Origin of the sequence: Zoogloea sp., from assembly GCF_028693495.1 — a bacterium.
GTDB lineage: Bacteria > Pseudomonadota > Gammaproteobacteria > Burkholderiales > Rhodocyclaceae > Zoogloea.
Genome location: NZ_JAQUVG010000007.1, coordinates 1 through 55890, shown reverse-complemented (window position 1 = coordinate 55890; position 55890 = coordinate 1). Strand labels below are relative to the sequence as shown.

At 67.2% G+C, this 55890-nt stretch carries 50 protein-coding genes and 1 pseudogene (1 of these 51 only partly in view); 29 read left to right on the top strand and 22 right to left on the bottom strand.

The genetic code is table 11. The features are described 5' to 3' along the window. Both PHD22_RS02555 and PHD22_RS02550 read left to right on the top strand, forming a co-directional pair. Positions 1-665, top strand: the 3' end of a protein-coding gene (locus tag PHD22_RS02555) for a hypothetical protein (RefSeq protein ID WP_299861834.1). It extends 715 nt beyond the left edge of the window; 665 of the gene's 1380 nt are visible here — the last part of the coding sequence; the start codon falls outside the window, past its left edge; the stop codon is at positions 663-665. 4 nt (positions 666-669) lie between these two features. Further along, positions 670-2439, top strand: a complete 1770-nt coding sequence (locus tag PHD22_RS02550) for a hypothetical protein (RefSeq protein WP_299861832.1) — start codon at positions 670-672, stop codon at positions 2437-2439. Positions 2440-2454: 15 nt separating this feature from the next. Here PHD22_RS02550 and PHD22_RS02545 read toward each other — a convergent pair whose 3' ends face one another. Together PHD22_RS02545 and PHD22_RS02540 are read right to left on the bottom strand one after the other, a co-directional pair. Next, complete coding sequence (locus PHD22_RS02545; RefSeq protein WP_299861830.1) at positions 2455-3330, bottom strand: phosphoribulokinase; 876 nt, start codon at positions 3328-3330, stop codon at positions 2455-2457. Between the two features lie 130 nt (positions 3331-3460). Then, positions 3461-4267 (bottom strand): inositol monophosphatase, encoded by an 807-nt coding sequence (locus PHD22_RS02540; RefSeq protein ID WP_299861847.1) that lies wholly within the window; start codon positions 4265-4267, stop codon positions 3461-3463. Between the two features lie 150 nt (positions 4268-4417). On the opposite strand from PHD22_RS02540, the gene PHD22_RS02535 reads away from it, so the two are divergent. The 5 genes from PHD22_RS02535 (at position 4418) to PHD22_RS02515 (ending at position 9816) form a co-directional block, all read left to right on the top strand. Further along, positions 4418-5158 carry a 16S rRNA (uracil(1498)-N(3))-methyltransferase gene (locus PHD22_RS02535; RefSeq protein ID WP_299861844.1) on the top strand — a complete coding sequence of 247 codons (741 nt, stop codon included), beginning with the start codon at positions 4418-4420 and terminating at the stop codon, positions 5156-5158. Next, complete coding sequence (pap, locus tag PHD22_RS02530) at positions 5151-6638, top strand: polyphosphate:AMP phosphotransferase (protein ID WP_299861828.1); 1488 nt, start codon at positions 5151-5153, stop codon at positions 6636-6638. The genes PHD22_RS02535 and pap overlap by 8 nt, the downstream gene beginning before the upstream one ends. A gap of 24 nt (positions 6639-6662) precedes the next feature. Next, entirely contained in the window at positions 6663-8054 is a 1392-nt protein-coding gene (gene argA, locus PHD22_RS02525; RefSeq protein WP_299861826.1) for an amino-acid N-acetyltransferase, read from the top strand. Between the two features lie 13 nt (positions 8055-8067). Beyond that, positions 8068-9480 carry a sensor domain-containing diguanylate cyclase gene (locus PHD22_RS02520; protein ID WP_299861824.1) on the top strand — a complete coding sequence of 471 codons (1413 nt, stop codon included), beginning with the start codon at positions 8068-8070 and terminating at the stop codon, positions 9478-9480. Positions 9481-9543: 63 nt separating this feature from the next. Continuing rightward, positions 9544-9816 carry an oxidative damage protection protein gene (locus tag PHD22_RS02515; protein WP_299861822.1) on the top strand — a complete coding sequence of 91 codons (273 nt, stop codon included), beginning with the start codon at positions 9544-9546 and terminating at the stop codon, positions 9814-9816. Here PHD22_RS02515 and PHD22_RS02510 read toward each other — a convergent pair. From PHD22_RS02510 to PHD22_RS02470, 9 genes are all read right to left on the bottom strand, one after another. Next, positions 9795-10151: an EscU/YscU/HrcU family type III secretion system export apparatus switch protein gene (locus PHD22_RS02510; protein WP_299861820.1), complete on the bottom strand. Its 357-nt coding sequence runs from the start codon at positions 10149-10151 to the stop codon at positions 9795-9797. The two genes, PHD22_RS02515 and PHD22_RS02510, sit on opposite strands and share 22 nt — an antisense overlap. Beyond that, positions 10148-11305, bottom strand: coding sequence for a flagellar hook-length control protein FliK (locus PHD22_RS02505; RefSeq protein WP_299861818.1), 1158 nt, complete (start codon positions 11303-11305; stop codon positions 10148-10150). The genes PHD22_RS02510 and PHD22_RS02505 overlap by 4 nt, the downstream gene beginning before the upstream one ends. A gap of 22 nt (positions 11306-11327) precedes the next feature. Next, a complete protein-coding gene (locus PHD22_RS02500) occupies positions 11328-11672 on the bottom strand; it encodes a flagellar protein FliT (RefSeq protein WP_299861816.1) in 345 nt (114 codons plus the stop codon). Between the two features lie 31 nt (positions 11673-11703). After that, a complete protein-coding gene (gene fliS, locus PHD22_RS02495) occupies positions 11704-12102 on the bottom strand; it encodes a flagellar export chaperone FliS (protein ID WP_299861814.1) in 399 nt (132 codons plus the stop codon). 19 nt (positions 12103-12121) lie between these two features. Further along, positions 12122-13546, bottom strand: a complete 1425-nt coding sequence (gene fliD / locus PHD22_RS02490; protein ID WP_299861812.1) for a flagellar filament capping protein FliD — start codon at positions 13544-13546, stop codon at positions 12122-12124. 180 nt (positions 13547-13726) lie between these two features. After that, a complete protein-coding gene (locus PHD22_RS02485) occupies positions 13727-14101 on the bottom strand; it encodes a flagellar protein FlaG (RefSeq protein WP_299861810.1) in 375 nt (124 codons plus the stop codon). An 82-nt stretch (positions 14102-14183) separates the two neighbouring features. Then, positions 14184-15719, bottom strand: a complete 1536-nt coding sequence (locus PHD22_RS02480; RefSeq protein WP_299861807.1) for a flagellin — start codon at positions 15717-15719, stop codon at positions 14184-14186. Positions 15720-16308: 589 nt separating this feature from the next. Continuing rightward, positions 16309-16902, bottom strand: coding sequence for a hypothetical protein (locus PHD22_RS02475; protein WP_299861805.1), 594 nt, complete (start codon positions 16900-16902; stop codon positions 16309-16311). Positions 16903-17007: 105 nt separating this feature from the next. After that, positions 17008-17664, bottom strand: a complete 657-nt coding sequence (locus PHD22_RS02470) for an HAD hydrolase-like protein (protein WP_299861803.1) — start codon at positions 17662-17664, stop codon at positions 17008-17010. Positions 17665-17747: 83 nt separating this feature from the next. On the opposite strand from PHD22_RS02470, the gene tcdA reads away from it, so the two are divergent. Next, the gene (gene tcdA, locus PHD22_RS02465) at positions 17748-18560 is read left to right on the top strand and encodes a tRNA cyclic N6-threonylcarbamoyladenosine(37) synthase TcdA (protein ID WP_299861801.1); all 813 of its coding nucleotides are present in this window, start codon (positions 17748-17750) and stop codon (positions 18558-18560) included. On the opposite strand, the gene PHD22_RS02460 is transcribed toward tcdA, so the two are convergent. Continuing rightward, the gene (locus tag PHD22_RS02460) at positions 18549-19397 is read right to left on the bottom strand and encodes a peptidoglycan DD-metalloendopeptidase family protein (protein ID WP_299861799.1); all 849 of its coding nucleotides are present in this window, start codon (positions 19395-19397) and stop codon (positions 18549-18551) included. The genes tcdA and PHD22_RS02460 overlap by 12 nt on opposite strands. A gap of 155 nt (positions 19398-19552) precedes the next feature. Here PHD22_RS02460 and PHD22_RS02455 point away from each other — a divergent pair, with 155 nt between their 5' ends. The 5 genes from PHD22_RS02455 (at position 19553) to PHD22_RS02435 (ending at position 26992) form a co-directional block, all read left to right on the top strand. Next, on the top strand, positions 19553-19918 hold the full coding sequence (locus PHD22_RS02455) for a CbiX/SirB N-terminal domain-containing protein (protein WP_299861797.1): 366 nt from the start codon (positions 19553-19555) through the stop codon (positions 19916-19918). Between the two features lie 64 nt (positions 19919-19982). Continuing rightward, positions 19983-21038 carry an efflux RND transporter periplasmic adaptor subunit gene (locus PHD22_RS02450; RefSeq protein ID WP_299861795.1) on the top strand — a complete coding sequence of 352 codons (1056 nt, stop codon included), beginning with the start codon at positions 19983-19985 and terminating at the stop codon, positions 21036-21038. Positions 21039-21053: 15 nt separating this feature from the next. Next, complete coding sequence (locus tag PHD22_RS02445) at positions 21054-24296, top strand: efflux RND transporter permease subunit (protein ID WP_299861794.1); 3243 nt, start codon at positions 21054-21056, stop codon at positions 24294-24296. Between the two features lie 202 nt (positions 24297-24498). Then, a complete protein-coding gene (locus tag PHD22_RS02440; protein WP_299861792.1) occupies positions 24499-25443 on the top strand; it encodes a response regulator in 945 nt (314 codons plus the stop codon). Then, positions 25430-26992 (top strand): SpoIIE family protein phosphatase, encoded by a 1563-nt coding sequence (locus tag PHD22_RS02435; RefSeq protein WP_299861790.1) that lies wholly within the window; start codon positions 25430-25432, stop codon positions 26990-26992. The genes PHD22_RS02440 and PHD22_RS02435 overlap by 14 nt, the downstream gene beginning before the upstream one ends. 22 nt (positions 26993-27014) lie before the next feature. Here the strand turns inward: PHD22_RS02435 and PHD22_RS02430 are convergent, their stop codons facing one another. Then, a complete protein-coding gene (locus tag PHD22_RS02430; protein ID WP_299861788.1) occupies positions 27015-27836 on the bottom strand; it encodes an NADPH-dependent oxidoreductase in 822 nt (273 codons plus the stop codon). A 109-nt stretch (positions 27837-27945) separates the two neighbouring features. Next, positions 27946-28716 (bottom strand): PEP-CTERM/exosortase system-associated acyltransferase, encoded by a 771-nt coding sequence (locus PHD22_RS02425; RefSeq protein WP_299861786.1) that lies wholly within the window; start codon positions 28714-28716, stop codon positions 27946-27948. Positions 28717-28908: 192 nt separating this feature from the next. Here PHD22_RS02425 and PHD22_RS02420 point away from each other — a divergent pair, with 192 nt between their 5' ends. The 6 genes from PHD22_RS02420 to PHD22_RS02395 all read left to right on the top strand — a co-directional run bounded on the left by PHD22_RS02420 (position 28909) and on the right by PHD22_RS02395 (position 34521). Beyond that, the gene (locus PHD22_RS02420) at positions 28909-29781 is read left to right on the top strand and encodes a ThiF family adenylyltransferase (protein ID WP_299861784.1); all 873 of its coding nucleotides are present in this window, start codon (positions 28909-28911) and stop codon (positions 29779-29781) included. Between the two features lie 15 nt (positions 29782-29796). Next, complete coding sequence (locus PHD22_RS02415) at positions 29797-30768, top strand: cation diffusion facilitator family transporter (protein WP_299861782.1); 972 nt, start codon at positions 29797-29799, stop codon at positions 30766-30768. Positions 30769-30950: 182 nt separating this feature from the next. Continuing rightward, positions 30951-31805, top strand: a complete 855-nt coding sequence (locus PHD22_RS02410; protein WP_299861780.1) for a fumarate reductase cytochrome b subunit — start codon at positions 30951-30953, stop codon at positions 31803-31805. Positions 31806-31808: 3 nt separating this feature from the next. Beyond that, positions 31809-33215, top strand: a complete 1407-nt coding sequence (locus tag PHD22_RS02405; protein ID WP_299861778.1) for a fumarate reductase flavoprotein subunit — start codon at positions 31809-31811, stop codon at positions 33213-33215. Beyond that, the gene (locus PHD22_RS02400) at positions 33179-33787 is read left to right on the top strand and encodes a hypothetical protein (protein ID WP_299861775.1); all 609 of its coding nucleotides are present in this window, start codon (positions 33179-33181) and stop codon (positions 33785-33787) included. Before PHD22_RS02405 ends, PHD22_RS02400 begins: the two co-directional genes overlap by 37 nt. Further along, a complete protein-coding gene (locus tag PHD22_RS02395) occupies positions 33784-34521 on the top strand; it encodes a fumarate reductase iron-sulfur subunit (protein WP_299861773.1) in 738 nt (245 codons plus the stop codon). The genes PHD22_RS02400 and PHD22_RS02395 overlap by 4 nt, the downstream gene beginning before the upstream one ends. Positions 34522-34588: 67 nt before the next feature. On the opposite strand, the gene PHD22_RS02390 is transcribed toward PHD22_RS02395, so the two are convergent. Then, entirely contained in the window at positions 34589-35398 is an 810-nt protein-coding gene (locus PHD22_RS02390; RefSeq protein WP_299861771.1) for a peptidylprolyl isomerase, read from the bottom strand. A 132-nt stretch (positions 35399-35530) separates the two neighbouring features. Further along, the gene (gene alkB / locus PHD22_RS02385) at positions 35531-36178 is read right to left on the bottom strand and encodes a DNA oxidative demethylase AlkB (protein ID WP_299861769.1); all 648 of its coding nucleotides are present in this window, start codon (positions 36176-36178) and stop codon (positions 35531-35533) included. 142 nt (positions 36179-36320) lie between these two features. Here alkB and PHD22_RS02380 point away from each other — a divergent pair, with 142 nt between their 5' ends. The 3 genes from PHD22_RS02380 (at position 36321) to PHD22_RS02370 (ending at position 39443) form a co-directional block, all read left to right on the top strand. Beyond that, positions 36321-36467: a hypothetical protein gene (locus tag PHD22_RS02380; protein WP_299861768.1), complete on the top strand. Its 147-nt coding sequence runs from the start codon at positions 36321-36323 to the stop codon at positions 36465-36467. A gap of 29 nt (positions 36468-36496) precedes the next feature. Continuing rightward, positions 36497-37468, top strand: a complete 972-nt coding sequence (locus PHD22_RS02375; RefSeq protein WP_299861766.1) for a ZIP family metal transporter — start codon at positions 36497-36499, stop codon at positions 37466-37468. A 163-nt stretch (positions 37469-37631) separates the two neighbouring features. Next, on the top strand, positions 37632-39443 hold the full coding sequence (locus tag PHD22_RS02370) for an EAL domain-containing protein (RefSeq protein WP_299861763.1): 1812 nt from the start codon (positions 37632-37634) through the stop codon (positions 39441-39443). Between the two features lie 35 nt (positions 39444-39478). Here the strand turns inward: PHD22_RS02370 and ovoA are convergent, their stop codons facing one another. The 6 genes from ovoA to apaG form a co-directional block, all read right to left on the bottom strand. Further along, a complete protein-coding gene (gene ovoA / locus PHD22_RS02365) occupies positions 39479-41878 on the bottom strand; it encodes a 5-histidylcysteine sulfoxide synthase (protein WP_299861761.1) in 2400 nt (799 codons plus the stop codon). Positions 41879-41967: 89 nt separating this feature from the next. Continuing rightward, on the bottom strand, positions 41968-43128 hold the full coding sequence (gene dinB, locus PHD22_RS02360) for a DNA polymerase IV (protein ID WP_299861759.1): 1161 nt from the start codon (positions 43126-43128) through the stop codon (positions 41968-41970). 8 nt (positions 43129-43136) lie between these two features. Continuing rightward, positions 43137-44951 carry an ABC transporter ATP-binding protein/permease gene (locus PHD22_RS02355; protein ID WP_299861755.1) on the bottom strand — a complete coding sequence of 605 codons (1815 nt, stop codon included), beginning with the start codon at positions 44949-44951 and terminating at the stop codon, positions 43137-43139. A gap of 73 nt (positions 44952-45024) precedes the next feature. Further along, entirely contained in the window at positions 45025-45651 is a 627-nt protein-coding gene (locus PHD22_RS02350) for a LysE family translocator (RefSeq protein ID WP_299861752.1), read from the bottom strand. Positions 45652-45721: 70 nt separating this feature from the next. Beyond that, on the bottom strand, positions 45722-46849 hold the full coding sequence (locus PHD22_RS02345; RefSeq protein ID WP_299861749.1) for a methyl-accepting chemotaxis protein: 1128 nt from the start codon (positions 46847-46849) through the stop codon (positions 45722-45724). A gap of 195 nt (positions 46850-47044) precedes the next feature. After that, complete coding sequence (gene apaG, locus PHD22_RS02340) at positions 47045-47431, bottom strand: Co2+/Mg2+ efflux protein ApaG (RefSeq protein WP_299861746.1); 387 nt, start codon at positions 47429-47431, stop codon at positions 47045-47047. 163 nt (positions 47432-47594) lie between these two features. On the opposite strand from apaG, the gene rpe reads away from it, so the two are divergent. The 7 genes and pseudogenes from rpe to PHD22_RS02305 form a co-directional block, all read left to right on the top strand. Beyond that, positions 47595-48287, top strand: a complete 693-nt coding sequence (rpe, locus tag PHD22_RS02335; RefSeq protein ID WP_299861743.1) for a ribulose-phosphate 3-epimerase — start codon at positions 47595-47597, stop codon at positions 48285-48287. A gap of 113 nt (positions 48288-48400) precedes the next feature. Next, on the top strand, positions 48401-49072 hold the full coding sequence (locus tag PHD22_RS02330; RefSeq protein ID WP_299861740.1) for a phosphoglycolate phosphatase: 672 nt from the start codon (positions 48401-48403) through the stop codon (positions 49070-49072). Between the two features lie 190 nt (positions 49073-49262). Continuing rightward, complete coding sequence (trpE, locus tag PHD22_RS02325) at positions 49263-50735, top strand: anthranilate synthase component I (RefSeq protein WP_299861738.1); 1473 nt, start codon at positions 49263-49265, stop codon at positions 50733-50735. A gap of 181 nt (positions 50736-50916) precedes the next feature. Continuing rightward, positions 50917-51489: an aminodeoxychorismate/anthranilate synthase component II gene (locus tag PHD22_RS02320; RefSeq protein WP_299861736.1), complete on the top strand. Its 573-nt coding sequence runs from the start codon at positions 50917-50919 to the stop codon at positions 51487-51489. Between the two features lie 13 nt (positions 51490-51502). Beyond that, complete coding sequence (trpD, locus tag PHD22_RS02315; protein ID WP_299861842.1) at positions 51503-52531, top strand: anthranilate phosphoribosyltransferase; 1029 nt, start codon at positions 51503-51505, stop codon at positions 52529-52531. A gap of 10 nt (positions 52532-52541) precedes the next feature. Next, positions 52542-53330, top strand: a complete 789-nt coding sequence (gene trpC, locus PHD22_RS02310; protein ID WP_299861734.1) for an indole-3-glycerol phosphate synthase TrpC — start codon at positions 52542-52544, stop codon at positions 53328-53330. A 15-nt stretch (positions 53331-53345) separates the two neighbouring features. Then, positions 53346-55890 (top strand): annotated as a pseudogene (locus PHD22_RS02305) (hypothetical protein); the annotation flags it as partial.

Below are 55890 nucleotides of genomic sequence, written 5' to 3'. Positions count from 1 at the left end.
TGGCGGTGGGGCTCAACGCGGCGGCGGAGGCGGCCAAGGTTGCGGCCAGTCAGGCGGCCCAGGCGGCGGCTGCGGCCGCTGCGAAGCAGGCTGGCGAGGCGGCTGCCAAGCAGGCCTTGCAGGAGGCGGCCCGCAGCCTGGCCGAACAGGCCAGCAGGGATTACCTGCAGAAGGTGGGAGAAGAACTGGGCAAGACCGTGGCGCGCCAGGCGGGCAACGTACTGCGGGATTCCTTCATGGCCCGGGTGGGCCTGTCGGTGTCGAGCCTGTCCTGGGTGGCGACCACGGTCTTCGACAACGCGGATCGCTGGGCTTACGACCGGATGATGCGCCTGGGGGGGGATCCCCTGGCGGGCGCTTCCCTGCACCAGAAGCTGCTGGATCGCGGGCTGGTGCGCAATGCCTTCGTGTTTGACGAGGAGCGCCTGCGGGATTATGCGGAACTGGCCCGCCAGAGCCAGCGGGCCGAGATGCTGACGGCCTTGCTCAGGGGCGCCTCCCTGGAGGTCTTCGCCCTGCAGCTGGGGGAGATGCCCAGCGTCGGTGATGAACTGGCAGCCCTGGAGCTGCGGGCTGAAAGTGATGAAGTGGTGCCGGCCGCTCCCGGGGCGGGCGGATTGATCGATGCAATGTTGAGGATGCCCCTCGAATCGGGATCGGATTGACGTGATGAACAGAATGATTGCCAGAGGGGGGCTGACCCTCGGTCTGATGCTCCTCTCTCCCCTCGCCATCGCCCAGCAGGCGGACGGCGCGCTGATGCCCGAAACGGCGGATGCCGCCACGGCAGCGGGCTGCCCGGTGCTGTTTCAGGAGGCGGAGGGTGTGCTGGAGCGGGGGCTGCAGGCTTCGGCGACGCGGCGCTGGAAGGAGGCGGTGCCCCTCTTGCGGGAGGCCGGCAACAGCCTCCTGAAGATCGCTGCCGGTTGTCCTGAAGTGGCCATCCAGGCCAACCGGCGGGGTGACCGGGCCACGGCAGAGCTCCGTCTGGCCGAGGTGGCCCTGGCCCATCAGACCGAGTGCCTGCCCCGCCTGGACAAGGCTCTGGACCTGGATCTGAAGGTCGCCATGGCCCGCGGTGACAAGGGTGACCCGGTGGAGGTGGAGCGCCTGCTCGGTGAAGCGGAGAGCACCTGGCGCGATGCGGTCAGCCTGTGCCAGCCGCCCCACCGGGAAAAGGCCGAGCGCAGCCTGGCGGCCACCATCAAGGTGCGGGCCGCCAATGCCGAGCTCCTGAGTGCCGGTCCGGCCTGTGATGCGGCCTGGAAGAGCGCCACGGCGCTGGTGGATTTTGCTCGGGGGGCCTGGAAGGACAAGCGCTGGGATGACGCAGCCATGCTGTACGGCAAGGCCGTCATGGCCTGGGAGGGGGCGGCCGACAAGTGCCTGGGTAACCGGCAGCAGCAGGCCCACCGCAAGGCAGAGCAGACCCAGATCGACGCCCATAATGCCGAGTATTGCGGCCCCTTGTGGGATGCGGCCACCGAACAGGCCCAGCGGATCAAGACCCATGGCGCCGGTGTGGCAGCGGCAGAAAAGGATCAGATGTCCATCCGGGCCGAAGTCGCATGGCGGGACGCCGTGAGCGCCTGCCGGGGAACGCCCCAGAATCTGGCCCGCAGCAACGCGGATGCGTTGGCGCGGGAGCGGGGGACCCCCCTGCCGGCACAGGCGATGGCTCAGTTCGGTAGCGGCAAGGCCGTGCCGCCGGCCCCGCAGGGGGGAACTCTGCCGCCCGCCGGCGCCGCCGTACCGGCTGCAGCGCTTGCCGCGGCGGCGGTGTCCGTTCCGGCTTCTTCGGGAGCCTCCCCAGGGGCGGCTGCGGGGGCCGCCAGGTCTGTCGAACAGCGTCCCGCGTCCCGGCCTGCGGTGGCGCCGGCGGTGCAGGCCGAGCCTGCCGTCACGCCCCTGGATACCGTGACGGTGGCCGGGGATGCCACCTATCGGGGAAATTTCTCGGTGGTGTCCGCCAGCGGTGAAGTGAGCGGTACGGGCACCGTCGAGTGGGCCAACGGCGAGCGTTTCGCCGGGACCCTGGTCAAGGGGCTGCGCCAGGGCAAGGGCCGTTTCACCTGGACCAACGGCCAGTGGTATGAAGGCGACTGGGTTGAGGACAAGGCCACGGGCCACGGCACCATCCAGTTTCCCGGCGGCAACCGCTACGATGGCGCCGTGCTGGAGGGGCAGCCCCAGGGCCGCGGCACCCTGGTCTTTGCCACGGGGGAGCGCTATACCGGGGATTTCGTCCGGGGGGTGTTCCACGGCCGGGGAAGCTACTTCTGGAAGAACGGCAACCGTTATGAAGGCGCCTGGGTGCTCGGCAGGAAGCACGGCCAGGGGCGCCTGATCTCGCCCGAGGGTGACGCCTGGGAAGGGGAGTTCAAGGACGACCAGAAGACCGATCAGGGTCGCGAGGTCGAGGTGGTGGCGGGCAAGTAACCGGGCCTGCCGTCGTCACACCCACTGGCGGCGGCGCTCCATCAGTTTCCAGATCAGCGGGGTGAGGATCAGCTGCATGGCCAGGTCGAGCTTGCCGCCGGGCACCACGATGGTGTTGGCGCGGCTCATGAAGCTGTCGTGGATCATCCGCAGCAGATAGGGGAAGTCCACGCCCCGGGGGTCGCGGAAGCGGATGATCACCATCGACTCATCGGCGCTGGGGATGTCCCGGGCGATGAAGGGGTTGGAGGTGTCCACCATGGGCACCCGCTGGAAGTTGATGTGGGTGTGGGAGAACTGGGGAACGATGTAGTGCACGTAGTCGTGCATGCGCCGGAGGATGGTCTCCTGGACGGCCTCCAGGGAATAGCCCCGGGTCCTGGTGTCCCGGTGGATTTTCTGGATCCACTCCAGGTTGGTGATCGGGACGACGCCGATCAGCAGGTCGGCGTGGCGGTAAGTATTGACCTTGTCGGTGATGACGCCCCCATGAAGGCCCTCGTAAAACAGGCAGTCGGTGTCGGCCGGCAGTTCTTCCCAGGGGGTGAAGTCGCCTACCTTGAGCCCCCGGCGGGCGGCCTCCTCGGGCTGGTGCAGATAGTAGCGGCGGGTGCCCTTGCCGGATTCCCCGTAGGTGCGGAAGAGCTGCTCCAGCTCTTCGAGCAGGTTGGCCTCGGGGCCGAAATGGCTGATGCCCCGCTTGCCCTGGCTTTCGGCCTCCAGGATGAGCCTGCGGATCTCCTCACGGGTGTAGCGGTGGAAGCTGTCGCCTTCGATGACGGCGGCGTTCACCTTTTCCCGCCAGAAAATCCCCTCGAAGGTATGTTTCACCGTGGTGGTCCCGGCCCCCGAGGAGCCCGTCACCACGATGATGGGGTGTTTCATGGACATGCGATTTTCCCGAAAGTGAGTAGTTTTGGAACAGGCCACGGGGCCATGGCCTGTTCCAAAAACACTCGACCGGGTCGCAAGCGTTCATCTATCGCACGTTCCGTGCCGGCCTGGGGCCTGCCCGGGTCTTTCAGGAGTGGGCGTGGAGCCAGGTCTTCCACTGTTCAAACAAGGCCGGGGTGGCGGCGGAGATCACCGAGCGCTTGATCGCCGGGCCGGCGGTGAGCGGTGAGCCGCCCAGGGTGCTGTAGACGCCGCCGGCTTCGGCGAGGATCAGCCGTCCCGCAGCGTAGTCCCACAGCATCTGCCCGCCGTGGAGGTAAACGTCCAGCCGGCCGGCCGCCACATAGCACCACTCGAGGGCGCTGGAGCCGAAGTTGCGCTGGGAATAGTAGGGGGGGCGCACGGCCAGTTCATCCCCCAGGTGGTGGCTGATGCGCTTGAAGTCCACCCCGGCCACCGCGTCCTTGAGGCGGGTGGTGGGCTGGCGCAGGGGCAGGGCAACGCCGTTCAGCCAGGCGCCGGCGCCTCGTGCGGCATAGAAGGCTTCATCCGTCACCGGGTTGTATACCACCCCGATTTCGGTTTTATGGTTGACCAGATAGGCCACCGCCACGCCAAAAAACGGGATGCCGTTGGCGAAGTTGGTGGTCCCGTCGATGGGGTCGATGACCCACAGTCCGCTTTTGCCCTCGTGCCAGACGCGCCCCTGCTCTTCGGGGGTCATCTCTTCGCCCAGCACCGGCGCCATGATCAGGCGGGGCAGGCGCTCGACCAGGGCCGCCTGGGAGGCCAGATCCGCTTCAGTGAGCACGCTGCCGTCCGCCTTCTGCTCTCGAACGGCGCTCAGGTAGCGGGGCAGGATGGTTTCCCGGGCCATCTGGCGGACGGTGTCCGCCAGCGCGCAGGCGAGTTCAAGGCGTTGTTCGGTGGTCATCGGGCAGGCCTGGCGAAGGCGCTTCGGGGAGGAACGGAGCACGGTCCGGGAAGGCTCGATGGCCCTGCCGATACAGGAAAGACGGGAAAAGCGGGCATCATCCTGGTTTTCTATCCCTTTCGCGCACGCGGTTTTGCGGATAATAGCATGATGAATCCGCGCTTCTTCTGCCCTGACGGGATCCTCCCGGGATCCGACATGCCCCTGCCGGGTCCGGTCGCCCACCATGCCGAGCGCGTGCTGCGCCTGCGGGTGGGGGACGCTGTCGTGCTGTTCGATGGTCAGGGCGGGGAGTGTGCCGCCACCCTGCTGGCCCTCGGCAAGCAGCCCCTGGCCCGCCTGGGGCCGCGCCTGGCGGTGGAGCGGGAGTCGCCGCTGGCGATCACCCTGGTTCAGGCCCTGGCCAGCGGTGACAAGATGGACTGGATCGTCCAGAAGGCGGTGGAACTTGGCGCGGTGGCCGTGCAGCCGGTGGCAGCGGAGCGCTCGGTGCTCAAGCTGGTGGGGGACCGGGCGGACAAGCGGGTGGCCCACTGGCAGCAGGTCGCCATATCCGCCTGCGAACAATCGGGGCGCAACCGGGTTCCGGTGATTCATGGCATTCTGCCCCTGGCCAGGTATCTGGCCCGGACGACCGGGGAGAGGCGCCTGCTCCTGGCGCCCGGGGCTGCCGGCGCTCTGGCCGGCAAGGCGGCGCCGACTGGGGCGCTGTCCATCCTGATCGGTCCGGAGGGGGGCTGGGCGCCGGCGGAGCTCGCCCTGGCGGAGCAGGCCGGTTGTGAACCCCTCTGCCTCGGGCCGCGGATTTTCCGTACCGAAACCGCAGGCCTTGCCGCGCTGGCGGCCCTGCAGGTCCTGTGGGGTGATTACCTGGGAGAGCGCAATGTTTGAATCCGCCGAGCTGGAGCACAAGCTGTCCAAGTCTGAATATGACGCACTGGAGCCCCAGCTGCGCACGGATCTGTTGAGCGCCCAGTTCGAGCTCCTCGAGAGCAAGGGCTTTGCCACTGTGGTCCTGATCAACGGCATCGACGGGGCAGGGCGGGGGGAAACGGTGAATCTGCTCAACGAGTGGATGGACCCCCGCCATATCGAGGTGCATGCCTTTGATGAGCCCACCGACGAGGAGCGTCAGCGTCCTGCCCTGTGGCGGTTCTGGCGTGCCCTGCCTCCCAAGGGCAAGATCGGGATCCTGTTTGGCAACTGGTATTCCGATCCGATCCTGGGACGGGCATTCGGTCGCATCAAGAAAGCCGAGCTGGATCAGAGACTGTCCGAATTCAACCGTTTCGAGGCGATGCTGGCGGCCGAAGGGGTCCTGCTCATCAAGCTGTGGTTCCACCTGTCCCAGTCCGGCCAGAAGAAACGCCTCAAAGCCTTCGAGGCCAATCCGGACACCCGCTGGCGGGTGCAGGAGGCGGACTGGGAGTTCTACGAGCACTACGACCGCTACCGCGAAGTGGCGGAGCACGTGTTGCGTTGCACCAGCACCGGGGTGGCTCCCTGGGTCATCGTCGATGGCTCCGACCCGCAGTACCGGTCGGTCCATGTGGGACGCACCCTGCTCGATGCCCTGCGGCGCAAGCTGGATTTTCTGGCCAAGGGGTACAAGACCCGGCAGACCGCCGCCCCCCTGTTGCCTCCGGTGGACCAGCGCAACCTGCTCAATGCCCTGGTGCTCAACCAGCCCATGGACAAGAAGGAGTACGACAAGCAGCTGGAGAAGCTGCAGGGTCGTCTGGCCCTGGCCGTGCGCAGCGAGGCGTTTGCCCGGCGCAGCCTGATCCTGGTTTTTGAAGGCATGGATGCCGCGGGCAAGGGGGGGGCGATCCGCCGCATCACCCAGGCCCTCGATACCCGTCAGTACCATGTCATTCCGATTGCCGCCCCCAGCGACGAGGAGCTGGCCCAGCCCTACCTGTGGCGTTTCTGGCGCCGTCTGCCCCGGCGCGGCAAGGTGGCGATCTTCGACCGCTCCTGGTACGGCCGGGTGCTGGTCGAGCGGGTGGAAGGCTTTTGCTCCGAGGCCGACTGGATGCGGGCCTACGCCGAGATCAATGACTTCGAGGACCAACTTGTGTCCGCCGGCGCCGTGGTCCTGAAATTCTGGCTGTCGGTGAGTCCGGAGGAGCAGCTCAGGCGCTTCCAGGACCGGGAGCAGGAAGCCTTCAAGCGCTACAAGATCACCCAGGAAGACTGGCGCAACCGGGAGAAGTGGCCTCTCTACGAACCTGCGGTCTGTGACATGATTGACCGCACCAGCACCGAAAACGCGGTCTGGACCCTCGTCGAGGCCGACAATAAATATTATGCGCGGCTCAAGGTCCTGCGGACCCTCGTGACCCGCCTGGAAGACGCCCTCAAGAAGTGACTTCCGATTTCCCTCCGAATGTGAATGTACAAGGCATCCCAAGACAGTGCTCCGGCCACTCCCGACGTGACGACTCCCAATCCATTTCCCGAAGTGGGCTCCGATCAGCTTTCCCAGCGCTTTGTGGGCTGGGTGAGGGCAGCGGCGCCCTACATTCATGCCTTCCGCGGCAAGACCTTCGTCCTCGGCTTCGGCGGCGAGGTGGCCGCGGGCCAGCTCGCCCAGGCCCTGGCCTGTGACTGCAACCTGCTCGCTGCCCTGGGAATACGCCTGGTGCTGGTGCATGGGGCCCGTCCCCAGATCGAGGCCGAGCTGGCCCGCCGGGGCCTGGAGCCCCGTTACCACAAGGGCCTGCGGGTCACCGATGCGGCCGCCCTGGAATGCGTCAAGGCTGCGATGGCCGTCACCCGCATCGAGGTGGAGGCCCTCCTGTCCCAGGGGCTGCCCAACACGCCGATGGCCGGCAGCTTCATGCGGGTGACCGGGGGGAACTTCGTCACCGCCAAGCCGGTGGGGGTCGTGGACGGGATCGACTACGGCTTTACCGGGGCGGTACGCCGGGTGATTGCCGATGAAATTGCGGCGGATCTGGACCAGCAGAACGTGGTGCTGATGTCTCCCCTGGGGGTGTCACCCGCCGGAGAAATCTTCAACATGAGCATGGAGGCGGTGGCCGAGGCGGTGGCTATTGCCCTCAAGGCCGAAAAGCTGATCTACCTGTGCGATGCCCCGGGACTGCTCGACGCCGGCGGCGCGCTGATCGAGGCCATCACCGCCGATGACGCGGAGGTCAAGCTCAAGGCCGGTGAGGGCATGACCGAGGATCTGGATCTGTACCTGCCCTGTGCCATCCGTGCCGTCCGGCAGGGGGTCGGGCGGGCCCACCTGATCGACCGGGACAAGGACGGGGGCCTGCTGCTGGAGTTCTTCACGCCCCAGGGGGTGGGCACGGTGCTGACCCGGGACCCCCTGTTCCGCCTGCGCGAGGCCACCATCGAAGACGTGGGCGCCCTGTCCAGCGTGATTGCGCCGATGGAGGCCGATGGCACCCTGGTGCGGCGCAGCCGGGAGCGTCTGGAAGAAGAGATCGAGCGTTTCACCGTGGTCGAATACGACGGCGTGCTGGTGGGGTGTGCGGCCCTGTACCCCTTCATCGACGAGCGCGCCGCCGAAATGGCCTGTGTTGCGGTGGTCCCCCAGCACCGCCGCGCCGGCCTCGGGGAGATGCTGCTGGGCCGGATGGAGAGCCGCGCCCGGGCCATGGGGGTCGAGCGCCTGTTCGTGCTCACCACCCGTACCGCGGACTGGTTCCGGGAGCGCGGTTTCCGCGAGGCGCCCCCCGAAGCGCTGCCCCGCCAGAAGCGCGAGATGTACGATGTCAGCCGCCGCTCCAAGGTTTTCATGAAAACCCTTTAAGGATCCCCAGGCCATGAGCTCCACCCCCGTCCGCAGTCTGGATGAACAGCAGGCGCGCTGTTTTCAGCGGGCGGCCGAGCAGGGGCACGCCATCGAGTGCTGGATCAACGGCGCGGGTGGCTTGCTCCGGATCACCCCCTCCGTAGAGCGCCTCACCGGCGTGAGTCCTGCAACGCTGCTGGCCAGCGAGGACTTCATCCAGTCGCTGATCCATGACAAGGACCGGCGCTTCCTGCGGGCGCAGATCCGCAGTTGTCTGGCCGGGGGGGCAGGAGGCGATTTCGAGCTGCGTCTCTGCAAGCCGCCTGCCGATGCCCTGTGGGTGGCCTGCCACCTGCAGCCGGTCCATGCAGAGGACGGCGCGCGGCTCGGGCTGCTGGCGATTTTTCAGGACATCCAGGCCCGCAAGGTGGCCGAATTCGAACTCCTCGAAACGGTGGCGGCGCTGCGACGGGCCCAGGCCCTGTCGGAGCACTACCTGCGCCGCAGTGAAGAGGAGCGCTCGCGGCTGTCCTCGCTCCTGGGGGTGCTGCGCCTGGGCATCCTGTTCATGGATCAGGAGCGGCGGGTGGTGTACTGCAACCCGGCGTTCTACCGCCTGTGGGGCATCTCCGAGGCCGATGCCGGCGTTGGGGTGCGGGATGTCGTGCTCAAGCAGTGGGTCCTGCCCCAGCTGGCAGATCCGGCGGCCTACCTGCAGCATCTGGAAGACGTGCTGGCCCACATGGAGCCCAGCACACCCTACGAGATCCTCCTCGCGGATGGGCGGCTGGTCACCGACATGTCCCGGGTGGTCCCCGGCCCCCACGGGGCGCACCCCATCGGCCGGATGTGGGTTTTCGAGGATGTCACCGAACAGCGCCGGGTGGCTGCCCAGCTGACCTACCTGGCCGAGCGGGATCCCCTCACCAACCTCTACAATCGCCGGCGCTTCCACGAAGAGCTGGAGCGCATGCTGGCGGACGCCCGGCGCCACGGCGACCGGGTTGGGCTGCTGGGCATCGATCTGGACGGATTCAAGCCGGTCAACGACCGTTTTGGCCATCAGGCCGGTGATGAAGTGCTGGTGGGGCTGGCGCGAACGGTCGGGGCGGTGATCCGGCGCAACGAAATGTTCTTTCGCCTGGGAGGCGACGAGTTTGCGATCCTGGTGCCGGCGGCCACCGCCGCTGGGCTGGCGGAACTGGCCCGGCGGGTGTGCCAGTCGATTGCCGGGCAGCACTTCCACTTTGACGGACAGGACACCGGCGTGACGGCCAGCATCGGCATCACCCTGGGCAGCGGGGACCTGTGTTCCGGAGAGCAGCTGATTGCCGCGGCCGACCGGGCCATGTACCAGGCCAAGAGCCAGGGGGGGAACGGCTGGAAGCAGGGGCTGCCCGGGACGGATGGCGTGAACCTGGATCAGTCCGCCCCGGAGGGCTAGAATCACGGGGTTTCAGCGGAGTCGGCCAGGCCGACCCGGATTTCCCCACTCGAGAGGTAACAAATGGCACGCATGGTCAATTGTGTGAAGCTCGGTCGCGAGGCCGAAGGTCTGGATCTACCGCCCCTGCCCGGCGAACTGGGCAAGAAGGTGTACGAGAACGTCTCCAAGGAGGCCTGGCAGCAATGGGTCAAGCACCAGACCATGCTCATCAATGAAAACCGTCTCAACCTGATGGATGCCCGGGCCCGCAAGTATCTGGCCGAGCAGCTGGAGCGTTACTTCTTTGGCGGCGGAGCGGATCAGGTCGCCGGCTACGTACCGCCGGCTGCCTGATCAGGCCCCGCTTGCTGCACCGCTGACGGCCCCGGAAACTTCGGGGCCGTCCTGTTATGGACGCCCTCTTCCAGGGCATACAGCCAGGCCAGCAGCTCGGCTACCGCGATATAGAGTTCCGGCGGAATCCGGGCATCCAGGTCCACCTGCATCAGCAGGGCCACCAGCTCGGGGGACTCGTGCACATACACCCCGGCTTCCTTGGCCTTGGCGATGATGCCGGCGGCAATCAGCCCCCGCCCCTTGGCCACCACGGTCGGCGCCGCGTTGCCCGCCTGATAGGCCAGGGCCACGGCTTCGGAGCGCAGTTCCGCGGGCTGTTCGGGGCTGTTCATGGGACGTCAGCCTTGCGCTCGGCCACCAGGCCGGTCAGGGGCACGTTCGCAGCGGCCAGGGCCTCGGCCAGGCGGGCCTGGCCGGCCTGCAGTGCGGTGCGGGTCTCTTCCTGATCGGTGATCAGGCGCAGGGCCACCCCCGCCGGAGTCAGGTGCAGCCGCGCCTCCACCCCTCCCAGCCGGGGCAGGGTGAGGCGCAGGGTGGTGTTCCAGGTGGATTCAGGATCGTCCGGATGGCTGCCGTCCCCTTCCGGGTCCTCGATCTCCCACTCCATGAACTGGCCTGGCCAGACCTGTCCCTGCCAGGCAATCTGGTGGCTCGCCACGGCGTCCAGCTGCTGATGCACCAGGGGTACCAGCCGCTCCGCCACCGGGCCGCTGGTGTCCGGGCGGATGCCCCCGCCGGCTACCTGCGTAGAAAGGGCGGCTTCCCCCGGTCTCAGGGAAGGAGGCAACGCTGGCAGGGTGCCTGGCGTTGTGGCGGCCGCACCTGCCGCTGGGCTTGCCGGCGTGGCCGCCGCCGGGCTGGCGCCGACGCCCGCGCCCGCCACTGGGGGGCGGGGCAGCGCAGCCTCACGGCCCTGGGGTTCCAGACGCAGGGCGGCGGTATCCAGCTGGCCGGCGAGCCAGCGCGCCTGGTGGGCTTCGTAAAAGAGGCCGCTCTGGGCCACTGCGCTGCTCAAGGCCCCGGCCAGCTGGCTGGCGGGGGCTCCACTTTGCGGGGGGGCCGCCTGCAGCGGCTGACCGCCATTCAGGCGCACGCCTTCGGCGGCGGGTTGGCCGGTCAGCAGGAAGCTGATCAGCTTGCCAGTCTGGCTGAGGGCCGCCTGATTGGCGGCCGGAGGGGGAGGATTGGCCAGGGTGGCCACGATGCCCCGGGGGGTGACCTGGGTAACCACCAGTTCCAGCGTGTCACCGGCCTTGACCGGCTGGTTCATGGAGAGGATCACGTCCTTTCCATTGACCCGTCCCTGGAAGGTCTGATCCTGGTTGGCCCGCTGGATCGTGGCGGTGATCCGCTCGCCCGGGGAGAACTCGGGCAGGTTGGCGCTGATCGCCTTGACCCGGGCGAGGGGTGCGAGATTGGGCTCGGTGCTGAAGAAGCTGGCTTCGGTGAGCATCCGCAGGCGGGTCGCGAGATCTCCGGGGATCATGGTCGCACCGCCCGTCCGGGGCTCAGCTTCCTTCGTTGCTGCTGTAGAGCTTGCGCACCTTGCTTTCCTGGGCGGTGCCGCCAAGCATCTTGCGCACGCTGTCCATCCAGGGCTCGGTATGAACGCGAACCTCCTTGTCGTCATCGAGGATGCGGCGGATCAGGGCAACCTTCTGCTGCTTTTCTTCTTCCGACATCCGCAGGCCGCGTCCGGGCGCTCCCAGGGCGTCTTCCACGCCCATGCGGTCACGCAGGGAAGCCACCTGCCGCTCGAGGCGGGTGAGGCGGTCCCAGTCGTTGGCGCGGGCGGCATCCACCATCTCGGTCGAGTAGGTGCTCATCTGTTCCAGGAGGGCGAGGGAACTCATGAAATGTCTCCGGGGGCGCGTGGTGAATGAGTTAAACCGTGGTGCCAATGGATTCCCAGGCACCTTTTATATCGCGGAGCAGGCCCGCCACCTCTTCGAGGGCCGGGCGGCTGGTGTGGAGGTTGGCGTACAGCAGCCGGTTCGTCATGTAGTCGTAGAGGGCACCCAGACGTTCGGCGAGTTCGCCGCCGGCTTCGTAGTCGAGGCTGAGCTTGAGCCCATCGTTGATGATCTCGATGGCCTTGGAGATCGCCATGCCCTTGCCCGGGATGTCCTTGCTGTCGATGGCCGCCGAGGCGGTGGCGATGCTGAGCAGTGCGCCTTCGAACAGCATCAGGATCAGCTTGTGCGGGTCGGCGTCGGAGACGCCGGTTTCCAGCCCCACTTGGGCGTAGGCGTTGGCGGCGCGCGGGGCAAAGCCAAAAGACATGTTTCTCTCCGGCAGACGGTTAGTTGTTGCTGTTGTAGTTGGTAATGTTGGAGATGCCGACCAGCTGCTGGGTGAGGTAAGAGCTGGTGTTCTGCATGCTGGCGATCGCCGTGTCGAGCGCGGTGAATTGGGCGCGATATTGTTTTTCGATGGCGGTCAGGCGCAGGCTCAATGCGTCGCGCTGCTTGTCGATGAGGGCCACCGAACGGTTGATGCCGTCAATCTTTGCGCTGATCGATCCACTGCTCGAGAGCAGGCTGTCGGTGACGCTCTTGATGCGGCTGCCGTAGGCGCCGGCCAGTTCGGCCACCGCACCGAAATTGGTGTCGATGGCCTTTTGCAGCTTGGCGTTGTCCAGGGACATCACCCCGGCTTTGTCGACGCTGATGCCTATGTCGCTTAGGTTTTTATATGCGGCCCCGCTGAGCGAACTCGGCACGTTGTCCAGTACACCGCGGACCTGGCTCCTGGCGGTCCGCAGCGTCGCATCGCCGTTGAGTGCTCCGGCGCTCTTGGTGGTGGCGTCGTAGTTGCCCAGCGCGGCCATGCTGCTGTTGAGGTCGTTGTAATTCTTGACGAAGGCGGTAAGGGCGCTCTTGAGCGTGCCGGTGTCGCGGGTGAGCGTGATCGTGGTCGGGCTGCCGGTGTTGGTTTTCTGCAGATTGATCGTGAGACCGTCCACCGCGGTGGTCAGCGTGTTGCCGGACGCGCTGACTGCAATCCCGTTGATCTTCGCTGCGGCATCGGTGGCCGTCTGAGTGGTGCTGAACGCGCTTGATGCGGCGATGGCTGCACCACCTGACGGATCGACAAAACTTGCGTTGCCCGACAGGGTGACGGCGTTGGCCGTGCCGGTGTCGGTGGCTGTAAGCAGCAGGTTCTGTTTGTTGTCGGCGCCGGTGACGATCACCGCGGAGACGCCTGCCGCGGCCTTGTTGATGGCGTCGCGCAGGTCGCCGAGGGTGTTCTTGGTGCTGTCCAGCGTGATGTCCACGGAGCTTGCCGACGGACCACTACCTTTGGTCAGGGTGAGGGTGCGGGTGGCGTTACCCCCGAAATCGATCACCGGGTCAGTCGCGCCGTAGGTCGTGCCCAGGGCCTGGCGCTGGGCCGAAGCTAGCGCGGTGACTTCAAGGCTGTAGCTGCCGGCGACCGCAGAACTGCTGGTGGCAACGGTGGCAATGGTGCTGTCGGCAACATTTGCCTGGTAAGTGGAGAACTTTGCCGTTGCCGTCTTGGTGCTCTCGGGGCTGAGTGCCGCCGCGGCAGTTTGCAGGGAGGCCAGCCCGCCCTTCAAGGAGCCCAGCGCTGAAATGCTGGCTTGAAATTTGGCTTCGCGCTTGTTGAGCAGCGTAAGCGGCGCCTGCTCTGCCGCCATGAGCTTTGTCAGGAGCCCCTGCAGGTCGAGCCCGGAGCCGGAGCCTAAGGAGGAGATGCTAGCCATGAGGAACCTCGTTTCGCCACAAACAACCTTTTATGGAAAAGCTTACGGAATTCAAGGCGAGAACTTGAGCCCCACAAGCAGAATTTCCCATTTTCGAGCAAGCGGCATGCCAGTCTTTGCGCCGCCGTGTAGCGACATCCGGATGTCGAGCCGCCGTAGCAGGAACGATCGGTGGATGCGTCAGGCCTGTTGCTTCATCAGCAACCCGGTGAACTTGTCGAGGGCCTTGGCCATCTGCAGCATCTCCTCGGAGGGTATCTGGCGGATAACCTTGTTGGTCTCGGTGTCGACAATCTTGACCACGGTATTGTGGGTGTCCTCGTCAATCGAGAACTGCAAGCTCTGGGCAAGGGGGCGGACAATCTGCTGGACCTGATCGACAGCCTGCTTGACCTGATCGAGAGTGGGCTTCGCCGTCTGCGTGGTGGTGACGCCAGGCGTTTCGCCGGTGGCGCCGAGCGGGGTCGCCGCCGGACTGCGGGCGGCGTTGCCTGCTGCGGTGGCCGTTGCCTGAGGCGGCGGTTGCACGCTGCTTGCGACGTTGCGGATTTCCATGATGCACTCCTCTCGTGCGTGCGGCGCCGGACCTTGAAGGACTCCGGCGCCGCATTCTCATGCCTTTACAGGCCGAGGGTGATTACTTCAGCAGGCTGAGCACGCTCTGCGGCAGCTGGTTGGCCTGGGCCAGCATCGCGGTACCGGCCTGCTGCAGGATCTGGTTGCGGGTCATGTTGGCCGTTTCCGCCGCGAAGTCGGTGTCCTGGATGCGGCTGCGGGATGCCGACAGGTTCTCGGACGTGGTGCTCAGGTTCGCGATCGTGGTCGTGAAGCGGTTCTGCATCGCACCCAGGTTGGCGCGGGCGTTGTCGATGTTGGCGAGGGCCGAGTCGATCACCGCGATTGCGTCATTTGCGCCTTGGGGGGTGTTGCCGGACATCTTCGTGAGGTCGATCGACCCAACGGCGTTCAGCGTGCTCGCGTTGGCGGTCGTCGCGGCGAACAGCCCGGAGTTGGCAACGCTGGTGCTGACCGTGAAGTTGGACGGGCCGCTGAAGCTGACGGACGCGCCTACCGTTGCCGCATTGCCGGCGTTGCCGGTGCCCGCGAGTGTTTGGGTCGTACCCGCAGTGCCGTCGGATTTGAGGCCCGTGACCGTCAAGGCCGTGGAGGCCGTGTTGTTCATGACGCCGATGTCGTAGCCCTGGGACTGGGTGAGTTCGATGGTACCAGCCGTCTTGCCTGCGACCGCCGCAATGCCGGTGGAGCCGGTTTGAGTGTTGATCGCGCTGATCAGGCCGGACAGATCGGTAGCGTTGGCGAGCGTCGCGTTGATCGTGACGGGGTTGGCTGCACCTGCCGAGGTGGGCGCGCCTTGAAGCGTCAGACTGACGTTGCCAGCCGCAAAACCACCAAGAGTTGCGCTGGTGCTGGCCGTGGCGGTCACTCCGGTGCTACCCGCTGCGGCGTTTATCGCTGCTGCGACATCATGGCCCGACGACCCGACAGTAAGTGTCGTGTTGGGGATGGTCGAAGAGCTGCCGTTACCTTGGATGGTGATGGCCTGCGCCAGGAAGGTGTTGGCTTCAATCGTATCCGCGGTCGCAGATTTATGTGCTTCGGACAGAAGTGTCGCTGCGGCATCGGTGGTGGCGACCTTGTTGTTGCCGATAGCCGTTGCCGCGGCGCTGCCGATCGAGAAATTGATCGTCTGGTTGGCGTTGGCGCCGACCTGGAACTGGGCGTTGTTGAGCGAGCCGTCCAGGATGTTCTGGCCGTTGAACTGGGTCGTGCTGGCGACGCGGTTGAGCTCCTGTTGCAGCTGGCCCACTTCGGCCTGCAGCGAGGCGCGGTCGGAGGCGGAGTTGGTGCCGTTGGCGGACTGCACGGCCAGGGTGCGCATGCGTTGCAGGATGTCGGTGGCGGTGCCGAGGCCACCTTCGGCGGTCTGGGCCAGGGAGATGCCATCGTTGGCGTTGCGGGCAGCCTGGTTGAGGCCGTTGATCTGGGCGGTCATGCGGTCGCTGATCGCCAGGCCGGCCGCGTCGTCCTTGGCGCTGTTGATGCGCAGGCCGGAGGACAGGCGTTGCAGCGAATTTGCCAGCCCGGTTTGCGACGAAGTGAGGTTGCGTTGCGCGTTGAGCGAAGCGACGTTGGTGTTGATGCCCATTGCCATGATGGTTCTCCTTAATTCCGTTCAAGATAAGCGTTTCAGCTTAACTTTGGTTCGCCTTGCCCGGTGTGAGTAAGGCAACCGCCGTTGAGACCATTAACGGAACCGCCCGAATCAACTTTAGAAAAAATATTGACATTTTGTAAGAATGTCGCCTACCCAAATCGAGGCCGGATTACCGCTTGGCTTTTGATAGCGGCGTAAAAAAACAAAGCTTTAGCTGCAGCAATCACGCTATTGGTCAGGATCTGTTGCGGGCTACCGACAGGCTTGCAGGGCGGGGGCACGAGGGGCTGCAGGGTTGGCGGGCGGTATATCCGCTGCTCATGTGGCTTTGATGCATGCGGCCATCGTGAAGACGGTGCCGAAGGGGCCGCTTGTCTGGGGGAGGTGGCTGCTATGCCACCCCTGTACACCGTGCTGCGCCTGATCGCCCAGTGCTGCGGTTTTCTGGCTTGCCGACACGATAGCGAGTCAGGAGCCAACCCATCCGCCGGGTCTCCAGGAGGTCGCCGTCTTCGCCGAAGACACCCGCTATGCGCGGCGGTTCGGGGAGAGGTGAGATGTGTGGAGCGGGATGGCCGCAAGGGGCTCAGCGCAGGTCAGCCCGAAAGCCCGGAGGCGTGATACCACAGGCGAGGTAGTCCCGGTCCGCCATGACGGGCTTGAACTCGCATGTGGGGCCCGTTGAGGCTGTACTGCCGGTGAGGCGGGCAAAGCTTGGATCGGCCGGGCGTGGGGCGCGATTCGGTGGCGGCGAGGCCGGCTCTGCGGAGGGCTGGCCGGGATGGGGCTGGAGGGCGACGGGGTTTGGGCCGGCTTCATCCAAGGGGGTGCTGGCACCGTTGCGGGCGGCCCGTTCGGCGCGGCGGCGTTCCAGGATTTCGGCTTCCCGGTGGCGTTGTTCATCCAGGTAACGGGCGCGCAGGGCGACGCGTGCGGCGTCGCCCATCAGGTCGCTGCTGCCGTAACGAGGTTCGCTCACGGCCCGGCTGTAAGTGGCCGAGGGGGCGAGGTGACTTTGTGGGGTATTTACCGTTGCATGGGGCGTCGAGACGCTACGCTGCATGCCCACAGTACGGCCACCGCCAAAGCGACGAGCGTCGGCGGGGCTGCTGGTCATGAGGGCGATGGCGGCAAGGAACAGGGCAGGGCGAATGATCCTTGTTGGGTGGGCTGGGCGCATGATGTGTGGCTGCCCGGTGCCAACGCTGCAGCATGCCGGGCGGAAAATATGAGGAATCCGAGTCTAGTGGAAGCGGCCGTTGAATGCCAAGCCGATGCCTTGCGCTCAGTCTGCCAGCAGAACTGCGCCGAGTTCTGCTGGCGAGGCCGCAGCCCGCCAGTGTCCGGCCATGGCCGCCGCTTCGATGCTCCCATACCCCCACGTCGCCGCAATAAAGGGCAGCCCGTTGGCGTCGGCCGATTCGCCGTCCTCGCTGCGGTCGCCGATGTAGATGGAGGCGTCCTGCGGCAGCGCGTGGTCGGCCAGCAGGCGGGCGATCATGGCTGCCTTGTGGGGCAGGCGGGGGGCGAACAGGTCAAGGGCGTAGACATGATCGAAGCAGGGGCTCCAGCCCAGGTGCTCGAGGATCAGGCGGGTGGGGTGGATGCGCTTGTTGGTGGCGATCGAAAGCTGCAGGCCGGCGCTTTTGAGGGCCTCGAGCATTTCAGCGACGCCGGCGTAGGCGGCGGTCTGGGTGTAGCCTTCGCGGTCGTAGCTGGCCTTGAAGCCCTCGGCGAGGCGCCCGATGAGGGCCTGGTCGTGGCTGCCGGTGAGCAGCTGCAGGGTTTCGGTGAGGGGCGGGCCGACGATGCTCTCGTCGATGGGGCGTGCCGGTGCCACGCCGCAGCGGGCGAAGGCTTCGCGGTAGCTGGCCAGGATGGCGGGGGCGGAGTCGATCAGGGTGCCGTCCAGGTCGAAGAGGATGTGGCTGTAGCGGGGCATGGGGGCAGGATCACGAACACGAATGGTCGTGATTATGCCCCGCTCGGTTATATTTGCGCGCCTCTCAAGCGAACGGTGATGCCATGGAAAGCCCTGTCCCGAATTCCCCCGATGATGCCCGCCGCTTTGGCGGCATTGCCCGTCTGTACGGTGCGGCCGGCCGGGCCCGGCTGGCGCAGGCCCATGTCTGCGTGGTGGGCATTGGCGGGGTGGGGGCGTGGGCGGCCGAGGCCCTGGCCCGCAGCGGGGTGGGGCGCCTGACGCTGATCGACCTGGATCATGTGGCCGAGTCCAACATCAACCGCCAGATCCACGCCGCCGACGCGACCCTCGGCCAGGCCAAGGTGGAGGCCATGCGCGAGCGCATCGCCGGCTACAGCCCGGGCTGCGTGGTGACGGTGGTGGACGATTTTGTGACCGTGGATAACGCCGCCCGGCTGCTGGGCGGAGGCTTTGACTACGTGATCGATGCGATCGATGCGGTGCGCGTCAAGGTGGCGATGATCGCCGTGTGCCACGGGCTGGAGGTGCCGGTGGTGACCTGTGGTGCGGCGGGCGGGCAGATCGACCCGACCCGGATCCAGGTGGCGGATCTGGCGCGGACGATCCAGGATCCGCTGCTGGCCAAGGTGCGTGGCCAGCTGCGCAAGAGCCACGCGTTTCCCCGCGATCCGAAGAAGAAGTTCGGCGTGGAGGCAGTCTTCTCCAGCGAGCCCCTGCGCTATCCGGCGCCGGAGGGCGCCTGCGAGGCGGGCGCCGGGGGGCCGGCGGGTCTCAACTGCGCGGGGTTCGGGTCGGTGGTGACGGTGACGGCTTGCGTGGGGCTGTTTGCCGCAGCGCGGGTGCTCAATGGGCTGTCTGCGGGGCCCGCGCCGGACCCTGTGTCAGGGGCGTGAGGCGGGTGGGCGCGGGGGGGCGATGAACAGCGCCGGGTCCACCGCGGCGCCGTTGAGATAGACGCTCCAGTGCAGGTGGGGTCCGGTCGTGCGGCCGGTGTTGCCGACCCGGCCGATCTGCTCGCCCCGGCGCACGTCCTGGCCCACCTCTACGGTGCTGGCGTCCAGGTGGCAGACCATGCTGACCAGCCCCTGGCCGTGATCCACGAAAACGGTTTTGCCGTTGAAGTAGAACTCTTCCACCAGGCTCACGATGCCGTCGGCGGGGGCCCGCACGGGGGCGCCGATGGGCGCGGCCACGTCCAGCCCGGTGTGGGGGGCGCGGGGTTCGCCGTTGAAGATCCGGCGCAGCCCGAAACGGCTGGACAGGCGGCCGCTGGCGGGCAGCTCGAGATCGGTCCGGGGAACGGCCATGTCGCGGAAGCGGCTGCGCACGGCGATCTGGACCTCCCGTTCGGCCTGGATGCGGCTGAGCATGTCCGGGTCGGGGGTGACCATTTTCGGGTTTTTCACGGTCAGGTGCTGTTCCGGATAGGCCTTGGGAAGGACGGCAAAGCTGAGCTGCCGGGCCGCGCTGCCGCTGCCGATCTGCAGGCTCTGTTCGCCCGCCGGGGTGTCGAGGGACAGGCCCACCAGGGCCCGCCAGCCTTCCGGGCCGTGCTCCAGGAGGACCGGTCGGCCGTCGAAACGCACTTCGGGGCGGGGGGCTTCGGCAGGGGCCACGAGGAGGGCGGCGACTCCCCCGGGCACGGGCTGGGGCCGGACCTGGGCCAGGAGCGTGGCGGGCAGCAGGGCGAGGAGGAGGGCGGACAGAATCCGGCGGACTGGGCGAACCATTCCGGGTTTTGGGGGGACTATGGCTTGCATTGGGCGCGAGGTGGGGGGAGGGTGCGCGGTTTTGCCCTTACCCTCCGGTTCAAGAGCCTGCAAGATTACTCCAAACCCGGCCGGGCGCGTCCGCGCCCCGCCCCAGTCAGCAAAGGAAGCCAAGCATGTCCAAGGAAGCCATCGTACTGTTTGCCCATGGGGCGCGGGATCCGGAGTGGGCCAAGCCGGCCCGGCGGGTCACGGAGGAGCTTGCCCGCCTGTGCCCGGAGGCCTGGGTCACCCTGGCCTTCCTGGAGTTCATGTCGCCGAGCCTGGAAGAGGCGGTGGACGCCGCGGCGGCCAGCGGGGTCGAGTCCCTGCGGGTAGTGCCGCTGTTTCTGGCCCAGGGGGGCCATCTCAAGCGGGACCTGCCGGTGTTGCTGGAGGCCGCGCGGAGCCGCCACCCGGCCTGCCGGATCGAGCTGGTGACGGCGGTGGGGGAGGATGAAGGGGTGGTCCGGGCCATGGCCCGGTGTGCGGCCGGCCTCTGACCCCGGCTCCGGCGGCGGCGGAGCATGGCTTGACGATCTGGAATATAAGGGTAAGCTTATATTTATGAATAAACGTCAGCATGTCCATCGCTGGGCCGCCCTCGCGCTGTCCCTGTCCTGCCTGCTGCCCGGGGCCCCTGCGGCTGGGGGCGGGGCGGATATTCCCACGCTTACCGTTCAGGCTCAGGTCCGGGCGCGGACCGTGACGGCGGAGGCCACCATCGAGGCCGTCCGCCAGGCCACCGTGGCGGCCCAGGTCCAGGGACGGGTGCTGGAGGCCCGGGTGGATGCGGGGGCCCGGGTGCGCCAGGGGGATGTGCTGATGCGGATCGACACCCGCGAGGCCGATCAGGCGCTGGCCGCGGCCGGCGCGCAGGTGGCGGCGGCGCAGGCCCGGCTGGTGGATGTGCGGGCGGCGCTGGAGCGGGCGCAGGCCCTCAAGGCCCGCAATTTCGTGAGCGGCAGTGCCCTGGATCAGGCCCAGGCGGTGCATGACGCGGCCCTGGCCCAGGTCCGTGCGGCGGAGGCCGGGCGGGCCCAGGTGGCGGCGTCCCGGGGGTTTGCGACGGTGACCGCGCCGTTCTCCGGCATTGTGGCCCAGCGTCTCACGGAGCCGGGGGAGATGGCCCAGCCGGGCCGGCCCCTGCTGGTGGTGTACGAGCCGGGCGCACTGCGGGCGGTGGCGGATCTGCCCCAGGCCCGGCTGGCCGAGCTGGGGCAGGCCGGGCTCCAGGCCCGGATCGAGTTTCCTGAAAGCGGTCGCCAGCTGGAGGCCGCCGATGTCACCCTGCTGCCGGCCACCGATCCCCGCACCCACACGGCGCGGGCCCGGGTCAGCCTGCCCGCCGATGCGGGGGGCGTGGTCCCCGGCATGGCAGCGCGGGTGCATTTTCGGGTGGGGGAGGCGCCCCGTCTGGCGGTGCCTGCGGCGGCCGTGCTGCGCCGCGGTGAAGTGACCGGCGTGTATGTGGCCGACGGCAAGGGGGGCTTCGTGCTGCGCCAGTTGCGGGTCGGGAGCCTCCTGGCCGATGGGTCCATCGAGGTGCTGGCCGGCCTGAAGGGCGGCGAGCTGCTGGCGCTGGATCCCGTGCGTGCCGGCCTGCAGCGCAGCGCGCCCTGATCCGGGAGCGCCGCCATGGGTATTTCCGGACGCATCGCCGCGCTGTTTCAGCGCAACGCCCTCACTCCCCTGCTGGCCCTGGTGCTGATGCTGCTGGGGGTGTTTGCCACCCTTATCACCCCCAAGGAGGAAGAGCCCCAGATCGACGTGACGATGGCCGACGTGATGGTGGCCTTTCCCGGTGCTTCGGCCAAGGATGTGGAGTCCCTGGTGGCCCGCCCGGCAGAGCAGGTGCTCTCCCGCATCGCCGGCATGGATCATGTGTATTCCGTTTCGCGCCCCGGGATGGCGGTGATCACCGTGCAGTTCCAGGTGGGCGTCAAAAATCAGGATGCCCTCGTGCGCCTGTACGACACCCTCCACAGCCATCAGGACTGGCTGTCGCCCCAGCTGGGGGTGGCCGAGCCGGTGATCAAGCCGAGGGGGATAGACGATGTGCCGGTGGTGGCCCTGACCCTGTGGACCCGGGATCTGCATCGTTCGGCCTTCGAGCTCCAGCAGGTGGCCCGGGCGGTGGAGGGGGAGCTCAAGCGTGTCCGTGGGACCCGCGATGTGAGCACCATCGGCGGCCCCGGGCATGTGCTGCGGGTCTTGATGGATCCGGGCCGGATGAATGCCTACGGGCTGACCCCGCAGGATCTCAAGGGGGCCCTGCAGCTGGCCAACGCCTCCATGCCCAGCGGCACGCTGGTGGATCGCAATCAGGAGGTGCTGGTCCAGACCGGTACCTACATCACCCACGCCGATGACGTGAGGAAGCTGGTGGTGGGGGTGTCGGGGGGCAAGCCGATCCAGATGGCCGATGTGGCCAGCGTGGTGGACGGCCCCGATCAGCCTTCCCGGTATGTCTGGCATGGCCTGGGCCGCGCAAGGTCCGGAGCCGCTGCGGCGGGGGGCGAGCGCTTTCCGGCGGTGACCCTGTCGATCTCCAAGAAGCCCGGGGAGAACGCCGCCGATGTGGCCAGCGGGGTGATCCGCCGCCTGGAGCAGCTCAAGGGCAGCCTCGTCCCCGAGGGCGTCGAGGTGACGATCACCCGCAATTACGGCGCCACCGCGACCGAGAAGGCCGACAAGCTGATCGGCAAGCTGGTCTTTGCGACCCTGGCGGTGGTGCTGCTGGTGCTGCTGGCGCTGGGCCGGCGGGAGGCGGTGATCGTTGGCGTGGCGGTCACCCTGACCCTGGCGGCGACCCTGTTCGCCTCATGGGCCTGGGGTTTCACCCTCAACCGGGTGAGCCTGTTCGCGCTGATCTTCTCCATCGGCATCCTGGTGGATGACGCCATCGTGGTGGTCGAGAATATTCACCGCTGGCAGACCCTGTTCCCCGGCAAGCCGCTGGGGGAGCTCATCCCGCCGGCGGTGGACGAGGTCGGGGGGCCGACCATCCTGGCCACCTTCACGGTGATTGCGGCCCTGCTGCCGATGGCTTTCGTGACCGGCCTGATGGGGCCCTACATGAGCCCGATCCCGATCAACTCTTCCATGGGCATGTTCATTTCCCTGGCAGTGGCCTTCGTCGTCACGCCCTGGCTGGCGGGCCGGCTCATGCAGGAGCATGCCCCGGCGGCGGGTGCGGGCCATTCTCCCCCCGACGCGCTGACGGCCCGGCTGGAGGCCGTCTTCCGGCGGATCATGACCCCGCTGCTCGATCCGGTGACGGGCGGACGGGCCCGGACCCGGCTGTGGCTTGGCGTGGTGCTGGCGATCGCCCTGTCGGTGTCCCTGGCGGTGGTGCAGCTGGTCGTGCTCAAGATGCTGCCCTTCGACAACAAGAGCGAATTCCAGGTGGTGCTCGACATGCCGGTGGGTACTCCGCTGGAGGTGACGGCCGAAGTCCTGCGGGAGATCGGCGATACGCTGGCGGAGGTGGAGGAGGTGACCGACTTCCAGGCCTACGCGGGGACGGCCGCGCCCATCAACTTCAATGGCCTGGTGCGTCAGTACTACCTGCGGGCCCAGCCCGAGATGGGGGACATCCAGGTCAACCTGGCGGACAAGGCCCGGCGCAGTCGCAAGAGTCACGAGATCGCCGTCTCGGTGTGGCCTGCGGTGGCCGCCATTGCCCGCAGGCACGGGGGAAACGCCAAGGTGGTGGAGGTGCCTCCGGGGCCGCCGGTGCTGTCGCCCATCGTGGCCGAGATATACGGCCCCGATTACGCCGGTCAGGTGGCCGTGGCGCGCCAGGTGCGCGAGGCCTTCGAGGGCACGGCCGATATCGTGGGCGTGGATGACACCGTCGACGAGGCTGCACCCAAGCGGGTGCTCAGGGTGAACCAGGCCAAGGCGGCCCAGCTCGGGGTGGCCCAGGCCGACATCGTCGAGGTGGTGCGCCTGGGGCTGGGGGGCGAGAACGTCACCCCGGTGCATGGGGGCGACAACAAGTACGAAATTCCGGTGCGCCTCACGTTGCCGCCCGAGCGCCTGGGCAGCATGGATACCCTGCTCCAGATGAAGGTCCGCGCCCGTGCTGCGGAGGCCGGCGGCGCCCTGGTGCCGGTCTCGGAGCTGGTGGAGGTGCTGCCCGCCACCCGCGAGCAGGTGATCTACCACAAGGATCTGCTGCCGGTGGTGTATGTGACCGGTGATATGGGGGGCCGGCTGGACTCTCCCCTTTACGGCATGTTCGACATCCGCAGCCGGGTCAAGGACCTGCCGCTGGCGGGGGAGCGGCTGGCCGGCACCCTCGACGAGTGGTTCATCCATCAGCCGGACGACCCCTACGCCGCCTACGCGCTGAAGTGGGACGGCGAGTGGCAGATCACCTACGAGACTTTCCGTGACATGGGCGCCGCCTACGCGGTGGGGCTGGTGCTGATCTACGTGCTGGTGGTGGCCCAGTTCCGCAGCTACCGGGTACCGCTGATCATCATGGCGCCGATTCCCCTCACGATCATCGGCGTGATGCCCGGCCACGCCCTGCTGGGCAGCCAGTTTACGGCCACCAGCATGATCGGGATGATCGCCCTGGCCGGGATCATCGTGCGCAACTCCATCCTGCTGGTGGATTTCATCGACCAGCAGGTGGCCGCCGGCACGCCCCTCGCCGAGGCCACCATCCATGCTGCGGCGGTGCGTGCCAAGCCCATCGGCCTGACTGCGCTGGCGGCGATGATCGGCGCGCTGTTCATCCTGGATGACCCGATTTTCAACGGGCTGGCCATCGCGCTGATCTTCGGGGTGCTGGTGTCCACCCTGCTGACCCTGGTCGTCATTCCGGTCCTTTACTACGCGGCCACCCATCGCCGGCAGGCTGTCTGACCATGGGGATGCAGCCTTGCCGGGGCCTGCCGCCGGTGAGCGGGGCGTTCTGCTAGTCGTGTCGCCGGGGCGCCTGGTGTACGATGCGCTTCGCGCGCTGGACGCGCTGTGCCAGGCGCGTCATCCGCACCTGGATCCGGAGAAGGGGGTGGCCAGACGCCGCGGCCCCTCCGGAGCAGAGACTCGACAAACAGGATAGCGAATGAACCAGGCAAGAATACTGGTGGTGGATGACGAGCCTTTCAATCTGGACATCGTCGCCGAGTATCTGGATGGAATGGGCTTTGAGCTGATCATGGTCGGGTCCGGAGAGGCGGCCTGGGAGGCCTTGTCGGCGCCCGCTTCACGCTTCGATCTGGTCCTGCTGGACCGCATGATGCCGGGCCTGGATGGCATTCAGCTGCTGCGTCGTTTGAAGCTGGATGAGCGCCTGCGTTTCATCCCGGTGATCATGCAGACGGCAGCGACTTCACCCGAGCAGGTCAGGGAAGGGCTGGAGGCGGGGGCGTTCTACTATCTGACCAAACCCTTCGAGGGCGAGGCCCTGCTCACGATCATCCGCACGGCCCTGGACGATCTGCGGGTGCGCCGGGAGCTCAAGGCCAATCTTGAGGAGCATGCCCTGGCCCTGGGCTCCCTGGCCGAAGGGGAGTTCACCGTGCGCAGCCTGGAAGAAGCCCGGCGTCTGGCGGCCTTGCTGGCGCTGCTCGGTCCGCAGCCGGAGACGCTGGCCATGGGCCTGTCCGAACTGCTGGTGAATGGGGTCGAGCATGGCAATCTGGGCATCGATTTTGCGGAGAAGAGCCGTCTGCGCGAGGCTGACCAGTGGGAGGCCGAGGTGCAGCGTCGCCTGGCCTTGCCGGAGAACCGTCACAAACGGGTCCGCCTGCACGTCCGGTCGGATCCGGATCGCTGGATTTTCGAGATCCGTGATGATGGCGTGGGCTTCGACTGGCGATCGTTCCTGGACTTTGATCCGGAGCGGGCCTTTGCCCCCAATGGGCGGGGCATTGCCCTGTCCCGTCAGTTGAGTTTTGCCAGCCTGACTTATCTTCCCCCAGGCAACCAGGTGGTTGTGACCGTCCCCCGCAGGGGGGCTGGCGCGTTGTCATGGGGGCAAACGGGAATGTTTGATGTCGAGCCCTAATACCTTGCGTGTGCTCGTTGCCGATGATGTGGCCTCCAATCGGGCCATCGTGGGGGCCTTCCTGGCCAAGCTCGATTGTCAGGCGGTGTTCGCCCGGGATGGGGTGGAGGCCGTGGCGCTGTTCCGGGAAAAGAAGCCGGATGTGGTCCTGATGGACCTGATGATGCCCCGCATGGATGGTTTTGAGGCGATCCGCCAGATTCGCGCCCTGGCCGGAGAGCACTGGGTGCCGATCGTCATCCTGTCGGCCCTGACCGGTGAAGGGGATATTGTCCAGGGGCTCGATGTGGGCGCGGATGATTACCTGACCAAGCCGCTGTCCTTCCCGGTCTTTGCTGCCCGCTTCAAGGCGCTGCGCCGCTTGCTCGACATGCAGGGCCGGCTCTATGGCTCGCTGGAGCAGGTGCGGGCGGTGGCCAACGGGGTCATCGACGGGATCATCTCCACGGACGAGCGCGGGTGGATCCTCTCCATCAACCGGGCGGCGGGCAGGATCTTTGGTTACAGCGCCGGCGAGATGATCGGTCAGCCGATCTCCATGCTGATGCCCGACAGCACGGAGAGCGGCCAGGACAGCCTGGTGCGCAGCTACCTTGAGGGGGGCGGTGAGCGGGTGATCGGCCAGATCCGCGAGGTGATCGGGCAGCGCAAGGACGGCAGCCTGTTTCCGATGGAGGTCGGGGTGTCCGATCTGCAGCTGCCCAGCCGGCGGATGTTCATCGGGGTGGTCCGCGATGTGTCCGAATCGCGCCGGATCCAGCGCCGGCTGGCCGAGGATGCGGCCCGCCTGCAGCGCTACCACGACGAATCGGAGCGGGAGCAGGAGCTGGCGATGAACATCATGGAGCGCCAGATCCGTTCCGACTGGCTGCATGACCCCGCCGTGCAGTACGCGGTGTTGCCGGCCAGGAACTTTTCGGGGGATGTGGTGGCCGTGGCGCGCTCGCCGCAGGGGGCGCTCTACGCGATGCTGGCGGACGCCACCGGTCATGGGCTGGCGGCTGCGATGAGCGTGCTGCCGGCGCTGGGCGCCTTCTATCGCGGAGCGGCCCGCAATGCGCCCCTGGAATCCCTGGTCACCGAGCTGAACGATCTCCTGTGCAGCCTGCTGCCGCCGGGACATTTTGTGGCTTCGGCCCTGGTGTGGCTGGCGGCGGCGGAGCCGGTGGGGCAGGTCTGGGTGGGGGGCGTGCCGGATGTGCTGCAGGTGGACGAAGGCGGCGCGGTCATGGCCCGTTTTCCGTCCTGTCAGCTGCCCCTGGGCATCCGGCCCTCCGATGAGGCCCTGGTGGCCTGTGAAGCCTTCCGCTGGGAGGGGCCCTGCCAGATCGTGCTGTGCTCCGATGGCCTCACCGAGGCCGAGAGCCCTGCCGGTGAGCCCTTTGGCAAGCGGGTATTGGTCCAGACCCTGGCCTCCGTCGCCGGGACGACCCGGGTGAGTGGCCTGCTGCAGGCTCTGGAGCGCCATCTGGCCGGGCAGAGCCCCAGTGACGACGTCTCCGTGCTGGTGCTGGACTGCCTGCACGCCGGGTGTCCGCAGGGCGCGTGACAGGGGTCCGGCGGACTGGTCTTCAGCGCAGCTTGAAGCCCCGCTTGCCCAGGGCTTCCACCAGCCGGTCGCGGCCGGTGAGGGCGGCGGCGTCGCGGATGCGCCTGGCGGTGTGGCGGGACCAGGTGCCGCGCACCTTCATCTGCTGGCTTTCATAGAACGCAGCCATGGCCTGATCGTAGCGTGCCAGGCCGGCCTGCTGAGGGGGCAGGGCATAGTGCTCGTGGTGGAGCACGACGCTCTGGGCCGGGCGCGGCTTGACGGCGGTGGGTACCTGAGGGTCGGGTGTGCCGACGCACAGGCCGAACACGGCCACGACCCGGCTGGGCAGCTGCAGTTCGGCAGCCACGTCCTCGGGCCGGTTACGGATGCCCCCGATGTAAACAGTGCCCAGGCCCAGGGACTCGGCGGCGGCCACCGCATTCTGGGCGGCCAGGGCGGCGTCGATGACGGCCACTTCAAACATTTCCAGGTAATCCAGAGCCTCGTCCGGCTCGCCGGCCTGAGCTGCCACGCTTTCCAGGCGGGCCAGGTCGGCCAGCCAGACCAGGAACAGGGGCGCCTGGCGGACATGGGCCTGATCACCGGCAAGATGGGCGAGACGGTCCTTGCGGGCCGGGTCGCGTACGGCCACCACGCTCCAGGCGTGCAGGTTGGAGGAACTGGCGGCGGACTGGGCGGCCGCGATCAGGGCGCACAGGGTGTCGTCAGTCACCGGGTCGGGCAGGTAGGCGCGGACCGAGCGGTGGGTGAGGAGCTGGTCGATCAGCGCCGAGCCTGCGTCCGGGACGGGGGTGTCGGGGTGGCCATAGCGGGCCTGGTAAAGGGCGGCGCGGGTATGCATGGGCTTCCTTGCGGCAGTTGGCGGTTGGCGGCGGACCGCGGTCCGCCCGGGAAGCTGCCATTTTAACGGGCCCAGGCCGGCCCGCGTCAGTGTGTGTCGGTGCGGGCCCTCAGGGGCGTCGTGAGATAGGAGGGGCGCCTGCTGCGTAACCGGCCTGGATCTGTTCGTCCACCACCCGCCAGATCGGTTTCACGAAAAAGCGCAGCCCCTTGATGATGCTGTCCACGTTCATCATCGATGGCACCCGGGTGCCCCGGTGTTGCACCGGGCCGCCGATCTGGGTGATCTTGACCCCCAGTTTGGCAAAGTGATCGGCCAGCCGTGGTTCGGTCAGCACGAAGAGGGTTTCGATGCCTTCCTGTTTGGCCAGGGCGATCACCCCGAGGTACAGGCCGATCGGAATGTAGGGAAAGCGCGGCTGGTCCCTCGAGCCGTAGTCCTCGTCGCTGATGGTGACCGGGCTCCTGGTTTCCCCCTTGCGTCGCCGGTAGTAGGCGCGCACGGCCAGCCGCGAGACTTCCGCCATGCTGTGGCGGTCTTCCTTGGCCGGATCGATGATGGAGCGGTCCAGGGTGGCGGCACAGGTGCGCTCGAAGGGCAGGGGATAGTCGGGGTCTTCAGGCCGGGCCAGGACCAGCCGGTTGCACCCCACCAGCGCATTCGGCGGCGTGGAGGTGCGCATCAGGCAATGGAGGCTGTGGGCATCGTATTCGTCGGTTTCCCGACGGTCGGGCCGCACGGGTTCGAATCCCAGTTCCTCGCAATACACCTCGTGGCGGATGCCATAGACTTCGTCCCGCCGGCCGCTGTCGAAGGCGGCCGAGATTTCGAAATACCTTTTGAATCCTTCGCCCAGGCTGAAACGGTCGAATAGGGACATGGTGGGAGGAACCCCGTGCTCGCAGTAGGATGAAATTGGGTGTGCAGTCCAGGCGGCAATGCACCGTGACGACATTTTAGCTGCGATTGCAAGAGTACCACCGAAGGATTGTCATCGCCGGGCTCCCGCCGGGCCGGGCAGGGCCATGGAACTGTCGTATCATCAGGCCTGCGATCGTGACGGACATCGACCATGGCAACTATTCCCTTTGACTATGACGCGGCCTTTGCCCGCAATATCGGCTGGGTGACCGAGGCCGAGCAGGCCGCGTTGCGGGGCAAGCGCGTGGCGATTGCCGGGGTGGGTGGGGTGGGTGGGGTGCATCTGCTGACCCTGGCCCGCCTGGGCGTCGGGAAGTTCCACATCGCCGACATGGACACCTTCGATCTGGTGAACTTCAACCGGCAGGCTGGCGCGATGATGTCCACGCTGGGTCGACCGAAGGCGGAAGTGCTCAGGGAGATGGCCCTCGATATCAATCCCGAGCTGGACATCCAGGTCTTCGGCGCGGGGGTGGATGCAGGCAATCTGGCGGATTTCCTGAACGGGGTGGACCTCTATGTGGATGGCCTCGACTTCTTTGCCTTCCAGGCCCGCAAGGACACCTTCCGGGCCTGCCACGCGCGGGGCATTCCCGCGGTCACCGCTGCGCCCCTCGGGATGGGGACGGCGGTACTGAGCTTTCTGCCGGGGCGGATGTCCTTCGAGGAGTACTTCTGCCTGGAAGGCTGCGACGAGGACGAGATGGCCGTGCGTTTTCTCCTCGGCCTGTCGCCGGCGATGCTCCAGCGGGGGTATGTGGTGGATCCGAGCCGGGTGGACTTCAAGGCGCGCCGGGGGCCGAGCACCATTGCCGCCTGCCAGCTGTGTGCCGGGGTGACCGCGGTGGAGTCCCTCAAGATCCTGCTGGGGCGTGGCGAGGTCCTGTGCGCTCCGCGGGGGTTTCAGTTCGATGCCTACCGTAACCGGTATACACAAACCTGGCGTCCCTGGGGTAATCGCAATCCCATCCAGCGCCTGGCCCTTGCCATTGCCCGGCGCCAGTTGCGCGCCATGGGGCGCTGACGCCGGGGGCGCGGCATGACCGGGAGGCACGATCCCCACGCCGGGGCGGTCCGGAGCCCCCACCACCATCACCACGGCCATGGCCATGATCATCGATCCGCTGGAGGTGTGCCGGTGCGCTGGGATCGGGCCTTCGGTGTGGGTATCGGGCTGAACCTGGCGTTCGTGCTGATTGAAGCCTTCTACGGCTGGCAGGCGGGCTCCCTGGCCCTGCTGGCCGACGCGGGGCATAACCTGTCCGACGTGGCTGGCCTGGTGGTGGCCTGGGGCGCCCTGCTGGCCGGCCGGCTGGCCCCGACGCCGACCCGCACCTACGGCTGGCTGAGTGCTTCCATTCTGGCGGCGCTGGCCAATGCCCTGATCCTGCTGGTGGCCATGGGGGCCCTGGCCCTGGAGGCGATCCAGCGCCTGCAGAGCCCCGAGCCCGTATCCGGCGGGACGGTGATTGCGGTGGCCGCCATCGGCGTCCTGGTCAACGGCATCACTGCATTCCTGTTCATGGCCGGGAGCCGGGATGATCTCAACCTGCGGGGCGCCTTCCTGCACATGGCCGGTGACGCCCTGGTGTCCCTGGGGGTGGTGGTGGCGGGAGTCCTCTATCTCCATTTCGGCTGGGTCTGGCTGGACCCGCTGGTCAGCCTGGCGATCGCCCTGATCATCGTGGCGGCCACCTGGGGGCTGCTGCGCCAGTCCCTGCACCTGACCTTTCATGGGGTGCCGGCCCATGTGGACCTGGCCGCCGTGCATGCCTGGCTGAAGGCGCTGCCGGGGGTGTCGGAGGTCCATGATCTCCATGTCTGGGCCCTGGGTACGGCGGATGTGGCCCTGACGGCCCACCTGGTCATGCCCGCCGGACATCCCGGCGATGCCTTTCTGGGGGAGGTGGCGGCAACCCTGGCCGAGCGCTTCCATGTCCAGCATCCCACCCTGCAGATCGAGATCGACGGGCTCGAGGATGGCTGCCAGAAGCCCGCAGGGCTGGAGTAATTCGGGCTCCGGTCGGTGTTGCGCTGCAGCATAAGTGTGCTAGATTGCCGCAATAACAAGGGCATACCCCTGAAAACGTGAGGAGACACGGGCTTCGGCCCTGCGGCGGTCCCATGGGGGCTGGCTGGGCAGGGCCGGTTTGGCTTTCCCTCTGGGGAAAGTGTGTATTTCGGGTGTCCATCATGGCCAGATCCCTAGAGTCTTCCGCGCCTCCCTTCGCCGGGAAGGCCGCGCGTCCCTGTTCCACTGTCCTGCCCCCGCGACGGCTGCGTGCCAGTCGCTGGCCGGCCCGGCTCGACTTGCTGCAGAGCCTGTCGGGCCTCGTTCTGGCCCTGTTCCTGATTGTCCACATGTTCTTCGTGTCGTCGATCCTGATCAGCCACGAGGCCTTCTACCGGGTGGCGCGCTTCTTCGAGGGCTCCCTGTTCTTTGCCGAGCCCCAGCCCTGGCTGGTGTCGGTGGTGGTGGGGGGCGTGCTGGCGGTCTTCGTGCTGCATGCCTGGCTTGCCCTGCGCAAGTTTCCGGCCAGCTTCTGCCAGTATCGGGTCTTTGCCGCCCACCAGGAGGGGATGCGCCATCCGGATACCCGGCTATGGTGGATCCAGCTCTGGACGGGCTTTGCCCTGTTCTTCCTGGGGACGGTGCACCTGTATGGCATGCTGACCCAGCCGGCCCTGATTGGTCCTTACGAGTCCGCCGACCGGATCTGGAGCGGCCGGATGTGGCCCCTCTACCTGTTCCTGCTGTTTGCGGTGGAGATCCACGGCAGCATTGGCTTGTACCGTCTGGCCATCAAGTGGGGCTGGCTGGAAGGCTCCGATCCGGTCGTCCGGCGGCGCCGGCTGCGCCTCGCCAAGACCCTCTTCAGCCTGTTCTTCCTGGGCCTGGGTCTGGTTACCCTGGCGGCCTATGTACAGCTGGGGATCGCCCATGCCGGACGGGCCGGGGAGCCCTACCGCCCGGGGCGTGTGCTGGCAGGGGAGGCGGTGCCGCAGCCCGGGCCGGGGACTCCGTTGCCGCCCCGGACAGGAGGCTGAATCATGCGCATCGTGCATACCGATCTGCTGGTCATCGGCGGTGGGCTGGCGGGCCTGCGCGCCGCCGTGGGGGCCCGCCGGCGGGGCCATGAGGTCATCATCCTGAGCCTGGTGCCGGCCAAGCGCTCCCATTCGGCGGCGGCCCAGGGGGGCATGCAGGCCAGCCTGGCCAACACGGCGAAGGGGGAGGGGGATAACGAGGACGTGCATTTCGAGGATACGGTACGGGGGTCGGACTGGGGCTGCGACCAGGAGGTGGCCCGCCTGTTCGTCCATACCGCGCCGCAGGCGGTGCGGGAGCTGGCCAACTGGGGGGTGCCCTGGAACCGGGTCCGGGCCGGAGCTCGGGAGGTGGTCATGGATGGTCAGCGGGTGTCCCTCTCCGAGCGGGCCGAAGCCCATGGACTGATTGCCGCCCGGGATTTTGGCGGGACCAAGAAATGGCGCACCTGTTACGTGAGTGACGGCACCGGCCACGCGATGCTCTATGCGGTCAGCGATCAGGCGGTGGCTGCGGGTATTCCGGTCCATGAGCGGATGGAGGCCATTGCGCTGATCCACGAGGGGGGCCGCTGCCATGGGGCGGTGGTGCGCAATCTGGTCACCGGCGAGCTGTCGGCCTATGTGGCCCGGGCCACCTGTGTGGCCACCGGTGGCTTCGGACGCATCTACCGGGTCAGCTCCAATGCGCTGATCAATGAGGGCATCGGGGCGGCGATTGCCCTGGAAACCGGTGTCGTGCCGCTGGGCAACATGGAGGCGGTGCAGTTTCATCCGACCACGATCTTCCCGGCGGGGATCCTGGTGACCGAGGGCTGCCGGGGTGACGGGGGTCTGCTGAGGGATGCCCGGGGTCACCGGTTCATGCCCGACTATGAGCCGGAAAAGAAGGAGCTGGCCTCCCGCGATGTGGTGTCCCGGCGGATGGAGGAGCATATCCGGGCCGGCCATGGGGTGAAGACCCGTTTTGGTGAGCATCTGTGGCTGGATATCACCCTGCTCGGTGCCGCCCACATCGATGCCCGTCTGCGCGAAGTGAAGGAGATCTGCCAGCATTTCCTGGGCATCGATCCGAGTCGTGAGCTGATTCCGGTGCGGCCGGCCCAGCACTATTCGATGGGGGGCATCCGCACGGATGTCCGGGGTGAGGCGGTGGGGCTGCGGGGGTTGTTTGCCTGCGGGGAGGCGGCCTGCTGGGATCTCCACGGCTTCAATCGCCTGGGCGGCAACTCGGTGGCCGAGACCGTGGTGGCCGGCATGATCGTCGGTGAGAACATCGCTGACTTCCTGGCCTCTCCAGAAGGCGATCTGCAGGTTTCCACGGCCCTGGTGCGGGGCTGCGTGGTGCCGAACAGGCTCGCCTCGATGCCCTGTTGTCAGGTCAGGGCAGTGAGCGTGCTCCGGCCCTGATGAGCCGGATGCAGGACATCATGACCGACAAGGTGGGGATCTTCCGGCGGGGTGACCTGCTCCAGGAGGCGGTCACCGAGCTCCAGGAGCTGCTCCTGAGAAGCCGCCGGATCGGTATCGCCACCCGGCGGGCAGGCAGCAATCCGGAGCTGGTCAGTGCCTACCGGGTCCAGAAGATGCTCAAGCTCGCCCTGTGTGTGGCCTGGGGTGCCCTGCAGCGCACCGAGAGCCGGGGCGCCCATTACCGGGAGGACCACCCCCGCCGTGACGATGCCGGGTGGCTCAGGCGGACCCTGGCCTGCTGGCCCGATCCGGCGGGAACCCTGCCCCGTCTGGACTACGAGGCGCTCGACGTGAGCCGGATGGAGCTCCCGCCTGGATGGCGCGGCTATGGCGCCCGGGACGCGATTGCTCACCCGGCCACAGCGGCCCGGGCTGCCGAGGTGGCGGCCATCCGGGCCGCGGGCGCCCAGGCCGACCGCTTCACGATCCAGAACGCCCTGATGCCCTGGGAGGATCTTCTTCCGGCACCCTTCCGGGGCCGCAACGCCCGACTCGGAGAGACCTCATGACGACTTCAAGCCCGCCGGCGCCCCGCCGCCTGACCCTGCGCATCCTCCGCAGCCTTCCCGGTGCAGGGGAGGCGCCCCATTGGCAGGACTTCCCGGTCGAGGAGGCGGAGGGCATGACCCTCTTCATCGCCCTCAGCGAGATCCGTGCGCTCGCCGACCCTTCCCTGCAGTTCGATTTTGTCTGCCGGGCGGGGATCTGCGGGAGCTGCGGGATGCTCATCAACGGTCGTCCGGGGCTGGCCTGCCGCAGCCTGACCCGGGATCTGCCGGCGTTGATCACCCTGGCGCCCCTGCCGGTGTTCGAGCTGATCGGGGACCTGTCGGTGAACACCGGCAAGTGGATGCGCGGCATGGCTGAACGGCTGGAAACCTGGATCCACGCCAGTGCGTCCCCAGCCCTGACGGCGGTGGAGGCGCCGATGGCGCCGGAGCTGGCCGAAGCCATCTACGAGCTGGATCGCTGTATCGAATGCGGCTGCTGTGTGGCGGGCTGTGGCACCCTGCGGATGCGGGAGGCGTTTGTCGGCGCGGTGGGCCTCAACAAGATTGCCCGCTTCCGCCTGGATCCCCGGGATGAGCGTAGTGACGATGATTACTACGAGCTGATCGGCGACGACACGGGGGTGTTTGGCTGCATGAGCCTGCTGGGCTGCCACGATGTGTGCCCGAAGGGCTTGCCCCTGCAGACCCAGATTGCCTTCCTGCGCAGGAAGATGGCCTTGCAGGGGGTGTAGTCTCCGGCGGGGCACGGGCCCCGGGAGTCCGCTCCCCGCCCCTGCGGGGGCGGGCGTCTTCCGTTGTTCAGTTGATCTTGGCGGCCTTGGCCAGATCCTGCAGGTGCTGGTCCAGTTTCTGGGCCTGCAGGCGCTGCTGGATCTGGGGCCGGGCTTCGTCCAGGCTGGGCAGCTTCAGGTCGCGGACATCGTCCAGCTGGATCACGTGGTAGCCGAAGGGGGTCTGGACCGGGGCCGGGGTGTAGCTGCCCGGGGTCAGGGCCTTGAGGGCGTTGCCGAAGGGCTCGACGAAGGCGCCGGGGATGCTCCAGCCCAGCTCGCCGCCCTTGTCCTTGGAGCCCGGGTCGAGGGACAGGCTGGCCAGCTTGTCGAACTTCTCGCCCATCTTGAGGCGGTCGATGATGTCCTGGGCGTCCTTCTGCTCCTTCACGAGGATGTGACGGGCGTTGTACTCCTTGTTGCCGGCATTGGTCACCACCCGGTCGTATTCCGCCTTCACGTCGGCATCGCTGAGGGGGTTGGCCTTCATGTATTCGGTGACGTAGGCGTTGGCGAGGATTTGCTGGCGTGCCATGTCGAGCTGGAGGGCCACGTCGCCCTTCTTGTCGAGACCTTTCTTCCTGGCGGCCTGGGTGAGCAGTTCAGCCTGAATCAGGCGACCCCGGATCTCGGCGTTCAGCTGGGGACCCTCGGTGGCGCCCTGGGCTTTGGCCCGGGCGGCGAGCATGTCATAGGCCCCCTGAGAGATGGCGACGCCGTTGACCGTGGCAACGGCCTTGCCGGTGGCGGGCTTGGCAGGCTCGGCCGCGAAGGCGGGGGCCTGGGCCAGCAGGCCGGCGATCAGGGCGAGGCGGAAGAGGGGGGAGGAGGACTTCATTCTGTTTCCTTGGTGTGGGTGGTGGGTTCCGTCTTGCAGGCGGGTGACCCGTTCATGCGCTCTGGCAGCACCCGGTCCGGGTGTGTCCTGCAGTATTCCGAGGCGGAGCCCTGCCGTCAACGCGCTCGACCGTCAGTTTGCCTGGCGCAAGGTCAGATTGATCCGGAAGGGGCCGGTGGCCGGGTGTTCGCCGGCCTTCAGCGGCGCGACCCCGTGAAAGTGCAGACGGGCCGGGCCGCCCCACACCACCACATCACCGTGGGTGAGCGGAATGCGCCGGGCGGGGTCCTTCCGGGTGGGGCCCCCGAACAGGAATAGCGCGGGAAGGCCCAGGGAGATGGATACGATGGGGGCACGCAGGTCCTGTTCGTCGCGGTCCTGGTGGAGGCTCATGCGGGCACCCGCGGCGTAACGGTTGATCAGGCAGGCGTCCGGGGCAAAACCGGCAAAGCCAGCGCTTGCGGCGGCGTGCCGGGCGAGGGCCCGCAGCCCTTCGGGCATCTCGGGCCACCCTTCGCCGGTGGCCGGATCCCAGGCCGCGTAGCGGTAACCCTGGCGGTCGGAGACCCATCCCAGCGGACCGCAGTTGCTCATGGCCACCGACATCCGGAAGCCCCCGGGGGTATCCATCTGGCGGAAGGGGGCCCGGCGGGTGATGTCCTCGATGGCACTCAGGATGGCGGGGGCTTCGGCGAGGGCAAGGCCCCGCAGGACGGTGGCGCCGGGGCAGATGGGCTCCTGCCAGGCGGGCGTCTGGTCGGCAAACAGATCGGCAGTCATGGAGTTCGATGGAAATGAATGGGTTGTGGACCGCGGGGGGGCGTCATGGTTTTTTCCAATGATGATCAGCACTACATCCAATTGGACCCGGATGGACCGAAGGGGAACAATGAAGCATGTTCAGTTTGCTCAGGAGAGCGCCATGACCACCCTTCAAACCGCTCGTCACGTGGCCGGGCACAGCGCCCATGATCATCCGGCCCGGTTTGCCCTCGGCCTCGCGGTGGCTGCGTTGGGCGCAGTACTGCTGCTGGTGGGGGTCGTGCAGGCCATGGCGGCGCTTGTCTGACGATGGATGGATTCCACGGAGACGCAAGGATGCGTGAGGACAAGGGAGTGACCGCGGCAGGGGCGCTGGCCATCACCGGCCAGGCCCCGGCAGCAGCGCTGCCGTGGCGGGATGCCTGGCGCCTGCAGGCCCGCAACCATCCGTGGATGAGCGGTGGCCTGCTGGTATCCGTCCTGGGGGTGGTACTGATGCTGGCCTCGGGGATTGCCGAAGGGCTGGCCGGCGGGGCTGAGCCCCTGCGCCTGGCGGCCCTGGGGGGGCTGTCGGGTTTCGTGGCCACCGCCCTGGGGGCCATGACGGGGATCGTGATCGGCAAGGTATCCTCCCGCACCGAGGACTGCATGCTGGGTTTTGCCGCGGGCATGATGCTCGCGGCGAGTTCCTTTTCCCTGATCCTGCCCGGGCTGGCAGCAGCCAGGGAGATGACCGGCAGCGGTGTGCTGGGTGCCCTCACCGTGGTGGCCGGTCTGGCCCTCGGGGTGTTGCTGATGCTTGGTCTGGACCGCTTCACCCCCCATGAACATGAGAGTTCCGGTCCGTGCGGCCCTGGTTGCGAGCGGGTCAGCCGGGTCTGGCTGTTCGTGCTGGCGATCACTCTCCACAACCTGCCCGAAGGCATGGCCATCGGAGTGAGCTTTGCCCAGGGCGACCTGGGGGTGGGGCTGCCCCTGACCAGCGCCATCGCGATCCAGGACATTCCGGAAGGGTTGGCGATGGTGCTGGCCTTGCGGGCTGCCGGCGTCGCCTCGTTGCCGGCGGTATTGATGGCCGGGGCTTCCGGGTTGATGGAGCCCCTGGGGGCCCTGTTTGGCGTGGGGATTGCCGGTGGGCTGGCGATGGCCTATCCCGTTGGTCTGGGGCTGGCGGCCGGGGCGATGATCTTCGTGGTGTCCCACGAGGTGATTCCGGAGACCCACCGCAATGGTCATCAGACGGTGGCCACCCTGGGGCTGATGGTGGGCTTTGCGGTCATGATGTTCCTGGATACCGCCCTGGGCTGAGGGAAACTGCTCGAGGAACAGATCACGTCACGGCTGTAGCCGTCCGGACATTTCTTGGTTCTGTAACATTCGGATTGCAGCATGAGGGCCCCGATGTTCTTTTCCTGCGGGGCCTGCCATTCCGGTGGATGCCATCAGGGCGGGTACGCGCAGGAATTCAATCATGACTGCAAGTATTCCGACCGGTGCCGTTGCGTTGGTCAACCTTCCCCTGTCGGCAGATGGGCACTGGAAGGAAAAGACGACCGTCCGGCAATTGCTGCGGCTGGTCGAGCCCCTGCAGCCGGATGTCAGCTGCCAGTGTGTGCTGGACCGTTTCCTGGTGGAGGGCAGCGTCTATGCCCTGCCGCTGGTGGACGAGGCCCAGCGGCCGGTAGCCTTGATCGACCGGACTGCCTTCATCGAATTCTTCAGCCATCGGTTCAGCCGCGATATCTTCGGCCGGCGCCGGATCTCCGACTTGCTGCTCTGTGACCAGTATGACCAGGCGGAGCCCCTGGTGGTCGAGGAAGGCTGTGCGGTCGAGGATGCGGCCCAGATGATCATCAGTGCCGGCATGCAGCACATGGTGAGCGGCTTCATCATCAGCAGCCAGGGACGCTACCTGGGGGTGGCCAATGGCCGCGACCTGCTCAACATCATCACCCAGCGCAAGCAGGCCGAACTCCACTATCTGGCCCACTATGATGCGCTGACCGGAATTCCCAACCGGGCTTACCTCGCCGATCGTCTCGAGCGGGCCTGTCGGGAGGCGGATCGCCGGGGGCATCTGGTGGCCCTGCTGTTCATTGATGTGGACCGTTTCAAGCAGATCAATGATTCCCTGGGGCACAGCGCGGGAGATGAGGTCCTGCGCCGGGTCGTGGGCCGCCTCAGAAGCTGTGTCCGGGAAGTGGACACGGTGGCTCGTCTGGCCGGGGACGAGTTCGTGATCCTGATGGAGGGGGTCAGTGATCCGGCCCAGACGGGCGTGCTGGCCGAACGGATCGTGGCCTCCATGCGTGAGCCCATCGACATTCCAGGCCACGCGCTGGTGGTGACGGTCAGCATCGGCAGTGCGCTGTACCCTTCGGACAGCACCGTCGCGTCCAGTCTCCTCTCCAAGGCGGATGTGGCCATGTACGAGGCCAAGATTGCCGGCCGCAACGGGTTCTGCTCCTATCAGGAGGGCATGGCCAGTCAGGGGTCGGCCAGTGTGTCCCTGGAAAACGACTTGCGTCGGGCCATTGAGCGCAACGAGTTCGAGCTCCACTTCCAGCCGCAACTCAGCATGGATGGCCGGCAGCTGCTGGGGGTCGAGGCGCTGGTGCGCTGGCGTCATCCGGGCCGGGGCCTGGTGCCTCCGATGCAGTTCATCCCGCTGGCCGAGGAAAGCGGACTGATCGTCGGGGTCGGCGAGTGGGTGGTGCAGCATGCGCTGGCCCAGGCCCGGGCCTGGCTCGATCGGGGCTTCCCGGCCCTGCCCGTGTCGGTCAATATCTCGGCCCTGCAGTTCCGCCAGCCGGCCTTTCCGGCCTTTCTGGCGGATCAGCTGGCCCGCTACGACATTCCTGCGGGTCTTCTGGAACTGGAGCTCACCGAGAGTGTGCTGATGAAGGATCAGGATGCGGTGCTGAACACACTCAACCGGGTCAAGGCCCTGGGGGTGCGTCTGGCCATCGACGATTTCGGCACGGGCTTCTCCAGCCTGAGCTATCTGCGCCGTTTTCCCATCGATCGCCTGAAGATCGATCAGTCTTTCGTGCGGGGGATCGAGAGCACGCCTGTGAACGAGTCGATTGCCACCGCCATCGTGGCCCTGGCCCGCAGCTTGATGCTGGAGGTGGTGGCCGAGGGCATCGAGAGCAAGGAAGAGGCTGTCGTGCTGGAGCGCATCCAGTGCCAGGTGGGGCAGGGCTACCTGTACGCCCGCCCCCTGGAGGCGGGCGCCTTCGAAGCCTGGCTGCAGGCCCGCAGCGCGGGCTCCGCGCCGTGAAACGACGGCCTCCCTCCGTCGGGGAGGCCGTTGTTTCAGTGCATCCGTTGCCAGAGCATCCCGTGGGTCACGATGTACTGGTACTTGCGGGCGTGTTCCCGGATCACCAGGGGGACGTCCTCTTCCCGCCGTAGCACGAAGCCTTCCGCCTGCAGAAAGGCCTTCAGGGCATCGGCGCTGCGGAGCGGCTGGCCGTCCTGCTCGTAGCCGCCGATCCAGGCTTCCCGCGGGGTGAATTGCTCCAGCCAGGAATAGGGGGAAAACAGGGCCACCAGGCCCCCTACCTTGACCAGGCCACGGGGGCCGCCCAGACGCCCCAGCAGGGACTTGGGGCTGGGCAGGCGGCACAGCAGGTTGGCCATCAGCACCGCATCCAGGTCCACCAGTTCGGCAGGCAGGGAGGTGGCGTCGGCCTGACGGAAGCTGACCCGGCGACGATCGATGGCCGGATCGATGCGGGCGATCTGGGGAGCGCCCAGATCCCCTTCGTCCCGGCGGAACCACGGACGGCTGCCGTCCTTCTGGAGGGCACTGGCGACGTCGATGAAGGCCCGGGACAGGTCCACGCCCAGCACCTGCTGGAAGGTCCGGGCCAGTTCAAAGCTCGAGCCGCCCACCGCACAGCCGATGTCGAGGGCGCGCTCGGTGCCGCTGCCGTAGAGCCGGGCACCGTCGATCAGCCAGTCGGCACAGCGCTGGGGGAAGGCGGTGGCCCGCTGGGGGCCGCCGGGCCAGGGCATCTGGGTCTGCGGTTCGCCGTGGTGGAGCAGCATGTAGTCGTCCACCATCCGGGCGTCTTCGTAGACCTGGCTGGCGCTGCCCGCTCCGCCGAGCCGGATCACTCCGCCGTCGTGGGCCGCCTGGATGACCCGGAAGCCGGCATGCTGGAAGAAGTGGGGGCGGAAGTGGAAGCGCGACCAGACGCTGGCCTCGTCCCCGCAGGAGATCCAGGAGCCCCCGAGGATCAGGGTGTGCTGCCCGTCGTAGCAGGGGGTGGAGAAGTCGTCGTAGTAGGGATGGACCCGGGCGCCGGGCAGGGGGTTGAAATCATCCCCGTGCCACTGCCACACGCTGCCAAAGACGTCATGGATTCCGCTGCGGGTGGGCTTGCCCGCATCCACCGGCCAGGGCGACCCGTGGGCCAGCTGGCTGTTCCAGCCCTGTTCCCGGCCCAGGGTGCAGCCCTCCATGCGGAAGGCGGGGTCCTGCTCGGCCCAGTCGGCTTCGCGCAGGGCGTGGTGTTCGGCTTCGGTGGGCAGCCGGCAGGGCGCACCGTCCCGCACCGAGCGCCAGGCGCAATAGGCTGCCGCCTCGTGGGCATTCACCTCCACCGGCCAGTTCCAGGGCATCGGGATGGTTTCGAAGAGGGTCCGGAGGCGGTACTGGTGGAGGCCTGCCGGACCGTCGGGAACCCAGAAGCAGGGCCATTTGCTGTTGCGGAAAGCGCGCCACTCCCAGCCCGCCTCGGTCCACCAGCGCTGCTCCAGATAGCCGCCGCTCTGGATGAATTCGAGAAAGGCGCCATTGCTGACCAGCTGGCTGGCGGCCCGGAAGCCCCGCACATCCATCTGGCGCTCGCCGTATTCGTTGTCCCAGCCGAAGCTGGGCCAGTCCCGGGGCTTGCCCAGGCGGACCCGGGTGGGTGGGATGTCCACCCACTGGAGTGGGGGATAGTCCTGCCCCTCCCGCGGCGGGAAATGGGCGGGGGTGCCGGCGCTGGGGTGCAGGGCGGGCCAGCCGGTGGGACGGTGGACCAGGTCGAGGGGAAGCTCGCGGATCAGGACCGAAGAGGTCTCCAGATGGATCCGTTCGTGCTCGAAGCCCATGAACAGGGCCCACAGGGGGTGCTCCATGGTGATCGGCGCATGGCCGTCGGCCAGATCCGGGTGGGTTTCGATGAGCTGGCGGACGGTGCTGTAGACCTGCTCCCGGTAGCGGTGGGCCTCGGCAAAGCTGGGCCACTGCATTTCGTTCTTGGACATGTCGTCCCAGCGCATTTCGTCCACGCCGGTTTCGAAGATCCGTTCGAAGTACGGGTTGATCGGGTTGTCGATGAGCCCGGCCACCCGCAGCTTGTTGATGTAGAGGGTTGCCGGGTGACAGTAATAGAACACCATCGGATGGCGCAGGTGGTGGTAGGGCGGCCGGTAAAAGGCTTCCTCACCCTGGAGGCCGGCGAACAGCACCTCGGTCAGGGTCCAGCCGTTGTCGAAGGCCGCCAGTACCGAGGCGCGGGTGCAGGTGGCCAGGTTGGGCTGGGGGAGGGCGGTCAGGGTGCCGTCCGGCTGGCTGCCGGGGCAGGCGTCAGGGGCCAGTCCGGTCCACCACCAGCTGCTCCGGGGGCCGCGCAGCAGGGCATCGTGTTCGCCACGGAGGTTCTGGCGCCAGGGCTCGATGGCGGGAGGCGGGACGGTTTCAAGATTCAGGTGGGCCATCACGGAGTCTCCAGGTACATGTCGTTGTAGCGGCGCGGGATTTCACCGGCCATGTCGGGTTGCGCAAGGATACTGTCTCGGTAGGGCAGTCAGCTAAATAGTTCCGTCTGAACCGGGCCCGATGCTTCCGCCTGGGCCGGGAGGTCTGGACGTACCAGGGTCGCTACCCTCACCCCAAGCAGGCGGATGCGACGCTCGAGAGGGATCCGTTTCAGGCATGTGCCTGCCGCGCGGCGGATGGCCTGGGCGTTGCCGACGGGGTGGGGCAGGGTCAGATCGCGGGTAACGGTGTGAAAGTTGTCGAAGCGCAGCTTGAGGCCTACCGTCTTGCCCAGGTAGCCCTTGCGCTCCAGGTCGGTGGCCAGCTGCTCGCACAGGCGGGTGAAGCGGACCGACAGTTCGTCCCGGTCGAGCCGGGGATGCAGATCCCGTTCGAAGGTGCTTTCCCGGGACAGGCTCTTGGGTTCGCTGCGGGTGATGACCGGGCGGTCATCGTCTCCATGGGCTGCCCGGTACAGCCAGAGGCCATAGCGTGCGCCAAAGCGGGATTGCAGCACTGCCGGGTTGCTGGCACCCAGTTCGCCGATGGTATGGATGCCCAGGGCGTCCAGCTGGCTGGCGGCCTTGGGGCCGATGCCGTTGATGCGGCGGGCAGGCAGGGGCCAGATGCGCGTCGGAATGTCCTCGGCGGCGATCACGGTGATCCCCGCCGGTTTCTGCAGGTCGGAGCACAGCTTGGCCAGCAGCTTGTTGGGGGCCACCCCGAGCGAGCAGGACAGGCCCGTGGCATCCTGCACCGCCTGCTGCAGGCGCAGGGCGATGGCCCGGGCGCCTTCCCGGCTGCCGTCCGGGTTGAGGGCGCTCAGGTCCAGATAGATTTCGTCGATGCCCCGGTCTTCCATCTCGGGGGCGATGGCGTGGACGGCGGCCTTGAAGAGCCGGGAGTGGTGCCGGTAGGCGTCGAAGTCGGCGGGCAGCAGGAGGGCATCCGGGGCGAGCAGGGCTGCCTTCATCAGGCCCATGCCCGAATGCACGCCGAGGGCACGGGCTTCGTAGCTGGCTGTGGTGATCACCCCGCGGCCGACGTAGTCCCGCAGGCGGGGGTGAGCCCCGCCGGTGTCCGCCGCCAGGGCCCGCCGCCCTCCGACCACCACCGGCAGGCCACGGAGCTGGGGTCGGCGCAGCAACTCCACGGAGGCGTAAAAGGCATCCATGTCGAGGTGGGCAATGCTGCGGGGAAGCGCGGCCATGAGGGCGCTCAGCTGCCGGCTTCCTCGGATCCCTGCTCCTCCAGCTGGAGGGCCCACATCTGGGCATAGGCGCCGCCTGCGGCGAGCAGGGCTGCATGGCTGCCCCGTTCGAGGATGCGGCCCTGGTCCAGCACGATGATCTCGTCCGCGTTCATCACCGTGGACAGGCGGTGGGCGATGATCAGGGTGGTGCGGCCGCGGGCGGCGGCATCGAGCTGGGCCTGGATCGCCTTTTCGGTGCGGGAGTCGAGGGCCGAGGTGGCTTCGTCGAAGATCAGGATGTCCGGGTTCTTGAGCAGGGTGCGGGCAATCGCCACCCGCTGTTTCTCGCCCCCCGACAGCTTGAGGCCCCGTTCGCCCACGCGGGTCTGCCAGCCCTCGGGCAGGCGGGCGATGAAATCCTCGAGCTGGGCTGCGCGGGCAGCGGCCTCCACTTCCTCACGGCTGGCGTCCGGGCGGCCATACTGGATGTTGTAGAACAGAGTGTCGTTGAACAGTACGGTGTCCTGGGGCACGATGCCGATGGCGGCGCGCAGGCTGTCCTGGGTGAGCTGGCGGAGATCCTGGCCGTTGATGCGCAGGGCGCCCGCCTGGACGTCGTAGAAGCGGAACAGCAGCCGGGCGAGGGTGGATTTGCCCGAGCCGGAGTGGCCCACCACGGCCACCGTCCGGCCGGCGGGGATGGTGAAGTCCACCCCGTGGAGAATCGGGCGGCTGGGCTCGTAGGCGAAGCCCACCTGTTCGAAGCGGACCTCGGCCGGCCCCCGCGGCAGCACCCGGGCCTGGGGGGCGTCGGCCACTTCCCGGTGGGTGCCGAGCAGCCCGAACATGCGCTCGATGTCGGTGAGGGCCTGGCGGATCTCCCGGTAGAGCACCCCCAGGAAGTTGAGGGGGATGTAGAGCTGGATCAGGAAGGCGTTCACCAGCACCAGATCGCCGAGGGTCATGGTGCCGTCGGCGACACCCTGGGCGGCGCGCCACATCATCCCCGTGACGCCGATGGAGATGATCGCTGCCTGCCCTATGTTCAGGTAGGACAGGGACTTCTGGTTGACGATCTGGGCAGCGATCCACTTGCTCAGTTCGTTGTCGTAGCGACGCGTCTCGAAGGCCTCGTTGTTGAAGTACTTGACCGTCTCGTAGTTGATCAGGCTGTCGATGGCCCGGGCGTTGGCGGCGGAATCAAGCTCGTTGGCCTGGCGCCGCAGGGCGGTGCGCCAGTTGGTGACCTTGAAGGTGAACACCACGTAGAGGGTCAGGGTGACCAGGGTGATGATGGCAAAGCTGGGTTCGTATTTCACCAGCAGGATGCCGATCACCAGGCTGATTTCCACGAAGGTGGGCAGGATGGAATACAGGGTGTAGCTGATCAGGCTGCCGATGGAGCGGGTGCCCCGCTCGATGTCCCGGGTCAGTCCCCCGGTCTGGCGTTCCAGGTGGAAGCGCAGGGACAGGGCGTGGAGGTGGCCGAACACCTGCAGTGAAATCTGGCGTACCGATTCCTGGGTGACCCGGGCGAAGACGATCTCCCGCAACTCGGTGAACAGGGCCGTGGAGAAGCGCAGCGCACCGTAGGCCAGCAGCAAGGCAGCGGGCACGACGATGACGGCCTGGTCCCGGGAGAGGTTCAGGCTGTCCACCAGGTCCTTGAAGAGAAGCGGAACGCTGACGTTGGCGAACTTGGCCGAGAGCAGGCAGCCCAGGGCGAAGAGCACCCGCCATTTCCAGATGAGGAGATAGGGCAGGAGTTTCCTGATGGTGTCCCAGTCGCGGCGTTCGCCGGCGGCGGGAAGGGGAGGGAGGCTGGAGGGGGAGCGTCGCATTTTTATGGGGACAGGTCGGGTGGGTTGCTGGGCCGACAGGTTTTGATGGAGTTGGCCGGGGAGGCTCCAGGCGCTACAGGTCGGCGCAGGCGAGCCGGAGAGCGAGGCCGATGAACAGGGTGCCGCACAGGCGGTCGAGCCAGGGGCCCAGGCCGGGGCGACGGGTCAGCTCCCGGCCGATCGCGCCGGCGGCAAGGGCCATGGCGCCGAAGATCACGACGGTCTGGGCAGCAAAGAGCAGGCCAAGGAGGAGCATTTGCAAACTGAGGCTCCCGCGCTCCGGGTCGGTGAACTGGGGCAGGAAGGCCAGGAAAAACAGGCCGACCTTGGGGTTCAGGGCATTGGCCACAAAGCCCCGGCGCAGGTCGTGCAGCCAGGCTTGGGCGGGGGTACCCGGGGCGGGGCGTAGCCCGTCCCGGCGCCTGAGGGCGTGCACGCCCAGCCACAGCAGGTAGGCGGCCCCGGCCAGCTTGATCCCCATAAACAGGCTTGGGGAGGCGCGGACGAGGGCTGCAACCCCCAGGGTGGCCCAGGCGATGTGGGTCAGGCACCCGCTGGCGCAGCCCAGTGCGAAGCTCAGCCCGGAGCGGCAGCCGTGGGCCAGGCTCTGGCCGACAACCATCAGGTTGTCGGGGCCCGGAGCGAGGGTGACAAGGACCGCGATGCCCAGGAAGGCAAGAAGGGTGTCTAGGCTAGGCATGGAGCCCGGTTTGGGTCGGGCAGGGCGGGGGCCCCGGTGCGGGGCATGTGGTCCTGCCTGGAGGTCGGGCTCAGTGGTGGTGGTCGTCGACACTCAATGAGATGCCGCCCTGAATGGCCGCTTCGCCCAGGCGCTGGAGGTTGTCCAGAACCCGCATGGACGCGCTCTCCATGCGGTCCAGGTGGGCGAGCACGCTGGTCGAGTCTCCGGAGGCCAGGGCCTGCAGGGCCTGGACGCCAGACTGGTGGACCTCCATGTGGGGGCTCTCGATTTCCCGGTAACCGCTGGTGTGGCTGAAGCAGGCCCGGCCTTCGCCCTGGTAGTACCACTGCCCCAGGCGGCAGTTGGTGTGGGTGGACACTTCGTCCGGACGCAACTGGACGAGCCCGAAGATGGCCAGGTAGATGCGGAACTTGAAGACGATGTGATCGATCTTGGCGACCTCGACAAAGCTTTTGGTGGCGCTGCCGGCGATCACGTTCTCCATGTTGCCGGACAGGCTCATCAGCAGCTTCATGTCCTCGGTGGCCGCCTGGCCCCGCAGGCTGAAGCGGCCGGAGGCTTCCGCCAGGGTCTCCATGCTGGCCCGGGCCCGGTTGGAGTCCTCCCGGATGCGGGCGACCAGGGTGGAGATTTCGGCCGTGGAGGTGGAGGTGCGCTCGGCCAGCTTGCGGACTTCGTCGGCGACCACCGCAAAACCCCGGCCGGCCTCACCGGCCCGGGCCGCTTCGATGGCGGCGTTGAGGGCCAGCAGGTTGGTCTGGTCGGCCACGTCGTGGATCAGCTTGACGATGGCGCTGATCTCGTCCGCCCGCTGGGCCAGCGTGTCCACTTCCCGGGCGGAGTTTTCCGACTCGGCCGCCAGGCGCTGGAGGTTTTCGGCGATCTCGGTAGTGGCCTGGCCACTGGTCTGGGAGACATGGGCGGCTTCGACGGCCTTGGATTTCTCGTCCCTCAGGAGGTTGGCCATTTCGGCCAGACTGCTCTGGGCCCCAGAGAGGGAGGCCCCGAACTCCGACATCCGGTGGACGACGGCGAGCAGGTGTTCGTAACGCTGTTCTTTTTCGAGCTGGGCACGCTCGCGGCTTTCACTGGCCAGGCGCAGGCTGGTGAGCTCGTCCTGCAACCGGGCTTCCCGCTCCTGGCCTGCGCGCAGGTCCGCTTCAAGCTGGTCATAGCGGGTTCTACTGATCCACATCGAATATGTTCTCCACCGACAGGAGGCCGGTTTTCTGGTTGGGAGGAGCCGGGCGCACGGAAGGCTTGGTCCATCCCGACGATTGTATACCGGCAGTGCTGATCGGTACTTTAATTGCCGTATCTGGTTTTCGTGATTTCTATCCAGGCGACTGCGCGTGTCCGCTTGCTGCCGGGAACGCCGCTGGGGACACCCTCAGTGCAGGATCCGCGGCATTGCAAGGGTGAACTCGGGGATGGGTACGTCGAAGGGACGTCCGTCCTCGTTCACGAACTGATAACTGCCCTTCATCGTACCCACCGGGGTGGCGATGGTGCAGCCGCTGGTGTATTCGAAGCTTTCGCCGGGACGCAGGACAGGCTGCTGGCCCACGACGCCGCTGCCTTCCACTTCCTGGATGTGCCCTTGGGCATCACTGATGATCCAGTGGCGGCCAAGGAGCTGGGCGGTCACGTCTCCCGTGTTGAGCAGGGTGATGCGGTAGGCGAAGGCGTAGCGATCGGCTTCGATATGGGATTGTTCTTCGATGAACTGGGCGACAGCCCGTACTTCGATGGCAGTGTTGCCCTGGGTGCTCGTCATGATTTCCGGAGGGTGGGGGTGGAAAGGTTTCATTGAAGCCGAATTGACCTCCGCTCGCAACCGGGGTTTCAGTGGCGGGGAGGTTGCCCACGGCCGTGCCGGGTTTGGCGCCGGCAGGAAGGGGCGGGTACACTGGGCCGCATTCTTCCTGTCAGGAATCGTCATGACCTTCCGCATCGCTCCCAGCATCTTGTCCGCCAACTTCGCCAAACTGGGCGAAGAAGTCGCCAACGTGATCGCCTCCGGCGCCGACTGGGTGCACTTCGACGTGATGGACAACCATTACGTGCCCAACCTGACCATCGGCCCCCTGGTGTGCGAGGCGATCCGCCCGTGCACCACCGCGCCCATCGACGTGCACCTGATGGTCAAGCCGGTGGATCGCATCGTGCCCGACTTTGCCAAGGCCGGCGCCAACATCATCACCTTCCACCCGGAGGCCTCCGATCACGTGGACCGTACCCTCGGCCTGATCCGCGACAGCGGCTGTCAGGCCGGCCTGGTGTTCAACCCGGCCACGCCGCTGACGTGGATGGATCACGTCATGGACAAACTGGATGTGGTGCTGCTGATGAGCGTGAACCCGGGCTTCGGCGGCCAGTCCTTCATCCCCGGCACCCTCGACAAGCTGCGCGAGGCGCGGGCCAAGATCGATGCCTATACCGCCCGCAGTGGCCGTACGATCCTGCTGGAGGTGGACGGAGGCGTGAAGGTGGACAACATCGCCGAGATCGCCCGGGCCGGCGCTGACACCTTCGTGGCGGGTTCCGCCGTTTTCGGGGCCGGCAAGGACAGTGACCCCCAGCGCTACAACAGCGTGCTGGCCAATCTGCGCACCGCCCTGGCCGGGGTCTGATCGGCTCCGGGCTTCAGGCCGCGCCCTGCTGGCTGGGCGTGCCGGGCTGGCGTCGGCGGTCTGATCTCCCGTATGCTGCGGCGCTGTCCTGTTGCCCCGTTGCGAGCTGCCCGATGTCTGCCCACCGCGCCCCCACCGCCGTCCTCTTCGATCTGGACGGCACCCTGCTGGACTCCATTCCCGACCTGTCCGAGGCCTGCCACCGGATGATGGTGGAGCTGGGGCGCCCGCCCCACGACATCGAGGTGATCCGTCGCTTCGTGGGCAAGGGCATGATCAACCTGGTGCGGCGCTGCCTGGCCGAGTCCGGCTCGGCGGAGGCCGCCGAGGTGGACGCGGCGGTGGACGTCTTCCGCCGTCATTACGCGGTGGTCAATGGCGAGTGCACCGTGATCTACCCCGGCGTGGTGGAGGCCCTGGCGGCCTTCGAGGCGGCCGGGGTGCCCATGGCCTGCGTCACCAACAAGCCCGGTGCCTTTACCGGGCCGCTGCTGGCGCGCACCGGCATCGACCGTTTCTTTGCCGTGACGGTGAGCGGCGACACCCTGCCCGACAAGAAGCCCCACCCGGCGCCGCTGCTCCATGCCTGCGGCCAGCTGGGCGTGCCGGCAGATGCGGCGTGGATGATCGGCGACTCCGCCAACGACGCCGAGGCCGCCCGGGCCGCCGGCATGCCGGTGCTGCTGGTCACCTACGGCTACAGCGAAGGCCGGCCGGTGGACAGCATCGAATGTGACGGGCTACTATCCAGCCTCGTCGATGCGCTGCCGCGCATCCTCACCTGAATTCACGGATCCCCATCCATCGTGACCCAGAAGCGCATGTTCTTCGTTGAGGAGTTCCCTGCCGTTCGTATCCCCCGCTCTGGCGGATGCGGCGGCCGGTCATGGCTGCTCGCCTGAGCCAGCCCTGATCAGTCGCGGGCCTGCCCCGTGATACCCTCGCAACAAAGCATCATGCCCTTCCGGAGTCTCCATGACCGAAGCCGAATTCAACGCCCTGGCCGCCCAGGGCTATAACCGCATCCCGGTTACCCTCGAAACCTTTGCGGATCTCGACACCCCGCTCTCTGTTTACTTGAAGCTGGCCAACGCGCCCAACACCTACCTGCTCGAATCCGTGCAGGGGGGCGAGCGCTTCGGCCGCTATTCCATCATTGGCCTCGCCGCCTCGACCCGCATCGAGGTGCATGGCCGTTCGGTGCTGCTACTGACCAACGATCGCCTGGTGGAGCGTCGTGACTACGGCGACCCCCTCAACTTCGTCGCCGAGTTCATGGACCGCATCAAGGTGCCGCCCCGCGACCACCTGCCGCGCTTTGCCGGCGGTCTGGTGGGTTGCTTCGGCTACGACACGGTGCGCTACATCGAACCGCGCCTGGCCAAAACCGAGAAGCCCGACGCGCTGGACACCCCCGACATCCTGCTGCTGCTGTCCGAAGAGATCGCCATTGTGGACAACCTCTCCGGCAAGCTGACCCTGGTGGTGTATGCCGAGCCCGAAGTGCCCAACGCCTACGTGCGCGCCGTGCGCCGCCTGAAGGTGCTGCTGGCCAAGCTGCGCGAGCCGGTGAGCGTACCGGTCGAGCAGGTCTCCGCGCCGGCCGAGGCGGTGTCCAGCTTTGGCGAGGAGGCCTTCAAGGCCGCGGTGCAGAAGGCCAAGGACTACATCGTCGAGGGGGACATCATGCAGGTGGTGCTGAGCCAGCGCATGAGCAAGCCCTTTGGTGCCAGCCCGCTGGCCCTGTACCGGGCCATCCGCAGCCTCAATCCCTCGCCCTACATGTTCTATTTCAACTTCGAGGAATTCCAGGTGGTGGGCGCGTCCCCCGAGATCCTGGTGCGCCTCGAGGACGGCGACGTGACCGTGCGCCCCATCGCCGGCACCCGCAAGCGCGGCGCCACCCACGACGAGGATCTGGCCCTCGAGGCCGAGCTGCTGGCCGACCAGAAGGAGCTCGCCGAGCACACCCAGCTCCTCGACCTGGGCCGCAACGACTGCGGCCGCGTGGCCCGCACCGGCTCCGTCAAGGTCACCGAGCGCTTCACCGTCGAGCGCTATTCCCACGTGATGCACATCGTCTCCAACGTGGAAGGCAAGCTCAAGGACGGGCTCAACGCCCTGGCCGTGCTGCGCGCCACCTTCCCGGCGGGTACCGTGTCCGGGGCCCCCAAGCTGCGGGCCATGGAGATCATCGACGAGCTGGAGCCCACCAAGCGCGGCATCTACGCCGGTTCGGTGGGCTACCTGGGCTTCCATGGCGACATGGACCTGGCCATCGCGATCCGTACCGCGGTGGTCAAGGATGGCCAGATCCACGTCCAGGCCGGTGCCGGTATCGTCGCCGACTCCAACCCCGATTCCGAATGGCAGGAAACCCAAAGCAAGGCCCGTGCCATGCTGCGCGCTGCCGAGATTGCCGAAGCCGGCCTCGACACCCGTCTCTGATGCCCACCAACAAGGCCGCAGGCGGATTTCCAGGGATCTCAGACGAGGTCTTGCCAGCCCCCCGGGGTGCAGCGGATCGCGCCGCCGGGATGAGCATGCGGCGGCTGCACAGTACGAGAAAACATTCCACTGCGCTGGCGGCTGTCATGGCCCGGCGCACCTCCGGAAAGGATGTTCAGCCATGCTGCTGATGATCGACAACTACGATAGCTTTACCTACAACCTGGTCCAGTACTTTGGCGAGCTTGGCGCCGACGTGAAGGTGTTCCGGAACGACGAAATCACCGTCGAGCAGATTGTCCTGATGAAGCCCGACCAGATCGTTGTGTCCCCGGGGCCCTGTTCGCCCGCCGAGGCGGGCATCTCGGTGGCGGCCATCAAGGAATTTGCCGGCAGGATCCCGCTCCTCGGCGTGTGCCTTGGGCACCAGAGCATCGGTGCGGCCTTCGGCGGAAAGATCATCCACGCCAAGCAGCTGATGCATGGCAAGGTCTCGCCGGTCCACCACCTGGACAAGGGGGTTTTCCAGGGGCTGCCCAATCCCCTGACCTGCACCCGCTACCATTCCCTGGCCATTGAGCGCGAAACGCTGCCCGATTGCCTGGAGGTGACCGCCTGGACTGACGACGGGGAGATCATGGGGGTGCGCCACAAGACCCTGTTCGTCGAGGGTGTGCAGTTCCACCCGGAATCCATCCTTACCGAGCGCGGTCATGACCTGCTGCGCAACTTCCTTGAACAGTCCCAAGCCTGACCGGAGCGCCATGATGACCTTTTCCGCCCAGGAAGCCCTGCAACGAACCATCGACCATCGGGAAATCTTCTACGACGAGATGCTCTCCCTGATGCGCCAGATCATGGCCGGGGAAGTTTCCCCGGTGATGACTGCCGCCATCCTCACCGGTTTGCGCGTGAAGAAGGAGACCATCGGCGAGATCACTGCTGCGGCAACCGTGATGCGCGAGCTGTCCTCGAAGGTGGAGGTGCCCTACGACCGCCACTTCCTCGATGTGGTCGGCACCGGGGGGGATGGCTCCCACACCTTCAACATCTCCACCGCCACCATCTTCGTGGCGGCCGCGGCCGGTGCCAGGATCGCCAAGCACGGCGGGCGCAGCGTCTCCAGCAAGTCGGGCAGTGCGGATGTGCTGGAGGCCCTGGGCGTCAATCTCAACCTCAACAGCCAGCAGGTGGCCGAGTGCATCGCCGAGACCGGCATCGGTTTCATGTTCGCTCCGAACCACCACAGCGCCATGAAGAACGTGGCGCCGGTGCGGCGGGAGATGGGGGTGCGCACGATCTTCAACATTCTCGGCCCGCTGACCAACCCGGCCGGTGCTCCCAACACCCTGCTGGGGGTGTTCCACCCGGATCTGGTGGGCATCTGCGTGCGGGTGATGCAGCGCCTGGGGGCCGAGCACGTGCTGGTGGTGTATGGCCGTGACAGCATGGATGAGGTTTCCCTGGGGGCTGCCACGCTGGTGGGGGAGCTCAAGGATGGGGAGGTGCGCGAGTACGAGATTCATCCGGAGGATTTCGGCCTGACCATGATGTCCAGCCGGAACCTGAAGGTTGCGGATGCGGACGAGTCCCGTGCCATGCTGCTGGGCGTGCTCGACAACCAGCCCGGGGCCGCGCGGGAGATCGTCGCCCTGAACGCCGGCACCGCCCTCTACACCGCCAATGTGGTGGGCTCCATCGGCGAGGGCATCCTCCGGGCCCGTGAGGTCATTGCCTCCGGCGCTGCCCGTGCCAGGCTGGACGCCTTCATCGCCACTACCCGGAAATTTGCCTGAGACCCGAATCATGTCCGACATCCTGAACAAGATCCTTGCCGTCAAGCGCGAGGAAGTGGCCGCCGCCCGGTCGGCGGTCCCCGATTCCGCGATCCGCGAACAGGCGGCGGCCCAGGCGCCTGCCCGGGACTTCGTCGGTGCGATCCGTAGCAAGATCGTTGCCGGCAAGGCGGCTGTCATCGCCGAGATCAAGAAGGCCAGTCCCTCGAAGGGGGTGATCCGGGAGGATTTTCAACCTGCCGAGATTGCCGCGTCTTACGAGACGGCAGGCGCCGCCTGCCTGTCCGTGCTCACCGACCGGCAGTTCTTCCAGGGCGCGCCGGACTACCTTCAGGCCGCACGGGCGGCCTGCGGCCTGCCGGTGCTGCGCAAGGACTTCCTGGTGGATCCCTACCAGGTCCATGAGGCCCGGGCGATGGGGGCCGACGCCATCCTGCTGATCGCTGCCGCCCTGACGCTGCCGGAAATGCAGGAAATGGAGACCATTGCCGAAAGCCTGGGGCTGGGCGTGCTGGTGGAGGTGCATGACGGTGCCGAGCTGGAGCAGGCCCTCCAGCTGCGTACGCCGCTGGTGGGCATCAACAACCGTAACCTGCGCACCTTCGAGGTGAGCCTGCAGACTACCCTGGATCTGCTGGTGCGGATTCCTGCCGACCGCATCGTGGTGACCGAGTCCGGCATCCTCACGACCGGGGACGTGACCCTGATGCGGGAGCACCGGGTCAATGCCTTCCTGGTGGGGGAGGCCTTCATGCGGGTGGAAAATCCCGGTTCCGGCCTGGCTGCCTTGTTTGGTTGATCTTGCGCGGATTCGATGCGTGATCCTGTGGAAACCCCGGCGTCCCCCTCTCCGGAGAGTGCGCCTCCTCGCCCGGGCAGGTGGCTGGCCGGTGGGCTGAGGGCCCTGCTGGCCGGTGTTCTGGGGCTTGTCACGGCGGCTGTCCTGGTCGTGGGCTGGCTCGGTGGAACCGGTGCTGGACTGAGGTTTGCGACAGGGCTGGCCGAGAGTCTGTCCGGCGGTCTGGTGGTGATTGATGACGCCGGGGGTTACCTGCTTGGGCAGCTCCGGCTGGGTCGGGTGCATGTCCGGACGCCCACCCTGCATCTGGAGGTGCGCAACCTGCACCTCGACTGGCAGCCCGGCGCCCTCCTGGGGCTGCGGTTGGAGGTGGAGCGTCTGGCTGCTTCGGAAGTGCGGGTGGCCACGGTGCCCAGCGCTGAGCCGGCGCGCCTGCCGGCCAGTCTGGAGGCTCCTCTGGCCGTGCATCTGGGCGAGCTGCGCATCGACCGCCTGAGCCTGGCCGGGCTGGCAGACGGCCTGCCCGCTAGCCCCCATCTGGAGCTGACGGCCTTGGCTGGGCAGCTGGATTCCGACGGGCGCACCCATCGTTTCCGGCATCTGGCGGCAGCGACTCCCTTTGGCCTGGTTGCCGGCGAGGCGGAGTTGAGCGGGCTGCGTCCCTTTCCTTTGAATATGAAGGCGAGCCTGGCCACGCACCAGGGGGGGGAGGCTTACGACGTCCGGCTGACGGGGGACGGGAGTCTGGAATCCCTGACGCTGGCGGCCACCGCATCGGGTGCCGGCATGGCGGGGCAGCTGGCGGCCGTGGCCACGCCGTTCGCTTCCTTACCCCTGCGTTCGGCCCGGTTGCAGGTGACGGATGTAAACCCCCGACACTTTCACGAGGCCGCACCTGCTGCGCGCCTGGATATCGAGGTGGATCTGCGCCCCTCGGTGGCAGCAGGTCACCAAGGGGATAAACCACTGGCCACGGGCGACTGGGTCGTCAGCGGTCCTCTGCGCATCGTCAACCGTGCGCCCGATGCCCTTGACCGGGGCGCCTTGCCCCTGGAGTCCCTGTCCTCCCGTCTGCGCTGGGCGGAGGGCGTGCTGACGATGTCCGGGCTTGCCGTGCGTTTGCCCGGGAAAGGGCGTGTCGATGGGGAGGCCCAGTGGCAGGCTCCGGAGAGGGACGCCACCGGGTTCGGACGGGTGAGCGCGGAGCTCACCCTGGCCGCTGTGGATGCCCGGCGCCTGGATGGCCGGGCCGTGGCTACCCGGATTGCCGGTCGCCTCGTCGCCCGTGCCGATGCGGGGGTGCAGACCCTGCTGGCCGATCTGCGGGACCCCCAGCTGGCGCTGCGCGTCAAGGCCCGCCATGAGGCGGGGCAGGTGCGCATTGAGGAGGCCCTGGTGACTGCCCGGGAGGCCCGGCTGGAGGCGTCCGGCCGGCTGGCCCTGGAAGGCAATGGACGCTTCGAGGTGACGGGGCTGCTCAGTCGCTTCGATCCTCGGGCCTTCGTGCCGGCAGCGCCCCAGGCAGACCTGAACACCCGTTTTACCCTGCAGGGGCAGCGTCACCCCCGGCTGGCCGCTCACCTGGATGTCCTGCTCTCCCCCAGCCGGCTGGATGGCCGGTCGCTGAGTGGAAGCGGGCGTCTGGCGGTGGACGGGACGCGGGTCAGTGAGGCGGATGTGCACCTTGATCTGGCAGGTAACCGGTTCGCTGCCCAGGGGCGCTATGGTCAACCCGGGGACGCCCTGACCCTCCAGCTGGATGCCCCCGCGCTGGCCAGTCTGGGGAGGGGGCTGGGCGGTCGTCTCAAGGCTGAGGGTGTGCTGCGGGGGACCCCCGCCCAGCCCGCGGGCGAGTTTGAACTTCAGGGGGAGCAACTGCGCGCCGGTGCGCTTTCAATTGATGGCCTCAGGGGGCGCGGCCGGCTGGCCGAGGGGCGTGACGGGGCTATTTCGATTCTGCTGGACAGCGGTGAGGTCCGGACTGCCACCGAGGGGGAAGACGCGAAGCTCCTGCTGCGTCGCAGCAGCCTGGTGTTCGAGGGAACCCGGGCAGCCAATGGGCTGCGCCTGGAGGTTCAGGATCTGGCTGAGCATTCCCTGATGCTCCGTCTGCGGGGCCGCTTGAGTGAGGGCGTCCGGTGGGAGGGGTTCCTGGAGGGTGTGGAGGTGGCTGGCCGTTTTCCGGTGAAGCTGCTGGCGCCTGCGCCGTTGCTGTTGTCCTCCGAGACGGTGCGCCTGGGGCTCGCCGAGTTCCAGGGGGGCGGCGGCGGTCTTTACCGTCTGGAGGAAACCCGCTGGCAGGCCCGGCAGTTGGTGGCCCGGGGCAGGATGAGCGGCGCCCAGGTCGGGCTGATCCTTGATCCGGCGACCCGCCGGGTCCGTTCCCGGGGCGACTCCCTGCAGATTGGCGGGGAATGGGATGTGAATTTCGGCGAGCAGGCGGATGGCTTCGTGCGGATTTACCGGGAGCAGGGAGATCTCACCCTGCGGGGTGACACGCCCGTGCGGCTGGGGTTGGAGGACTTGCAGCTGACCTTGTCGGCGGCAGCCAGCCGGCTGG

What these genes read in the sequence shown, in the direction of transcription:
- PHD22_RS02550 (WP_299861832.1), top strand. Translation starts at nt 670, where the DNA reads ATGAACAGAATGATTGCCAGAGGGGGGCTGACCCTCGGTCTGATGCTC.
- PHD22_RS02545 (WP_299861830.1), bottom strand. Translation starts at nt 3,330, where the DNA reads ATGTCCATGAAACACCCCATCATCGTGGTGACGGGCTCCTCGGGGGCC.
- PHD22_RS02540 (WP_299861847.1), bottom strand. Translation starts at nt 4,267, where the DNA reads ATGACCACCGAACAACGCCTTGAACTCGCCTGCGCGCTGGCGGACACC.
- PHD22_RS02535 (WP_299861844.1), top strand. Translation starts at nt 4,418, where the DNA reads ATGAATCCGCGCTTCTTCTGCCCTGACGGGATCCTCCCGGGATCCGAC.
- pap (WP_299861828.1), top strand. Translation starts at nt 5,151, where the DNA reads ATGTTTGAATCCGCCGAGCTGGAGCACAAGCTGTCCAAGTCTGAATAT.
- argA (WP_299861826.1), top strand. Translation starts at nt 6,663, where the DNA reads ATGTACAAGGCATCCCAAGACAGTGCTCCGGCCACTCCCGACGTGACG.
- PHD22_RS02520 (WP_299861824.1), top strand. Translation starts at nt 8,068, where the DNA reads ATGAGCTCCACCCCCGTCCGCAGTCTGGATGAACAGCAGGCGCGCTGT.
- PHD22_RS02515 (WP_299861822.1), top strand. Translation starts at nt 9,544, where the DNA reads ATGGCACGCATGGTCAATTGTGTGAAGCTCGGTCGCGAGGCCGAAGGT.
- PHD22_RS02510 (WP_299861820.1), bottom strand. Translation starts at nt 10,151, where the DNA reads ATGAACAGCCCCGAACAGCCCGCGGAACTGCGCTCCGAAGCCGTGGCC.
- PHD22_RS02505 (WP_299861818.1), bottom strand. Translation starts at nt 11,305, where the DNA reads ATGATCCCCGGAGATCTCGCGACCCGCCTGCGGATGCTCACCGAAGCC.
- PHD22_RS02500 (WP_299861816.1), bottom strand. Translation starts at nt 11,672, where the DNA reads ATGAGTTCCCTCGCCCTCCTGGAACAGATGAGCACCTACTCGACCGAG.
- fliS (WP_299861814.1), bottom strand. Translation starts at nt 12,102, where the DNA reads ATGTCTTTTGGCTTTGCCCCGCGCGCCGCCAACGCCTACGCCCAAGTG.
- fliD (WP_299861812.1), bottom strand. Translation starts at nt 13,546, where the DNA reads ATGGCTAGCATCTCCTCCTTAGGCTCCGGCTCCGGGCTCGACCTGCAG.
- PHD22_RS02485 (WP_299861810.1), bottom strand. Translation starts at nt 14,101, where the DNA reads ATGGAAATCCGCAACGTCGCAAGCAGCGTGCAACCGCCGCCTCAGGCA.
- PHD22_RS02480 (WP_299861807.1), bottom strand. Translation starts at nt 15,719, where the DNA reads ATGGCAATGGGCATCAACACCAACGTCGCTTCGCTCAACGCGCAACGC.
- PHD22_RS02475 (WP_299861805.1), bottom strand. Translation starts at nt 16,902, where the DNA reads ATGCGCCCAGCCCACCCAACAAGGATCATTCGCCCTGCCCTGTTCCTT.
- PHD22_RS02470 (WP_299861803.1), bottom strand. Translation starts at nt 17,664, where the DNA reads ATGCCCCGCTACAGCCACATCCTCTTCGACCTGGACGGCACCCTGATC.
- tcdA (WP_299861801.1), top strand. Translation starts at nt 17,748, where the DNA reads ATGGAAAGCCCTGTCCCGAATTCCCCCGATGATGCCCGCCGCTTTGGC.
- PHD22_RS02460 (WP_299861799.1), bottom strand. Translation starts at nt 19,397, where the DNA reads ATGGTTCGCCCAGTCCGCCGGATTCTGTCCGCCCTCCTCCTCGCCCTG.
- PHD22_RS02455 (WP_299861797.1), top strand. Translation starts at nt 19,553, where the DNA reads ATGTCCAAGGAAGCCATCGTACTGTTTGCCCATGGGGCGCGGGATCCG.
- PHD22_RS02450 (WP_299861795.1), top strand. Translation starts at nt 19,983, where the DNA reads ATGAATAAACGTCAGCATGTCCATCGCTGGGCCGCCCTCGCGCTGTCC.
- PHD22_RS02445 (WP_299861794.1), top strand. Translation starts at nt 21,054, where the DNA reads ATGGGTATTTCCGGACGCATCGCCGCGCTGTTTCAGCGCAACGCCCTC.
- PHD22_RS02440 (WP_299861792.1), top strand. Translation starts at nt 24,499, where the DNA reads ATGAACCAGGCAAGAATACTGGTGGTGGATGACGAGCCTTTCAATCTG.
- PHD22_RS02435 (WP_299861790.1), top strand. Translation starts at nt 25,430, where the DNA reads ATGTCGAGCCCTAATACCTTGCGTGTGCTCGTTGCCGATGATGTGGCC.
- PHD22_RS02430 (WP_299861788.1), bottom strand. Translation starts at nt 27,836, where the DNA reads ATGCATACCCGCGCCGCCCTTTACCAGGCCCGCTATGGCCACCCCGAC.
- PHD22_RS02425 (WP_299861786.1), bottom strand. Translation starts at nt 28,716, where the DNA reads ATGTCCCTATTCGACCGTTTCAGCCTGGGCGAAGGATTCAAAAGGTAT.
- PHD22_RS02420 (WP_299861784.1), top strand. Translation starts at nt 28,909, where the DNA reads ATGGCAACTATTCCCTTTGACTATGACGCGGCCTTTGCCCGCAATATC.
- PHD22_RS02415 (WP_299861782.1), top strand. Translation starts at nt 29,797, where the DNA reads ATGACCGGGAGGCACGATCCCCACGCCGGGGCGGTCCGGAGCCCCCAC.
- PHD22_RS02410 (WP_299861780.1), top strand. Translation starts at nt 30,951, where the DNA reads ATGGCCAGATCCCTAGAGTCTTCCGCGCCTCCCTTCGCCGGGAAGGCC.
- PHD22_RS02405 (WP_299861778.1), top strand. Translation starts at nt 31,809, where the DNA reads ATGCGCATCGTGCATACCGATCTGCTGGTCATCGGCGGTGGGCTGGCG.
- PHD22_RS02395 (WP_299861773.1), top strand. Translation starts at nt 33,784, where the DNA reads ATGACGACTTCAAGCCCGCCGGCGCCCCGCCGCCTGACCCTGCGCATC.
- PHD22_RS02390 (WP_299861771.1), bottom strand. Translation starts at nt 35,398, where the DNA reads ATGAAGTCCTCCTCCCCCCTCTTCCGCCTCGCCCTGATCGCCGGCCTG.
- alkB (WP_299861769.1), bottom strand. Translation starts at nt 36,178, where the DNA reads ATGACTGCCGATCTGTTTGCCGACCAGACGCCCGCCTGGCAGGAGCCC.
- PHD22_RS02380 (WP_299861768.1), top strand. Translation starts at nt 36,321, where the DNA reads ATGACCACCCTTCAAACCGCTCGTCACGTGGCCGGGCACAGCGCCCAT.
- PHD22_RS02375 (WP_299861766.1), top strand. Translation starts at nt 36,497, where the DNA reads ATGCGTGAGGACAAGGGAGTGACCGCGGCAGGGGCGCTGGCCATCACC.
- PHD22_RS02370 (WP_299861763.1), top strand. Translation starts at nt 37,632, where the DNA reads ATGACTGCAAGTATTCCGACCGGTGCCGTTGCGTTGGTCAACCTTCCC.
- ovoA (WP_299861761.1), bottom strand. Translation starts at nt 41,878, where the DNA reads ATGGCCCACCTGAATCTTGAAACCGTCCCGCCTCCCGCCATCGAGCCC.
- dinB (WP_299861759.1), bottom strand. Translation starts at nt 43,128, where the DNA reads ATGGCCGCGCTTCCCCGCAGCATTGCCCACCTCGACATGGATGCCTTT.
- PHD22_RS02355 (WP_299861755.1), bottom strand. Translation starts at nt 44,951, where the DNA reads ATGCGACGCTCCCCCTCCAGCCTCCCTCCCCTTCCCGCCGCCGGCGAA.
- PHD22_RS02350 (WP_299861752.1), bottom strand. Translation starts at nt 45,651, where the DNA reads ATGCCTAGCCTAGACACCCTTCTTGCCTTCCTGGGCATCGCGGTCCTT.
- PHD22_RS02345 (WP_299861749.1), bottom strand. Translation starts at nt 46,849, where the DNA reads ATGTGGATCAGTAGAACCCGCTATGACCAGCTTGAAGCGGACCTGCGC.
- apaG (WP_299861746.1), bottom strand. Translation starts at nt 47,431, where the DNA reads ATGACGAGCACCCAGGGCAACACTGCCATCGAAGTACGGGCTGTCGCC.
- rpe (WP_299861743.1), top strand. Translation starts at nt 47,595, where the DNA reads ATGACCTTCCGCATCGCTCCCAGCATCTTGTCCGCCAACTTCGCCAAA.
- PHD22_RS02330 (WP_299861740.1), top strand. Translation starts at nt 48,401, where the DNA reads ATGTCTGCCCACCGCGCCCCCACCGCCGTCCTCTTCGATCTGGACGGC.
- trpE (WP_299861738.1), top strand. Translation starts at nt 49,263, where the DNA reads ATGACCGAAGCCGAATTCAACGCCCTGGCCGCCCAGGGCTATAACCGC.
- PHD22_RS02320 (WP_299861736.1), top strand. Translation starts at nt 50,917, where the DNA reads ATGCTGCTGATGATCGACAACTACGATAGCTTTACCTACAACCTGGTC.
- trpD (WP_299861842.1), top strand. Translation starts at nt 51,503, where the DNA reads ATGACCTTTTCCGCCCAGGAAGCCCTGCAACGAACCATCGACCATCGG.
- trpC (WP_299861734.1), top strand. Translation starts at nt 52,542, where the DNA reads ATGTCCGACATCCTGAACAAGATCCTTGCCGTCAAGCGCGAGGAAGTG.